This is a genomic window from Tenuifilum sp. 4138str (assembly GCF_041102575.1).
GTDB classification, from domain to species: domain Bacteria; phylum Bacteroidota; class Bacteroidia; order Bacteroidales; family Tenuifilaceae; genus Tenuifilum; species Tenuifilum osseticum.
In genome coordinates, this window is the sequence record NZ_JBGCUE010000003.1 from 173015 (window position 1) to 230685 (window position 57671).

At 43.0% G+C, this 57671-nt stretch carries 52 protein-coding genes (2 of these 52 running past the window's edge); 27 read left to right on the plus strand and 25 right to left on the minus strand.

What is annotated here, in order from left to right:
• The 3 genes from AB6811_RS04345 to AB6811_RS04355 form a co-directional block, all read left to right on the plus strand.
• A protein-coding gene (locus AB6811_RS04345; protein ID WP_369489211.1) for a BsuBI/PstI family type II restriction endonuclease crosses the window boundary here: on the plus strand, window positions 1–403 show its 3' portion. The gene continues 533 nt to the left of window position 1, outside the view; only the last 403 of its 936 coding nucleotides appear in the window; its start codon lies off the left edge, out of view; it ends in the stop codon at window positions 401–403.
• A gap of 311 nt (window positions 404–714) precedes the next feature.
• The gene (locus AB6811_RS04350) at window positions 715–1131 is read left to right on the plus strand and encodes a hypothetical protein (protein WP_369489212.1); all 417 of its coding nucleotides are present in this window, start codon (window positions 715–717) and stop codon (window positions 1129–1131) included.
• A gap of 244 nt (window positions 1132–1375) precedes the next feature.
• Window positions 1376–1867, plus strand: a complete 492-nt coding sequence (locus AB6811_RS04355) for a hypothetical protein (RefSeq protein ID WP_369489213.1) — start codon at window positions 1376–1378, stop codon at window positions 1865–1867.
• A 167-nt stretch (window positions 1868–2034) separates the two neighbouring features.
• Here AB6811_RS04355 and AB6811_RS04360 read toward each other — a convergent pair whose 3' ends face one another.
• Complete coding sequence (locus AB6811_RS04360; protein WP_369489214.1) at window positions 2035–4116, minus strand: Na/Pi symporter; 2082 nt, start codon at window positions 4114–4116, stop codon at window positions 2035–2037.
• Between the two features lie 371 nt (window positions 4117–4487).
• Here AB6811_RS04360 and AB6811_RS04365 point away from each other — a divergent pair, with 371 nt between their 5' ends.
• The 4 genes from AB6811_RS04365 (at window position 4488) to AB6811_RS04380 (ending at window position 7666) form a co-directional block, all read left to right on the plus strand.
• Window positions 4488–5186, plus strand: coding sequence for an SDR family NAD(P)-dependent oxidoreductase (locus tag AB6811_RS04365; RefSeq protein WP_369489215.1), 699 nt, complete (start codon window positions 4488–4490; stop codon window positions 5184–5186).
• Between the two features lie 32 nt (window positions 5187–5218).
• Entirely contained in the window at window positions 5219–5674 is a 456-nt protein-coding gene (locus tag AB6811_RS04370; protein ID WP_369489216.1) for a hypothetical protein, read from the plus strand.
• 98 nt (window positions 5675–5772) lie between these two features.
• Entirely contained in the window at window positions 5773–6243 is a 471-nt protein-coding gene (locus tag AB6811_RS04375) for an SRPBCC family protein (RefSeq protein ID WP_369489217.1), read from the plus strand.
• Window positions 6224–7666, plus strand: coding sequence for an SDR family oxidoreductase (locus tag AB6811_RS04380; protein WP_369489218.1), 1443 nt, complete (start codon window positions 6224–6226; stop codon window positions 7664–7666). The genes AB6811_RS04375 and AB6811_RS04380 overlap by 20 nt, the downstream gene beginning before the upstream one ends.
• Before the next feature lie 106 nt (window positions 7667–7772).
• On the opposite strand, the gene AB6811_RS04385 is transcribed toward AB6811_RS04380, so the two are convergent.
• Window positions 7773–9110: a saccharopine dehydrogenase C-terminal domain-containing protein gene (locus AB6811_RS04385; RefSeq protein ID WP_369489219.1), complete on the minus strand. Its 1338-nt coding sequence runs from the start codon at window positions 9108–9110 to the stop codon at window positions 7773–7775.
• Between the two features lie 138 nt (window positions 9111–9248).
• On the opposite strand from AB6811_RS04385, the gene AB6811_RS04390 reads away from it, so the two are divergent.
• The 4 genes from AB6811_RS04390 (at window position 9249) to AB6811_RS04405 (ending at window position 11902) form a co-directional block, all read left to right on the plus strand.
• On the plus strand, window positions 9249–9473 hold the full coding sequence (locus tag AB6811_RS04390; RefSeq protein WP_369489220.1) for a Sec-independent protein translocase subunit TatA/TatB: 225 nt from the start codon (window positions 9249–9251) through the stop codon (window positions 9471–9473).
• 271 nt (window positions 9474–9744) lie between these two features.
• Window positions 9745–10395 carry an ABC transporter ATP-binding protein gene (locus AB6811_RS04395; RefSeq protein WP_369489221.1) on the plus strand — a complete coding sequence of 217 codons (651 nt, stop codon included), beginning with the start codon at window positions 9745–9747 and terminating at the stop codon, window positions 10393–10395.
• A 2-nt stretch (window positions 10396–10397) separates the two neighbouring features.
• On the plus strand, window positions 10398–11177 hold the full coding sequence (locus tag AB6811_RS04400; RefSeq protein WP_369489222.1) for a TIGR02757 family protein: 780 nt from the start codon (window positions 10398–10400) through the stop codon (window positions 11175–11177).
• Window positions 11178–11188: 11 nt separating this feature from the next.
• Window positions 11189–11902, plus strand: a complete 714-nt coding sequence (locus AB6811_RS04405; RefSeq protein WP_369489223.1) for a tRNA1(Val) (adenine(37)-N6)-methyltransferase — start codon at window positions 11189–11191, stop codon at window positions 11900–11902.
• Between the two features lie 159 nt (window positions 11903–12061).
• Here AB6811_RS04405 and AB6811_RS04410 read toward each other — a convergent pair whose 3' ends face one another.
• From AB6811_RS04410 to AB6811_RS04425, 4 genes are all read right to left on the minus strand, one after another.
• Complete coding sequence (locus tag AB6811_RS04410; protein WP_369489224.1) at window positions 12062–13072, minus strand: hypothetical protein; 1011 nt, start codon at window positions 13070–13072, stop codon at window positions 12062–12064.
• Between the two features lie 404 nt (window positions 13073–13476).
• Entirely contained in the window at window positions 13477–14460 is a 984-nt protein-coding gene (locus tag AB6811_RS04415; RefSeq protein ID WP_369489225.1) for an ADP-ribosylglycohydrolase family protein, read from the minus strand.
• A 200-nt stretch (window positions 14461–14660) separates the two neighbouring features.
• Window positions 14661–15500 carry an agmatine deiminase family protein gene (locus tag AB6811_RS04420; protein WP_369489226.1) on the minus strand — a complete coding sequence of 280 codons (840 nt, stop codon included), beginning with the start codon at window positions 15498–15500 and terminating at the stop codon, window positions 14661–14663.
• The gene (locus AB6811_RS04425; protein WP_369489227.1) at window positions 15501–16355 is read right to left on the minus strand and encodes a hypothetical protein; all 855 of its coding nucleotides are present in this window, start codon (window positions 16353–16355) and stop codon (window positions 15501–15503) included. It lies immediately after the preceding gene.
• A gap of 275 nt (window positions 16356–16630) precedes the next feature.
• Here AB6811_RS04425 and AB6811_RS04430 point away from each other — a divergent pair, with 275 nt between their 5' ends.
• Complete coding sequence (locus AB6811_RS04430) at window positions 16631–17194, plus strand: REP-associated tyrosine transposase (RefSeq protein WP_369489228.1); 564 nt, start codon at window positions 16631–16633, stop codon at window positions 17192–17194.
• Between the two features lie 69 nt (window positions 17195–17263).
• On the opposite strand, the gene AB6811_RS04435 is transcribed toward AB6811_RS04430, so the two are convergent.
• Window positions 17264–19348, minus strand: a complete 2085-nt coding sequence (locus tag AB6811_RS04435) for a hypothetical protein (RefSeq protein WP_369489229.1) — start codon at window positions 19346–19348, stop codon at window positions 17264–17266.
• A 543-nt stretch (window positions 19349–19891) separates the two neighbouring features.
• On the opposite strand from AB6811_RS04435, the gene AB6811_RS04440 reads away from it, so the two are divergent.
• From AB6811_RS04440 to der, 3 genes are read left to right on the plus strand one after another with little or no spacing between them, the layout of a single operon-like run.
• Window positions 19892–21097 (plus strand): pseudouridine synthase, encoded by a 1206-nt coding sequence (locus tag AB6811_RS04440; RefSeq protein ID WP_369489230.1) that lies wholly within the window; start codon window positions 19892–19894, stop codon window positions 21095–21097.
• A 19-nt stretch (window positions 21098–21116) separates the two neighbouring features.
• On the plus strand, window positions 21117–21998 hold the full coding sequence (gene era, locus AB6811_RS04445) for a GTPase Era (protein WP_369489231.1): 882 nt from the start codon (window positions 21117–21119) through the stop codon (window positions 21996–21998).
• 42 nt (window positions 21999–22040) lie between these two features.
• Window positions 22041–23348, plus strand: coding sequence for a ribosome biogenesis GTPase Der (gene der, locus AB6811_RS04450; RefSeq protein ID WP_369489232.1), 1308 nt, complete (start codon window positions 22041–22043; stop codon window positions 23346–23348).
• A 6-nt stretch (window positions 23349–23354) separates the two neighbouring features.
• On the opposite strand, the gene AB6811_RS04455 is transcribed toward der, so the two are convergent.
• From AB6811_RS04455 to AB6811_RS04465, 3 genes are all read right to left on the minus strand, one after another.
• On the minus strand, window positions 23355–23927 hold the full coding sequence (locus tag AB6811_RS04455; RefSeq protein ID WP_369489233.1) for a hypothetical protein: 573 nt from the start codon (window positions 23925–23927) through the stop codon (window positions 23355–23357).
• A complete protein-coding gene (locus tag AB6811_RS04460) occupies window positions 23872–24279 on the minus strand; it encodes a glycosyltransferase family 2 protein (RefSeq protein WP_369489234.1) in 408 nt (135 codons plus the stop codon). Before AB6811_RS04460 ends, AB6811_RS04455 begins: the two co-directional genes overlap by 56 nt.
• 74 nt (window positions 24280–24353) lie before the next feature.
• Window positions 24354–25823, minus strand: coding sequence for a DNA recombination protein RmuC (locus AB6811_RS04465; RefSeq protein ID WP_369489235.1), 1470 nt, complete (start codon window positions 25821–25823; stop codon window positions 24354–24356).
• Window positions 25824–26033: 210 nt separating this feature from the next.
• On the opposite strand from AB6811_RS04465, the gene AB6811_RS04470 reads away from it, so the two are divergent.
• The 4 genes from AB6811_RS04470 to AB6811_RS04485 all read left to right on the plus strand — a co-directional run bounded on the left by AB6811_RS04470 (window position 26034) and on the right by AB6811_RS04485 (window position 31142).
• Complete coding sequence (locus AB6811_RS04470; protein ID WP_369489236.1) at window positions 26034–27062, plus strand: hypothetical protein; 1029 nt, start codon at window positions 26034–26036, stop codon at window positions 27060–27062.
• Between the two features lie 34 nt (window positions 27063–27096).
• The gene (locus AB6811_RS04475; protein WP_369489237.1) at window positions 27097–29076 is read left to right on the plus strand and encodes a caspase family protein; all 1980 of its coding nucleotides are present in this window, start codon (window positions 27097–27099) and stop codon (window positions 29074–29076) included.
• Between the two features lie 136 nt (window positions 29077–29212).
• A complete protein-coding gene (locus tag AB6811_RS04480; protein ID WP_369489238.1) occupies window positions 29213–29740 on the plus strand; it encodes a hypothetical protein in 528 nt (175 codons plus the stop codon).
• A gap of 118 nt (window positions 29741–29858) precedes the next feature.
• The gene (locus tag AB6811_RS04485; RefSeq protein ID WP_369489239.1) at window positions 29859–31142 is read left to right on the plus strand and encodes an MFS transporter; all 1284 of its coding nucleotides are present in this window, start codon (window positions 29859–29861) and stop codon (window positions 31140–31142) included.
• A 4-nt stretch (window positions 31143–31146) separates the two neighbouring features.
• Here the strand turns inward: AB6811_RS04485 and AB6811_RS04490 are convergent, their stop codons facing one another.
• From AB6811_RS04490 to AB6811_RS04500, 3 genes are all read right to left on the minus strand, one after another.
• The gene (locus AB6811_RS04490) at window positions 31147–34809 is read right to left on the minus strand and encodes a sensor histidine kinase (RefSeq protein WP_369489240.1); all 3663 of its coding nucleotides are present in this window, start codon (window positions 34807–34809) and stop codon (window positions 31147–31149) included.
• Between the two features lie 30 nt (window positions 34810–34839).
• Complete coding sequence (rlmH, locus tag AB6811_RS04495) at window positions 34840–35313, minus strand: 23S rRNA (pseudouridine(1915)-N(3))-methyltransferase RlmH (RefSeq protein ID WP_369489241.1); 474 nt, start codon at window positions 35311–35313, stop codon at window positions 34840–34842.
• Window positions 35314–35558: 245 nt separating this feature from the next.
• A complete protein-coding gene (locus AB6811_RS04500; RefSeq protein ID WP_369489242.1) occupies window positions 35559–35936 on the minus strand; it encodes a hypothetical protein in 378 nt (125 codons plus the stop codon).
• Between the two features lie 136 nt (window positions 35937–36072).
• On the opposite strand from AB6811_RS04500, the gene AB6811_RS04505 reads away from it, so the two are divergent.
• The 4 genes from AB6811_RS04505 to AB6811_RS04520 all read left to right on the plus strand — a co-directional run bounded on the left by AB6811_RS04505 (window position 36073) and on the right by AB6811_RS04520 (window position 40634).
• The gene (locus AB6811_RS04505; protein ID WP_369489243.1) at window positions 36073–38709 is read left to right on the plus strand and encodes a valine--tRNA ligase; all 2637 of its coding nucleotides are present in this window, start codon (window positions 36073–36075) and stop codon (window positions 38707–38709) included.
• A 563-nt stretch (window positions 38710–39272) separates the two neighbouring features.
• Window positions 39273–39443, plus strand: coding sequence for a hypothetical protein (locus AB6811_RS04510; RefSeq protein WP_369489244.1), 171 nt, complete (start codon window positions 39273–39275; stop codon window positions 39441–39443).
• 463 nt (window positions 39444–39906) lie between these two features.
• Entirely contained in the window at window positions 39907–40224 is a 318-nt protein-coding gene (locus tag AB6811_RS04515) for a hypothetical protein (RefSeq protein WP_369489245.1), read from the plus strand.
• 224 nt (window positions 40225–40448) lie between these two features.
• Window positions 40449–40634: a hypothetical protein gene (locus AB6811_RS04520; RefSeq protein WP_369489246.1), complete on the plus strand. Its 186-nt coding sequence runs from the start codon at window positions 40449–40451 to the stop codon at window positions 40632–40634.
• 265 nt (window positions 40635–40899) lie between these two features.
• On the opposite strand, the gene AB6811_RS04525 is transcribed toward AB6811_RS04520, so the two are convergent.
• Window positions 40900–41499 carry a hypothetical protein gene (locus AB6811_RS04525; protein ID WP_369489247.1) on the minus strand — a complete coding sequence of 200 codons (600 nt, stop codon included), beginning with the start codon at window positions 41497–41499 and terminating at the stop codon, window positions 40900–40902.
• Between the two features lie 402 nt (window positions 41500–41901).
• On the opposite strand from AB6811_RS04525, the gene AB6811_RS04530 reads away from it, so the two are divergent.
• Window positions 41902–43407 carry a glutamine synthetase family protein gene (locus AB6811_RS04530; RefSeq protein ID WP_369489248.1) on the plus strand — a complete coding sequence of 502 codons (1506 nt, stop codon included), beginning with the start codon at window positions 41902–41904 and terminating at the stop codon, window positions 43405–43407.
• 46 nt (window positions 43408–43453) lie between these two features.
• Here AB6811_RS04530 and AB6811_RS04535 read toward each other — a convergent pair whose 3' ends face one another.
• The 3 genes from AB6811_RS04535 to AB6811_RS04545 are packed head-to-tail and all read right to left on the minus strand — an operon-like array spanning window position 43454 to window position 46479.
• Window positions 43454–44143: a hypothetical protein gene (locus AB6811_RS04535; protein ID WP_369489249.1), complete on the minus strand. Its 690-nt coding sequence runs from the start codon at window positions 44141–44143 to the stop codon at window positions 43454–43456.
• Window positions 44088–45173: a non-hydrolyzing UDP-N-acetylglucosamine 2-epimerase gene (gene wecB / locus AB6811_RS04540; protein ID WP_369489250.1), complete on the minus strand. Its 1086-nt coding sequence runs from the start codon at window positions 45171–45173 to the stop codon at window positions 44088–44090. Before wecB ends, AB6811_RS04535 begins: the two co-directional genes overlap by 56 nt.
• Window positions 45166–46479 carry a glycosyltransferase family 4 protein gene (locus AB6811_RS04545; protein ID WP_369489251.1) on the minus strand — a complete coding sequence of 438 codons (1314 nt, stop codon included), beginning with the start codon at window positions 46477–46479 and terminating at the stop codon, window positions 45166–45168. The genes wecB and AB6811_RS04545 overlap by 8 nt, the downstream gene beginning before the upstream one ends.
• 119 nt (window positions 46480–46598) lie before the next feature.
• On the opposite strand from AB6811_RS04545, the gene AB6811_RS04550 reads away from it, so the two are divergent.
• The gene (locus AB6811_RS04550) at window positions 46599–47555 is read left to right on the plus strand and encodes a prohibitin family protein (protein WP_369489252.1); all 957 of its coding nucleotides are present in this window, start codon (window positions 46599–46601) and stop codon (window positions 47553–47555) included.
• 71 nt (window positions 47556–47626) lie between these two features.
• On the opposite strand, the gene AB6811_RS04555 is transcribed toward AB6811_RS04550, so the two are convergent.
• Genes AB6811_RS04555 through accC form a run of 4 tightly spaced genes read right to left on the minus strand, consistent with a single transcriptional unit; the run spans window position 47627 to window position 51871 of the window.
• A complete protein-coding gene (locus AB6811_RS04555) occupies window positions 47627–48253 on the minus strand; it encodes a carbonic anhydrase (RefSeq protein ID WP_369489253.1) in 627 nt (208 codons plus the stop codon).
• A gap of 3 nt (window positions 48254–48256) precedes the next feature.
• Window positions 48257–49798 (minus strand): acyl-CoA carboxylase subunit beta, encoded by a 1542-nt coding sequence (locus tag AB6811_RS04560; protein WP_369489254.1) that lies wholly within the window; start codon window positions 49796–49798, stop codon window positions 48257–48259.
• Window positions 49799–49831: 33 nt separating this feature from the next.
• Complete coding sequence (locus AB6811_RS04565; protein WP_369489255.1) at window positions 49832–50341, minus strand: biotin/lipoyl-containing protein; 510 nt, start codon at window positions 50339–50341, stop codon at window positions 49832–49834.
• Between the two features lie 18 nt (window positions 50342–50359).
• Window positions 50360–51871, minus strand: a complete 1512-nt coding sequence (accC, locus tag AB6811_RS04570) for an acetyl-CoA carboxylase biotin carboxylase subunit (protein WP_369489256.1) — start codon at window positions 51869–51871, stop codon at window positions 50360–50362.
• A 501-nt stretch (window positions 51872–52372) separates the two neighbouring features.
• Between accC and AB6811_RS04575 the strand changes: the two genes are divergently transcribed.
• The gene (locus AB6811_RS04575; RefSeq protein ID WP_369489257.1) at window positions 52373–52678 is read left to right on the plus strand and encodes a hypothetical protein; all 306 of its coding nucleotides are present in this window, start codon (window positions 52373–52375) and stop codon (window positions 52676–52678) included.
• A gap of 170 nt (window positions 52679–52848) precedes the next feature.
• A complete protein-coding gene (locus AB6811_RS04580; protein WP_369489258.1) occupies window positions 52849–54903 on the plus strand; it encodes a protein-disulfide reductase DsbD family protein in 2055 nt (684 codons plus the stop codon).
• A gap of 53 nt (window positions 54904–54956) precedes the next feature.
• Here AB6811_RS04580 and AB6811_RS04585 read toward each other — a convergent pair whose 3' ends face one another.
• The 4 genes in view from AB6811_RS04585 to AB6811_RS04600 are tightly spaced (each overlapping or abutting the next) and all read right to left on the minus strand, a layout consistent with a single transcriptional unit that may run on beyond the window.
• A complete protein-coding gene (locus AB6811_RS04585) occupies window positions 54957–55682 on the minus strand; it encodes a GIN domain-containing protein (protein ID WP_369489259.1) in 726 nt (241 codons plus the stop codon).
• Complete coding sequence (locus tag AB6811_RS04590; RefSeq protein ID WP_369489260.1) at window positions 55672–56787, minus strand: acyloxyacyl hydrolase; 1116 nt, start codon at window positions 56785–56787, stop codon at window positions 55672–55674. The genes AB6811_RS04585 and AB6811_RS04590 overlap by 11 nt, the downstream gene beginning before the upstream one ends.
• Window positions 56787–57398 (minus strand): porin family protein, encoded by a 612-nt coding sequence (locus AB6811_RS04595; RefSeq protein WP_369489261.1) that lies wholly within the window; start codon window positions 57396–57398, stop codon window positions 56787–56789. Before AB6811_RS04595 ends, AB6811_RS04590 begins: the two co-directional genes overlap by 1 nt.
• A protein-coding gene (locus AB6811_RS04600; RefSeq protein ID WP_369489262.1) for an SIR2 family NAD-dependent protein deacylase crosses the window boundary here: on the minus strand, window positions 57391–57671 show its 3' portion. It continues 409 nt past the right edge of the window; only the last 281 of its 690 coding nucleotides appear in the window; its start codon lies beyond the right edge, outside the window; its stop codon occupies window positions 57391–57393. Before AB6811_RS04600 ends, AB6811_RS04595 begins: the two co-directional genes overlap by 8 nt.

Sequence of the window (57671 nt, forward strand, 5' to 3'; positions counted from 1 at the left end):
ACAGTTTGCTCCTCGTTTCGCAAATGGAGGAACACTTCTTTACTTAGGCGACACAGCAAAAAAAGACTTGTTTGTTGACGAAAAAGGACTAAAAGAATTAGGTATTCCAATTGACCAACACAGCAAACTACCTGACGTTGTAATCTATGATAGCAAAAGAAAATGGTTGTTTTTAATTGAAGCAGTGACATCACACGGACCTGTTTCGCCTAAACGACTTTTAGAGCTTGAAGAATTTTTAAAAAACTGCAAAGTTGGTAAGATTTATGTAACAGCTTTTCCCGATATGACAGAGTTTAAAAAACATTCAAACAACATAGCTTGGGAGACAGAAGTTTGGTTAATGGAAGCACCAGACCATATGATACATTTTAATGGAGACAGATTCATTGGCCCTAGATAACCAATAAAAAGGCACATTTGCAATAGCTCAAAAGCCCGAGATAAAGATAAGTTTTGCAAAAGGGGCACATACCCAACACTAACAAAAATTAATTCATAATGACTGAAATACAGACTACAAATACAGAAGGGCTGCACACAACAGCGGTTTGGCGTAATGGCGGGTGTAGTGCTTCGTATGACAGTTTTATGCTTAACCAAAGTGCAGTTCTTCGATTGAACTTTTGTGCTAAACATCCGCCACTACGCCAAGCCGCAAAACGTTAGCAGCAAAATCAAGAAAATACGACAAACGATTAGCTTGAAGAAAAAATGAAAACAATACGCATTACTAGAGGAAAAGAAAAAGCTTACGATGAACATAAAATTAAAGTTTATATTAACAATAATTTTGTGGGAAAATTAAAACAAAACGAAACGAAAGAATTTCAAATTCAAACAGAAACAATTGAAATCTTTGCCAAAACTTTACTAATTTATAAAAGTCCAACAGAAAAGTTTCAATGCGAAGAAAATTCTGAAATTGAAATAAAAATGAATCCTTCGGTAAGCATACATCCAATTCTAATAATCTTTCCTTTTATACCAATTTATATTCAAATTATGACACAATTGGATAATTTATACTTAAGAATTGCTGCCTCTGTTGTTTTATTGTCATTGCTTATATGGTCAATAATACAAAGTAGAAGAGCAATGAAGAGAGGAATTTTAATTTCAAAGAAGTAATCAATTCCTGAAAGAAATTGATACCTCAGAATTTAAAATTCAGCTGCTAACAGGCTGTTACTTTCACTGGGGTTGATGATGCAGATGCAGAATTTTATTACCTTTAACTAACTTTTTAACGGCGGATAACGCCACTGGCGGTTAACTCCCCAGCGTAAGCAACAGCAGACCGTTGTGTGGCATAATAATACCTTACATTATTGAAACAAAATTAATCATACAGAAAATTGATAATAATAGAAGCATGAAAAAAATAATTTCAATAATTTCTTTTATCGTTCTATTTTCTTGCAAAGAAAAAAAGGAATATCAATTACAAATAATTGTTAAAAATAAGACAAATCACACCTTGACATTTAAACTTTTTCCCAAGCAAGAATATATGTCTGGTGAATTGTATGACTTTTCGGAAATCGGTTCTGGACATAGAAATACTGAATTTCAACTCGAAGCAAATGCAGAAATGGAACTGTTTATCGTCGATGAACTTAATGTTGAACCACACACATTAACTCAAAAAGTATTTGACAGTATTTATGTTACAAGCATTTACAATCATCATTTAATTAAATTTTCACCACAAAGTGTATACGGATACTCTGAAAACTTATACACAGAAAACTCTAACTGGACACTTGAACATAGAAATTATGATCTACCAACAAACTTTCAAAAAAGTCATGTTGAATCAAGCGATTACATTTTTTGTGTTTTTGAAGATAAATTTATCAAATAATTACGCCACACAACACGTGGTTCAACCTACTGGGGCTGATGATGCAGATTCGAAAGTTTTTAGTAATTTAGTGTGTTTTTAACGTGGGATGACGCCGCTGGCTTTTAACTCCCCAGCAGCCCAAACCACCGACCGTTACCCATCCCAAATTCTAGGTTCTGTTTTTTCTATCCCTCACCAATGGTAATCCGTGCTATGTTGTTGGCGTGGCTGCCAATTATGCGGTAAAGGCTCACCAGTTCAAGGTGCGTTTTGGAGCTTTCAATGGATTTGCCCACCGCCTGCTTAAGCCTATCGAAATGGTTACGTTCTAGCTCTATACCAACCTTCTTGTAGTGGTCGTACTTGCGGAGCTGCTTGCGGGCTACATCCAGGTTCAGTGTGTCCAGTATCTCAATGGCTCGGTTAAGCTGCTTTTGGGTTAACCTATGGAATTCAACAAGCTCATTTTTCCCTTCATCGGAAAACTCGAGTCCTGCACCCAGCCACCACTCTCCTTTCTCAATCAGATTCTTTGATATGATATCGCCTATCTGCTCCAGCTCCTTGGTGGCAAACATCACCCTGAATACATTGTCAACCTCATTATCGCTTATATCGGCATGACTTATTCGGAGCAGGTAGTCGTTAAGCTTATCGCGCAGGAAGTTTACATGCTCCTCCTTTTCGCGGATTGTGTCAATTACTCTTGAATCCTTGTGAGTGAAAAGTGTAATGCTATCGCTTAGCATTGAGTTTACCAAGTGAGCCATGCCCACCAGCTCGCGCCGTGCAATCTCAATGGCAATTGATGGAGTATTTATCAGGTTGATATCGATATACTGGGTTTTATACCGTTGTTGTTTCTCAGGGAAGATTGGCATAACCCAATCCACAATTCGGGCAAACTGAGCGGTAAAAGGCAAAACAATCAAGGCGAGTAGCACATTGTAGATTGTGTGGGCATTAGCCACCTGCCTCGATATGTTTGTAACAGTTCCCCCGGCAAAGGTGTTTATTACATCGGGAGTGAGGAACCTAACCAGTTGAGCAAAGGGCTCAATAAGCCAGAATAGAAGGAGTATTCCAATGAATTTGAATACCGCGTAGGCCATGGCCACCTTTTTGGCCTCGCGGCCCGCGGCAAATGCTGCAATTATCCCGGTTACTGCCGTGCCCAGGTTGGCACCCATGAGTAAGGGTATTGAACCCTCAAGCGATATGAGTCCCTGGGTGGTCATGGTTAGCACAATCCCAATAAATGCCGCACTACTCTGTACAAGGGCGGTTAAAATGGTTCCTACCAGCACGCCTATTAATGGTTGCTGAACGCTTTCAATAACCTGTAGGAATGGTTCGTAATGCTTTAGTGGCGACATGGCACCCGACATAAGGTGCATGCCGTAGAACAGTAGGCCAAAGCCTACAAGAGCTTCGCCAATGCTGCGGGTAACGTGTTTTTTCACAAACACCATAATGCCAAAGCCAAGCGCAACAATTAGCAGCGAGTAATCGGATAACTTGAATGAGATTAGCTGAACGGTTATGGTAGTACCAATGGCAGCGCCCAGTATCATCCCTATGGTTTGCTCAAATCGCAACAAACCCGACTGAACAAATCCAACAAGCATCACCGTGGTTGCGCTACTCGACTGGGTTATAACGGTAACCAGTGCCCCAAAAAAGGTTGCCACAACCCTGTTCCTCGACATGCGTAGCAGAATTAGCCTTAGCTTATCGGCAATACCGTGGCGTAAACCAGTACTCATTTGGTTTATGCCAATAAAGAATATTGCTAACCCTCCCAGCAAGCCAACAATTAGCATTATTGCCCAATTGCGTGCATTGGCATAGGCTGTAAAAATCACAAAGTTTTGCGGGCTCTCAGTCTGGATGCTTGCCGATATTTGATACTCGCCCTCCTTATTACCCAAGTGAAGTTGGGTGCGTGCAATGCCCTGACTGTTGGTGAATACCTCGTACCTTTCCAAAAGGTGTCCTTTTGAGCCAAAGGGAACGCGGGTAATTTCAAACGTAACCCTTACCCCGGGGGCAGGATTCCCTGAGGAATCGGTTACCACAACTATAAATGGATGTTCAAGTCGCTCGCCGGCTCTGGCCCACTGCTCATCGCCTGAGGCTTTTACTCCACCTTCGGCACTATACTTCTGAATGGTGTAGTACTGGGCATAAGCTCTTACACTACCGCAAAAAATGATAGCTATGGCAATTATACCAAAATACCTGAATGTATTTAAACATTTTAGCATAGTCCAATTTACCCAAAAATATCGGGAAAGGCAAAATATTTTCTTTTTTTTCCAAACCATCCTATATAAATGCATGAACTAATCATGGGGTAATCCCAAATTCGCCAAATGAAAAATTAAGTTGACGAATTTCGTTTAAAAAAGATTTTTCAGTATGAGAATGTTAATCATCCCATTAATTCTGGGGGAATAAATACACTGTGCCTCTCGCTAACGCATGGACAATTACTCAGCTTTACAAATGGTATTATAAATTAATCAACCTTGTTCTTAATTTCTAGTATTTCGAGATTTGTAATACTATTTTTTAAATTACTTAAACAAAAATCTTTAATATCTGTTATACTACTAACAAAACAAATCAACGGAATATGAGAAACTATTTTGTAGTTGGAGCTTCGTCTGGGATAGGTAAAGCGCTTAGCATTGTTTTAGCCGATTCGGGTAACTCGGTTTATGGAACTTACAATAAAACACCAGTTCCGCAAGAAACTGGAAATATTAAGTATTATCCTCTTGATGTGATGGACGATACACTCAATCTGGAATTCTTGCCCGAAAAACTCGATGGCATTGCTTACTGTCCGGGCGCTATTACGCTTAAACCGTTTGAACGCATTAAATCAACCGAACTTATATCCGACTTCCAATTACAGGTAATTGGAGCTGTTAAGCTTCTTCAAGCTGCAATGCCCAGGCTGAGGAATGGAAATAACCCGTCGGTGGTACTTTTTTCCACTGTTGCGGTGCAGACTGGATTACCTTACCATGCGGTTGTTTCCGTATCAAAAGGTGCGGTTGAGGGGTTAACCAGGGCTTTGGCCGCTGAATATGCCCCAAAAATTAGAGTAAACTGTATTGCCCCATCGTTAACCGATACCCCCTTAGCATCATCACTTTTGAACAATGAGCAGAAGCGCGATTCGGCTAATCAAAGGCACCCTTTAAAGCGGATTGGAATACCTGAGGATATTGCTTACATTGCTGAGTTTCTGCTATCCGAAAAGTCGGGCTGGATTACGGGCCAGGTAATACATGTTGATGGTGGGTTCTCAACAGTTAAACTATAAGCATAAAAATTACCAATTAAACTATACGAAATATGACACTTTACGATAAATACATTAAAGTAGAGCAAGCAATTGCCAAGGGTATGAACAGGTGGAGTATTCCAGCTATTCGTATCTCATTTGCCATAATCTTTATATGGTTTGGCATACTGAAACCCTTTGATGTGTCGTCGGCTGAGGCCTTGCTGAAGGCAACTGTGGCTTGGCTTCCTTTTGGAACACCCGAATTCTGGTTGGTAGTTATTGGATGGTGGGAGGTTGCCATTGGTGTAACTTTTCTATTCCCTAAAACAACCAAAATTGCTATTATTTTACTTTTCACGCAGATGGTAGGAACATTTATGCCACTTTTCTTTTTACCTCAAGTTACCTTTCAGAATGGAAACATACTTACTCCAACCATGGAGGGACAATACATCATTAAAAATGTGATGATTATTTCCGCAGCATTAGTGCTTGGTGGCCGATACTACAAAGGCAAGGAGTAGTACAATACAATGAAAAAGCGGGAAAAATGAAGAATAATTTTTCAAGCTTGACACAATTGCAAGTTTACAATTTAACTAAACTCAACAATCATTAAGCTATGGCTTTCTATCAGCTTATCAGAACCCAAAAACTACCAGTTTCAACCAGTGAAATTTGGGATTTCATTTCATCTCCCTTAAATTTAAAGGAAATTACTCCTCCCTACATGGGTTTCGCCATAACAGGGATAAGTGGTAATGGAAAAATGTATGAGGGAATGATAATATCGTATAGGGTAAGCCCTGTGGCCGGAATAAAAACGAACTGGGTAACCGAGATAACCCATGTAAAAGAGGGGAGTTACTTTGTTGACGAGCAAAGAATTGGCCCATACGCCATATGGCATCACGAGCACAGATTAGAACCCATTGAAGGAGGCGTGCTGATGACCGATATTGTTACCTACCAGCCCCCCTTGGGGTTTATTGGAGTTTTGGCCAACTCAATTTTCATAAAAAAACAGCTCCAAAGAATTTTTGATTATCGCTCTGTGGCACTAGAGAAAAGGTTTGGAAAATATTTACCATGAAAATATTACTCACGGGTGCCACCGGTTACATAGGCCAAAGGCTTTTCCCGTTCTACTTAAGAATGGGCATGAGGTGGTTTGCTGTGTAAGGGATAAAAACCGGTTCAACATCAAAAAATACTCAAACCAAAAAATCAAGGTGATTGAGGTTGATTTCCTCAAAAAGGAGAGCCTAATTCAGATACCCGATGATATTGATGTAGCATATTACCTTATCCATTCCATGTCCACGCAATCGGGAAATTTTCAGGAACTGGAAGTAATTAGTGCTACCAATTTTAAGGAACGACTGGAACAAACCAATGTAAGTCAGGTAATCTATTTAAGTGGTATCAGTAATGCCGATGAGCTCTCAAAACACTTAGCCTCGCGTAGGAATGTTGAAACCATTCTATCGGGTTCAAAGTTTGCCCTTACCACGTTAAGGGCCGGAATTATTGTGGGTTCGGGTAGTGCATCCTTTGAAATCATTCGCGATTTAGTTGAGAAACTTCCAGTTATGATTGCTCCCAAGTGGCTTAATACTAGGTGCCAACCCATTGCAATTACCAATGTTATAGAGTTTTTAGTGGGTGTTACCGGCAGGCCCGAGACCTACAACAAAGCTTTTGATATTGGGGGCCCCGATATTCTCAGCTATAAGGATATGCTCCTGAGGTTTGCGAGGGTAAGGGGTTTGCGACGAAGCATCTACATAGTTCCCGTAATGACTCCAAAAATTTCATCGTACTGGTTGTATTTCATCACCTCCACTTCGTTTAGCCTTGCACAGAACTTGGTTAATAGTATGAAAGTTGAAGTGGTTTGCCAACCGAATAATTTGACATGTATGCTGGGCATTAAACTAATTGATTATGATACTTCAATAAGGATGGCCTTTGATACCATTGAACAGAACCAGGTAATATCAAGCTGGAAGGATGCTCAAACCAGCAATGCAATTAGCAAAGGATTAAGCAACTATATTGAGGTTCCCACTCATGGATGCTTTAAGGACATCCGCTCCCGTAAAGTTGACAGTATTGACGCTGCCATTAAACGCCTGTGGGCAATAGGGGGAAAAAATGGATGGTACTTTGGTAATTTCCTTTGGGAAATTAGGGGCTTCATTGACCAGCTTGCTGGCGGTGTTGGCATGCGTAGGGGCAGAAAAAGCGATACCGATTTGAATCCAGGCGATGCACTTGATTTCTGGAGGGTGTTGATTGCCGATAAGGAAGAGATGCGATTGTTACTTTACGCCGAAATGAAATTACCAGGGGAGGCATGGTTGGAATTTAGAATTGATGGTAACGGCATACTCACCCAGACAGCAACCTTTAGGCCCTTGGGGTTGCTTGGTAGGCTTTACTGGTACTCGGTGCTTCCATTTCATTACCTCATTTTTAGTAGAATGCTTAAAAGAATTGCTGTTGACCAATAACTTCACTTCAGTATTAAAAAAGTTTTCCGATACTCTACTTAGGCTATAATTACTTAAAAAGCCGGACATAACATCCGGATTAATGGTTTTAGGTAATCGTTAAAATCTAGCTCAGCTCAACATCCTCCTCAATAAATTTAACCCCAAAGTTTTCAAGCTCATTAAGAATTGGGTTGTACAGGTGCGGCTTGGTAGGAACTATAACACCACGATCCTTTATCTGTCCTGTCATTAGCAGCTTAGTAGCAATGGCTAGCGGGGTTCCTACAGTTATTGACATGGCGGTGTGAATGGTATCTTTACCAATAATCACCATGGTTGATGTTTTGCGATGCTTTTTGCCGGAAAGCTCATAGTCAAATATGTGTTGCATTACTATCATATCCTTATCGTTAGGGCCAAGGGCTAACTTGGGCTCAAGGATATGCTGAAGTAGTTGGGCAGGACTTGCATTGGCAAGGCCAATGGGTTCGTTGTCGAACATTCCTAGCCATTTCAGCTTGTTAAACACCACCTCGTCCTGGGCATCAGGGATTATCCTTTTCAGCTTCTCCTCCACGGTCTCGGTGGGATGGTAAGGTAGGAAACTATTCAAAAACTCGCGCTTGGTTAGCTTTTCGCTGTTAGCCATTTTATAGGTGTCGTCGGTCATGCCAAGCTGAACAAACACATTCCATGCCTTGCTATACCCGGCACGACGCAGAGTGCCTCGTATTATGGTCTGTATATCTTCAATCCCATATATCTCCCTGTACTTGAGTGAGTCGCGGTTGGGGTACATCTCAAACATGCCCAAATCCATGATATTGTACTCCCTTACGCTGGTAAAAAGACGGTGGTATGGGGTGTACTTGTACTGTCCGTTCTCAAGGTACTGAGCAACCCCCTGTCCAGCCAGAACAACGTTCCGGGGGTTCCATGTAAACTTGTAGTTCCATGGGTTGTTGTCACTTTCAGGCGCAATTAGACCGCCGGTATTGCTTATGAATCCTGTTAGCTTTCCACCCTTGGCTCTTATCTCGTCAATAACCCGCATGGCCGACATGTGGTCAATACCCGGGTCAACCCCAAGCTCATTTAGCAGGGCAATTCCTTTCTGCCGGGCCTCCTCATGCAACGATTTCATGGTGTCCGAAACATACGAGGCGGTAAGCATGTGTTTGCCTTGCCTAACGCACTCCTGGGCAACCACCGGATGCATAAATGCAGGCAGCAACGATATTACAGCCGTTGCCCATGATACCTCATCCTGCAGCTGCTTGTTATTGTTGATATCGAATTGTATGGCTTGGCCATTGGGATGATTATTTACCTTTTGCCGGGCGGTTTCCAACGATAAATCGCCAACTCGTACAGTCCAGCCCAGCACTTTAGAGTGGTCCAGCAGGTACTTGATTAAATCGGACGATGACAGTCCTGCCCCTAGTACAAGAATCTTACTCATATCTCAAGGTTTAGGTTTTGGTTTATAGCTTTTGGTTTAAATTTGGTGCCAAACTATAATTTTTTAGGCTGATAAACTATGATTTTGTAAACTTTTTTTGTTTTTCTGACTACCTTTGGGTAGTAAACGTTGAGTACCATGATTCTGCTTTTTGTAGGCCTATGGGAACTGGTTGTAATTGTTATAGTTGCTTTGCTGCTCTTTGACTCGGCAACCCTGCTAAATGTTGCCCGATTACTGGGAAAAACCTACCACTACCTGCAAAAAAGTATCGCTGAGATACGCAGCCAAATAAGCCTGACCAACCTGGACGACAAAGACACTGAAAACGATGACAACCCCAGCAGTAAGCATGCTGGTTAGATTGAGTTTCCACACAACGCTCAGAATGACAGTTGATGTTGATGGCTGTTGGCTACTCGTTGAGGGCAAATCCAATGGAACACCGATTACGCGGATTGAAAGGATTTACTCTGATAGGAAATCAACGAAACACCAAACACTAAGCACTAAACACCTTCCCCTTTCCCCTTCTTCTTTTTTATCCTTTATCCTTTAACCTTTAACCTTTATCCTTTACCCTTTAACTAAAATGTTTACCTTTGTTGAACTTCATTTTTTTTAGTTTTGCCAGATGATAAAGGTTGAAAGCATAGTTAAATCGTTTGGAGCGCTTACCGTGCTCAAGGGCATTACGGTTGAGATACCTGAACGGAAAGTGGTTGCCATTGTTGGGCCAAGCGGAGCGGGTAAAACCACATTGCTCCAGATTATGGGAACGCTCAGCCAGCCCGATAAAGGTAAAGTGCTATACGATAGTACCGATGTTACAGCGCTTAACGATACACAGCTTGCTCGTTTCCGCAATAGCCATATTGGCTTTGTATTTCAGTTCCACCACCTTTTGCCTGAGTTTACAGCTCTTGAGAATGTATGCATGCCTGCATTAATTGCAGGCAAAAGCATGACCGACGCCTCAAATCGTGCAAAGGAACTGCTTGATTTTCTGGGTTTGTCACACAGGTTTGGCCATAAGCCATCGGAACTATCGGGTGGGGAGCAGCAGCGTGTGGCTGTTGCAAGGGCTCTCATCAACAACCCCATGGTAGTGTTAGCCGACGAGCCCTCAGGCAACCTCGATTCACATAACAAGGAGGAATTGCACAGACTATTCTTTCACCTGCGCGATACTTTTGGGCAAACCTTTGTGGTGGTAACCCACGATAAGGAATTGGCCCGCATGGCCGACCTGCAAATTTCCATGAACGACGGTCAACTTGTTTAGCCATGCTTACACCCAGTTCGTTTGCTGAGCTTGCCGATTTGCTTAACGACAGGTATAGGCGGTATGCCTGCCCTGCATTTATCATTGGCGATCCCATTCAAGTACCCCATAGCTTTTCTGATAAGTACGATATTGAGATAAGCGCTCTGTTTGCCTCAACCTTTGCATGGGGCAGCCGAAAATCGATAGTGAATAGCGCCAGCAAGCTTATGGGCATCATGGGCAATAAGCCCTACGAGTTTGTGATGAATTTTTCCAAAACCGACGAGCATGCCCTGCAAGGCTTTGTTCACCGAACCTTCAGTTCAGCCGATGCCATTGAGTTTGTTTACGTACTTAGGCACATATACACCCATTTAGGCGGACTTGAACAGGTATTTGCCAAGGGATACCGTCAACAGCATTCGGTACACGGTGCCATACAGGCCTACCGCAATGTATTTATGGAATGTGAGGTGCCTGCACGCACTCTCCGCCATGTCCCTAATGTTGCTGCGGGTGCTGCCGCCAAGCGTATAAATATGTTCCTGAGGTGGATGATCCGTCCGGCAACTGAGGGGGTCGATTTTGGCATCTGGAGTACCATTCCAACCTCGGCATTACTTATGCCGCTCGACCTACATACCGGCAGGGTAGCCCGTAAGCTGGGAATCCTGCAACGCGCGCAGGACGATTTAAAAGCCGTGATTGAGCTTACCGACGCGCTAAGGCAGTTTGACCCCGCCGATCCCGTTAAGTACGATTACGCCCTTTTTGGTTTGGGCCTTCATGAAAAGTTTTAACTTGCAACGCCGTGGGTAATAGCTACTTTAAGTTCAAGCAATTCACAGTGCACCAGTCAAAAGCGGCCATGCGGGTAAATACCGATGGTGTGCTTTTAGGGGCATGGGCTAATGTTACCGGCACTAACCGAATACTCGATATTGGCACGGGTACCGGGGTAATTGCGCTTATGCTTGCCCAACGCACCACGGGTGCACACATCGATGCCATTGAGATTGATGCCCAATCGGCAGCCGAGGCCAGGAGCAACGTGAACCTATCGCCCTGGGCTAACCGTATCGATGTTATTAACTGCTCGCTGCAGAGCTTTGCACCCTCGGTAAGCCATAGGTACGACCTGATTGTTTCCAATCCGCCATACTTCAACCAGTCGCTCAAATCGGCTCACACCGGCCGAAACATTGCGCGCCATACCGAGAGTTTACCCTACAACCATTTGATTGAGGGTGTTATAAAGCTGCTTGCCCCAAGCGGCAGGTTCTGTGGAGTATTCCCTTACTCCGAGGGCAATGTGTTCATTGCCATGGCTGGCGCACATGGCCTTTACTGCACGCAAAAGGTTAACGTGCAGTCGCGACCTGGCCGAAAGGTGCTAAGGGTTCTCCTCCAGCTCGAAACCCAAAAACGGGCTGTGGCCGAAAGCACCCTCACCATCCACAACCCCGATGGTTCCTATTCCGATGAGTACAAACGGTTGACCGAGGATTTTTACTTGGGGTTTTAACGTTTTGGCGCTTGGCGCAGTGGGAGATTTAGAACCACATTGCGTCAACCAAGCACGAATATTGAAAGATTCACTGAATTTGGTTTAACCACAGCAATTTCCAATGCTGAAAGCGGCTGTTATAGGGTGTTTTTCTTTGTCTCGTGTCAGTCGTTACAATCATTTTTCACTTATTTTATAAAAGTATTCTACAAGTTGGTCTAGTGCTTCAATATCTGAAACTACTATTTCGGTTGGTAAATGATTTGTATAATGTCCTATATTTCTCACGTCACGGAAATTGAGTTTGTCAAATTTTTTGTCGCTGTCTTTTATTAAAGATTTTGAATAGAAAATTGCACTTTTATTTCTTACAACTGTTGACATTATCATTTTGTCATCCTTGAAGTAACCAATGTAATGTTTTTTAGGCAATACCACAATTTTATCCTTTGTCTTTTCAATAAAGCCATTTACAATTGCTTGGATAGTTTCCGGTTTTTCTTTTAAGTGATAGTCAAGCGTAAATTCATCAACCACATTTTCATCTTCTTCGTTATTGTTAGTTGTTTTTGAACTTCCATTTGTTTCAGTTTCACTGTCAGAATAGAAAATGATTTCATTTTTACCGTCTGCCTCAAACTTTGAAACTTCAATTTTTCTAATTTTCAAGCTTATTGCCTTCTCAATCTGTGACAGTCCAATAGAAAGGTTCGGATTCATTCGGTCAATGACTAAAAGAACTTGCAGGTCTTCAAGTGCATTGTCAATTAGTTCATAAACTTCTCGGTCAGTGTCTTTTTGGATTTGCTTAAACAATACTTTATTCTGTTTTAGTTTTTCATATAAAAAACCTCTTAGGTCTGTTAAGTCTTCATTTGAGGCTCGTTTTACAAATGAAATGAAGTCGCCAATTTGAGGTAATATATGTCGGTCAATACTGTGTTTTTCAAGTTCAATTTCTGTAATGTAGAGGAGAGGAGTTGTCGGATTTTCCCACACAAGTAAAAAGCCGTCACAAATTGCGTTCTTAAAATTCTTAGTCTTGAATTGTTTCTCTGCTGTCACGAAAACAGATTTCTGAGAAATAATTTCCTTGTAATGAGTTTCAAAAATTTTAGTCAAGTCCTTTTCAAATTTGTAAGGTGTCTTGTAGTATTTGAGGTTGTTTCCTAATATAAAATGTCTCATTCTGTTGTTTTATCTTGTTAGTTTGTATATCGTCCAAAAATGTCTTATAACTCATTTATAACCTTACCAAAAGTAATCATATACATCTATTCTGCATGTATAACCGTACTTTTTGTAAGATTTATTTATTCAAAAATAAAATATTTTCAAATATCATCAAAAGGGCTTTTAATTTTTGGCTCATTATTTTACCTAACAAGTAAAGTGGTTCGTTGATGTCAAAAGCGAACTCAAATCCAGCCACATTCCTGATAATACAAGGGAACGCATGCGTCTAGAGGTTCACCCTAACGAAGGGGAAGGGGATTTTTACTTGGGGTTCTAGAGATTTATTATACAAGTAGGAAAAAAAGGTACTCAGCTCTCAATTTTAGCACCTTATTCCGTACTATGCAGATACCATGCTAACAACTAGTAATTTTTATGTAAAGTCGTTCTGCCAAATTTTCTATTTCGTGATGTTTTGCAATTTGAAGTATCCATTCTTCGGGAATATTTTCAAAACCATAAAGCAAGCCTGCAAGGCCTCCTGTTACCGCTCCTGTTGTATCAGTGTCATATCCCAAATTGACCGCTTTCAAAACGGCTCCTTTGAAATTACTTGTTGTCATTAAACACCAAATACTGGCTTCAAGAGTATGCACCACATAACCAGTACTATAAATTTGTTCCGTGTCAAGTTCGTAAATACTTGATTTTAGCAATCTGTCAAACAAAGATATTTCTGCTGGGTTAATTGAAAGATTTGTTAAATGATTTAAAACAAATGTTTGCAAATTGCTGTAAATATCAAACTTGTCTCTTCCCTCAATAATTTGCTTAGCGAATTCAAGGTAGTAAAAGCATGCAATAATTGAACGGATATGCCTGTGAGTTATTGAAGATACCTTTCTTGTAATTTCGAAACGCACATTAATTGGTTTGTTATATAAATAAAAAAGCAGCGGTAAGATTCTCATTAGCGAACCGTTACCGTTATCGGTTTCTTTTGAACTACCCGCCAACTCAGGATTTTCGCCTTTTGCAATTCGCAAAATTGCCTGTTTGGTTGTTCCACCAATGTCAAAAACTTCACCATAGGGTGTCCAATAATTTTCGTTGTACCATTTTACAAAATTCTGTCCTATTTCATCAAGGCAAAAGTCATTAGTCAATCCTTCGGCCAAACAAAAAGTTAGCGAACTGTCATCGGACCAAGTCCCAGGAGGCTGATTGTGTGTGCCGTAACCAATCATAGTAGTTACAGGATTTTGGCTTATCTCTTGTCTGCTTTTAAACTCGACTGGAACCCCTAAAGCATCGCCAACTGCAACCCCAAAAAGTGCAGATTTAATTTGTTTAAGAGTCCTATTATCTTTACGAATTTCGTTTTGCATTAACGCTTTCATTGTTTATTGAATTACTTTATTTATAAATTTAAAAATAAAAATCCACCAAAAAAACTATTTGCTCATCTTTGGCGGGGCTTATAATCAATAACAAATACTTTTCATACACTTTATCGCTTGTTTGATATTCCATATTATGCTTTTTGCAATAGTAGTGTGGAAAAGGGTTTAGTAAGGAGTGTCATATGGCGTTTCTCTTATCACGTTGTCAAAATGTTCCATGTTATACAATTAAGTATTCCGCCATTGTTAGCCACTTCGTTACTGTCAATAGTTGCTATTTGTTGTCCTCTAAAAAGTTGTTCAAATTGTCGAATTGCGATATCATCTTCCCTAATACCAAAAGTTGGAACGATAACCGTATTTTGCATTTGTAAAAAGTTGATGTAGATGCCATTTGCTTGTCCGTTAGTCTTGTTACCGTATGGGTTGTATGGGATTTCGATGTAGTCAAGCCCTGCGGTGTCCAATGCAATTTTAAATGCTCTCTGAAATTCTGGTTTCTCTTTTGAATAGTCGTTAATTATTACCGTATTGTTGTCAAGGAAACGAACCATTCCATCTGCGTGACCTGTAAAATCCTTTGGTTGTTGAGGAACAAAAAAGAGTTTATCTATTTCAAATAATTCTTTTAATTTATCTGAAAGTTGTCGCCTTGAATAGTTTGGATTTTCAAGAAAAATCTTGTCGCACATTATTACTTTATCGGTTGTCTTTATTACGTTACCTCCATCTAAAACGATGTTTGATTTTATTCGATTAAGTCTTATTGAGTTGCAAATACTTTCAACATCCGGAATTGTCTTTAACCATTTCCGGCTTTGCAAATAGTCTGGGTTGTAAACAAACTGAACAAACTTGTCAGCTGTAACTTGAACTGGCATATAATCAACAGCCCAAATGTCTTTGGTGTAAGGTAATAGCTGAAAAGTGATACCACACTTTTTTAATACCGCTTCAAAGTCCATAAAGAATTTTGGATGCTTTTTTGGTAAGCAGTCAGCAATGTAAAGAGTATTTGTTTGGCTATCGGGTATCATTTACGGATTTATGTCGTAGCCCATTATTTCTTTGGCTTGTTTTTTATTGATTTTGTTGTCTGCCAAAAGTTGCCGAACAACTTTTGCTTTATCCTTGAATTTATGTTGAAGATTTAGTTCAACTATATATCGATATTTTTTCTCGGCATAATTTTCTGTGTCCTCTTTTTTCTTAGTCAAGCCGATACGAACCGCTTGGATTGGTTCGGTTTTTATCTCTTCAATTTTATCTTTTTTTAGCTCTCTCAAACAAATGCTTCCTTTGCCTGTCAAAATGTTACCGATGTTTGAGAAAATTTCTTTAAGAACGTTTGATGGGCCGCTTATGTAACGTGGACTATCTCCAAATTTCATAATTCCCCTGATTAAAAGCCCACCATAAATTTTCTTTTCATAGTCGCCAAATGTAATATCTAAACCTGCTCCGTTAAAATACCAGTTGCCCGCAAAAAGTTGTTCTGTAGAACAATGAACATAAGGATCCGGGTGATTGTCTTTATCGTAGTAGTAAACTTCTAATTCAGTAATTCTGTATGGTTGGTAGGCAACAACTAAACACAAGTAATTCATTAAATAGTAGGCCAATGTTGAAAACTTCTCGTCAAGCGATTTGATTTCAAGGCACCCGTTTAAGTAATGCCAAAATTCTGCAAATTTACTTTGTTCAATTTCTTTGTCTTTACTCTCAAGTTCAAATGCTGATAGGTAAAGGTCGAGGTATTTAATGTCTTTCACATCCGTACAAAATAAAATTTTGTAATATAAAAAAGCGAAGTTGGAAACATCCTTGTTAAGGGATAGTTTTACAATAACCCTAAAACCAACTCCCATGGTAAAGTTAGCGCTTTTTTCCAAAATCACCAGCCTTATTCCCCGGCATATATTCTTATGTTGAGTCGAGGCTGTAAAAAGCAATAAACGCCCCGTGTTCGGCGGCGGTTGCACCGCCGTCGGGCTATCAGTAGCAGGCTGTGCCTGTTTTTTTATAATTCAAGTACAGGCAAAGCCATAAGCATAATGAGCCTAAGCCTAACGTTACACTTTAGCCAGAATAGGTTAACAAAATCTAAGTTACACGTAAAAGTTATTGCTGAATTTTTGTAGATTTGTTATAGCAACAGACCGGATCAATGTCCACAGGCTACAAGATACAGGAGCAGGATGGCGCGTACTACCTAACGTTTCAGATAGTGGGATGGGTGGATCTGTTCACCCGCAAGGAGTACCGCGATGTGGTTATCGATAGCCTAAAGTTCTGCCAAAAGAATAAGGGGCTAAACCTATTCGCGTACGTAATCATGTCGAACCACATTCACCTGCTGGCGCAGAGCCAAAATGGTAATTTAAGTGGGTTTGTCCGTGATTTTAAGAGCTACACCAGCAAACGGTTCCTCGAAATCATGCAAAGTGGGAAGGAAAGCCGGAGCGAATGGCTCCGGGTGGTATTTGAGTACCAAGGCAAGCTAAAAAGCAAGCAAACCTTCCAGCTTTGGACGCACGAGAACCATGCCGAGCATATTTACAGCCAAAAGTTTATAGAGCAGAAGGTTCACTATATCCACCAAAATCCAGTACGCAGCGGCATTGTAGTAAACCCAGAGGATTACCTGTACTCCAGCGCACGCAACTACTCAGGGTTAGATTCAGTAATAGATGTAATTACCGTAGACATACGGTGGAAAACGTACAATTAGCTATATTTACCGGGCAGTGCCCGAATAGATAGATTCGACTGAGGCGTATAGCCTCAGCCGAACGGGGTGCTATTTATATTCATCAGGTAAATTTTGAACTATTTTGTTTATTTGTTCCTCCTTCTTTTCGAAAGAAAAAAGTCTATTCCAACAAAATCGTATTAGCCCCACAATTGCTCCTAACAGAGCAACATTGACTGCCATCATCCAATTACGTTTTGACTCACTCGGATTATTGTCAATATATTGAATTAACTTTTCAACATAGTTGTACTCCCAATCAATATAGAACAATTGGAAAAAGAAAAATGCGCCTATGGCAATAATCAATGGCAAACACCAATAGGCTGAAGTACGCCAATCACTCAATTTACTGTCAATAAATTCCTGACTAAGTTTAGCTTTAAGCCTTTTATTTTCTTCTTCTTTCTCTATTAGTTCCTTTGCTTGTTTAGTGGCTTTCTGATCTAAATCTTGTATCAGTTTAGAAGTAGATTCTTTGTGTGTCTCAAGCTCTGATTGTAGATTTTGATGCTTCGCTGCAATTTCTTCAACTTGTTTTTGTAACTCAGTTTTCGCAAAGTCTTTTGTCCTTTCTAGGATCTCCTCATCCTTGATTCCGTTTTCAAGTACTCCTTCAAATTTTCTTTGAACCAATGTTTGAACCAAAAATCTCTGTTGGTCAAAGTTTGTGGTCATTTCACTGATGCCTTTTAAAATGATATGAATTTTCTCGCTGTCTATTTTAGTTTCTCCACTCGGCAAGTTCAAAAAGCTAACAAAGCTTTTATAATCGTCTGTTGTTCTGCATATATATCTAAGTATAATGCTAAGCCATTGGCTTGGAAGAATAACAACAGGGGTTGATAAATTTCTATAGTAGTCCCATCTTCTTAATGATTGGTCGGTGGAAATAAAGAACTGTTTTGTTTCAAATATATTCGATTCTTTGCCTTCTCGTCTTGTTTCAATTAAGAGAATATTTGAAGCATCATAATAATCTCCATTCCAATTGTGACGGGAATTGTCAGCGTCTTTTTGTCGAGAAATTTCATTTGAAAGAGATGTTATTTTTTCTTTTATTTTTTCATCATTATCATTAAAAGGGATCTTGTATTCAGTAGTGACATTAAATTCTTCTTTGAATTTCTCATAAAGCCCTAGGATATGAGCTTCAAATAGTTCTAAGCTATCATTCACTAATCCCAATCGCCATTGATAATAAAAATCGTAAATGTCAGACAAACTTTTGAAATATTTTTCATTGAAAACATCAGGACTAATTGGCTGATTCAAAGAATACTTTTTTAATTTATCAACATAGAACTTTACAGAATCTTTAAGCTCTAAATCAGTATATTTCGAAATAACTAATTTAGTTTCAGTTTCAGTTACCTTCTTTAAAAAAGTTATAGTTCTTTTCTTTCGGTTTTCACCATTTATGCCTAATGCTCTATAAATAACATTAGTGTCTATGTAGAAAACTTTATTTTTTAGATTATTAAGTTGTAATTGGACACCTTTTCCATTATTGGAAATCATACAATATTCAAGAGCATAAGAAGCAATGTCAAAAATCGCTTTGTTTTTATCGTTATTATCCCAAGTTAGAAATTCGTTAATAACTTCTCTTTCAATTGTAGTGTAGTTATGAGATTCAATATTAATTAGGTCTTCAATTTGATTTTTGCTGTTAAGTAGTTTTTTAAAACCTTCTACATTTGTACTAAGCAATTCATATAAAAATCTGTAAATAATCTCTTTTACATTGATGCCTGTAGCTAATTCTGATTTTAGTTTCACAAACTCATCAATGAAAAAGTCAATAGTTTTATTTGAAACTTTTGATTCAAGGTGAATCTTCCTTTTTTCAGTTAAGTTTATAATTATTTCTTCTTTCTTAACATTAACAACAAATCCTTCTTCTTTCTCGTGAGTTACAATTGAAATTACTTCTTCTTCAATAAGATCTAAATTGTAAGACGTCTGGACAAACTCAATTATTTGATGAATGTTCAACGGTTTATTGCCATTACTTAAAATAGCACATTCAATAACCTTTCGGATGATAGTTTTTGTAGAAACCTCATAATTGTTGTCAGCATACAATACTGCTGCTAGCCTGAATAATTGATTGTTGTCCTGTTTTATCATATTTTACATTTCCCCTTTAAACGCTTTATCCATTAAACTGGGCTAAAGTTCGTTAATTCTTTTTCTTTCTCTTTGTGAATTTTCAACAAACTATTTATTTTTTCTCACATCCGTCCAAAATAAATTTTGTAGATAAAAAAAGTGAAGTTGGAAACATCCCCGTTAAGGGATAGTTTTACAATAACCCAAAAACCAAATCCCATGGTAAAGTTAAAACTTTTTTTCAGATTTCAAGCCTAAATCTACATCACATATCCTCTGCCATTCAAAGCAAGTACAAAGGGGCAAATAAATTAAGGGGATTGATAGTTGGACACATCTAATCAGCATGGTGTTTTGTCACCTGTGGCAGTTCTTTGTTCGAGTTCGTCTTTCAGACGCTTTCGCCCCTGCTTTGCCCAGATTTACAATCAGAAAAACCTAAACACTATAAACTAAACACAAATTTCTCTTAATCAGCATGTAAATCAATTTTTGTTTGTATCTTTGCAAGCCTAAATGGCTATGACGTTAGCCGTAAATAGTTAATAATTAAGCATATAAATGAGAAAAGAGAGTATGAACAGGGATGTTAAACGCGAGAAGCGGAGTAACTCCCCCGAGGAACCCGCCAGGGTTTACAGGCCTAGAACCCTTACGTTGAAAAAGGTAGATGCCAACGACGAAAGCGATTCTAAGCCCGAGAAAAGAGTATCACCCCGTTCCGATGAACACAAACCGGAACCAAAGCGCAGGTCAGAGGATAGCCGCCGAGGCGATTTCCGCAAACCAAAATCCGACAATTCCGAACAGCCAAAATCGTACCGCCCACGCTCATGGAAAAAGGATTCCGATTCCAGGGAGCATGAGCCGCGCGAAACCGCACACGAGCGTAGCTCAAGACCATCACGGGATGAGCGTAAGCACGAAAGTGGACGGAAAAACGATGGCTTTAAGCTGGTAAAACATACCCGTTACAACGAAAGCAAAAGCAAGGAGTACACCCGCGATAACGCAAAGGCGGAGGGCATGGTTGCCAAAAAAACAGCCGATGAGCTTATCCGCCTTAACAGGTATATAGCCAACTCAGGGGTGTGCAGCCGTCGCGAGGCCGATGAGCTGATTGCTAACGGCATGGTTACCGTTAACGGCAAGGTGGTTACCGAACTGGGTACCAAGGTTCGTCGCGACGATGTGGTTATGTATAAGGGCAAGCGGCTAACCGCTGAGCGCAAGGTTTACATCCTGCTTAACAAACCCAAGGACTACGTTACCACCGTTGACGATCCCCATGCCAAGCATACCGTGATGGAGCTCATTGAGGGTGCCTGCGATGTTCGTGTTTACCCCGTTGGTAGGCTGGACCGCAACAGCACTGGCGTGCTTCTGCTCACCAACGATGGTGACCTTACCACCAGGCTGACACACCCCAGCTTCAAAAAGCGCAAAATATACCATGTGGGACTCGACCGCAAGGTTCGCCCCGAAGATTTGAATAAAATATTTGAGGGGGTTGAGCTCGACGGCGAAAAAATTCAGGTAGATGCCATTGATTACGTTGATGGAAGCGATGGCTCCGAGGTGGGTATCGAAATCCATAGCGGCCAAAACCGCGTTGTCCGTCGTATCTTTGAGTCGCTAGGCTACAAGGTAATAAAGCTCGATAGGGTTTACTTTGCCGGCCTCACCAAGAAGAATTTGCCACGTGGCAAGTGGCGCTTCCTTACCGAGAAAGAGGTTAACATGCTTAAGATGAATAGGTTTTATTAGGATTTAATCATCTTTGGCCATGTCGCACAAATCGGGTTTTGTAAATATTATTGGTAACCCCAATGTGGGTAAATCAACCCTAATGAATGCCCTTGTGGGCGAGCGGATTTCCATTGTTACTAGCAAGGCGCAAACCACCCGCCACCGCATAATGGGCATTGTTAACTCCGACGATTTTCAGATTGTTTACTCCGATACGCCGGGTGTTCTGAAGCCCGCCTACAAGCTGCAATCGGCCATGATGCGGTTTGTGGAGTCGGCGCTGGAGGATGCCGATGTAATCCTTTATATCACCGACACGGTTGAAACACCCAATAAGAATCAGGAATTCCTGGACAAAATCCAGCAGTTGGATATTCCAATTATCCTGGCAATAAACAAGGTTGACCTGTCCACACAGGAAAAGGTTGCGCTCCTAATTGAGCAGTGGGGGCAAATGATGCCCAAGGCCGATATTCTTCCAATATCAGCCCTGCACGGCTTTAACACCGATGCGTTGGCAAACATGATTGTTGAGAGGCTGCCCGAGGGGCCTGAGTATTTCCCCAAGGATACCCTAACCGACAAGACACTCCGCTTTTTTGCAGCCGAAATTATCCGGGAAAAAATCCTGCTGAACTACAAAAAGGAAATCCCTTACTCGGTTGAGGTTGAAATTGAAGAGTACAAGGAATCGGAAACAATTGACCGTATTAGGGCGATAATCTATGTGGACAGGGAGTCGCAGAAGTCAATTATAATTGGAAGCCAGGGACGAATGCTGAAAAAGGTGGGAACCGAGGCACGCCTCGAGCTGGAAACCTTTCTGGGGAAAAAAGTATTCCTGGAGATTTACGTAAAGGTTGACCCCAACTGGCGCAACGACGAGGGCAAGCTCAAACGCTTTGGTTACCCCTTGTAATTCGATATTGGTAGTATTTCATTTAAAACGATATTTAGGGCAATGGGAAATTTAATTGCTATTGTAGGAAGGCCCAACGTGGGTAAATCGACATTCTTTAACCGTTTGGTTGGCTGGCGCCATGCCATTGTTGACGAAATTGCCGGCGTTACCCGCGACCGCATTTACGGGAAAAGCGATTGGAATGGAAAGGAATTCTCAGTGATTGACACGGGCGGTTGGGTGGAAAATTCCGATGATATTTTTGAGGAGGAGATTCGCAAGCAGGTGCTTATTGCTATTGATGAGGCCGATATTATCACCTTCCTGGTTGATGCCCAGGAGGGCATAACCGACATGGATATTGCTGTGGCAGAGATACTGAGGCGGAGTTCAAAGCCCGTTTACCTGGTGGCCAACAAGGTTGACAATAACGCCATACGCATGCAAGCGGGTGAGTTCTACAGCTTGGGTCTTGGCGACCCATGGTGTATCTCATCCATCAATGGTTCCGGTACGGGCGATTTGCTCGATGATATTGTGAAACATTTCACCGATATTGATGAGTCAGCTGAGCAAAACGAAGTGCCCCGCATTGCCGTTGTTGGCCGCCCAAATGTGGGTAAATCGTCGTTAATCAACACCTTTATTGGTGAGGAACGTAACATTGTAACCCCGTTGGCCGGCACCACGCGCGATGCCATTGATACCCACTACCGTAAGTTTGGCCATGATTTTATTATTGTCGATACTGCTGGCCTACGGCGTAAAACCAAGGTAAAGGAGGATTTGGAGTTTTACTCCGTGATGCGTTCCGTAAGGGCAATTGAGAGCTCCGATGTATGCCTTTTGCTCATTGACGCCACCCAAGGAATTGAACGGCAGGATATGAATATCTTCAGCCTTATAGTCCGCAATAAGAAAGGTTTAGTGCTGGTTGTAAACAAATGGGATTTGGTGGAAAAGAACAACAAAACCGTTGATGAGTACACCAAGCTCATCAAGGAACGAATTGCCCCTTTCAACGATGTTCCTATCATTTTTGCATCGGCATTAACCAAACAGCGTGTTTTCAAGGTGATTGAAGCCGCCATGCAGGTTTACGAAAATCGTAAGCGCCGAATTCCCACTTCGGAGCTAAACAATTTTCTGCAGGAAACACTGCAAATCAAGGAGCCGCCGGTTTATAAGGGTAAACTTGTGAAAATTAAGTATGCCGCGCAGTTACCCACCAAAACCCCACAGTTTGCATTTTTCTGCAACTTGCCACAGTATATAAAGGATCCTTACAAGCGATTCATTGAAAATAGGCTAAGGGAAAAGTTTAACCTTACCGGAGTACCTATTCAAATATACTTTAGGGAGAAGTAGCATTTCTCAGGGCTGGCTTTGGTTACGCCAGCCTTTTGTGTACAGTTTAGCCAGTAGCGTTAGCTTGTATAAGTCCATCAGCAGGATCGATGGACGGCTACCGCAAAGCTGTTTGCGGAGCAGGGGAGTGTATACACGCGACACCCACCTTAAGGGGTAGAGCATTCCAACCTTTCGCAGGAAACGGAATACCTTGAGTAGGGTAATTGATTTTTCAATATCCCTACGCATGCAGGGCATAATGTGCAAAATCTTAACAAGATTTTTCACGCCCTGATCGGTTTTCTCCAAAAACTCCTGGTTGCTATCGAGCCCCATGTGTATGGTTGGATTATCGATATGGAGGATATCAACCCTATGTTTTTTTAGGTCAAGGCCAAGGAGGGTGTCCTCGTGCCCGTAGCCTGAAAGTTCCTCATTGAATCGGATACTGTGGAAGGTTTCGTACTCAATCAGGAAGTTTCCGCTGATAAATGAGCTGTAAGGTTTTAGCTGCCGGGAGTATGCCGAGTGGCATTCGCGTTTAACGCCGTATTTCCAACGGAGCAGAAGCTCGGGACGGAATGGCTTGGGGGCCATACTTACGTCCGCCACAAACCACCTTTGCGTTAGGTAGATTTTCAATGTAACGTTTAAGGTAATTCGGGTCGTCAACCATTACATCGCAGTCGAGGAATAACAACCATTGCCCGGTGGCAACATCGGCTAGGCGGTTGCGAATTTTTGAACGGCCTATGTTGAAATCGAACTCCAGGTAGTTGACCAAGCTATGCGAGGCAAGCAGCGAGTTGCGGTTCCGGAAGTAGCTGTGCGAGTGGTCGTCGAATATGAGAATCTCAATAGGGTATTGCAACCGGTTGGCCTGAGCAATAAGCTCACCAACCAGCTCGGTAACATCGAAATTGTAAACCGGAATGCAAACCGAAATCATTCTAAGCCAATTAAACTGCTAAAGTAACACAAATTGCCTCATCTTAATACGATGAAATCGGAATTTTGTTTGCCCTACTCATCCAATTCGTTATCAATAGGCAGGAAATCGTCGGGGATACTTTTCTTTGCCTTTGCTCCTAGTTCCTTTAGCTGCTGTGCCTGAACCACAAGGTTGCCCCTGCCATCCTTTAGCTTCCCAAACGCTTCCTCGTATTTTTTTTGAGCAGATGTGAGGCTATCGCCAATTTTACGGAAATCTTCCAGGAAACCCACAAACTTATCGTAGAGCTGGCCGCCCTTTTTGGCAATTTCCTCAGCGTAACGGTTGCGGTACTCGCGCTGCCACAAATCGTATATCAGCTTTAAAGCAGCAATCAGGTTTGTAGGGCTGATAAGCAAAACACGCTTTTCGTAGGCATAGTTCCAGATTGCCGGGTCGCGTTCCATCACAAGCATAAATGCGGGTTCAATTGGGATGAACATCATTACAAAATCGAGCGAATCAACCAGCTCATCATAGCTTTTTGCCGATAGTCCATCTATATGTCGCTTAACCGATTGTAGCAATTCGTTTGCAGCAGCTTGCTGCTCCGTTGGGTTCGATGCCGAGCAATAACGCTCATAGGCCACCAGTGTCACCTTTGAGTCAATCACCACCTTGCGGTTATCGGGGTATGAAATGATAACATCGGGCTGAAAACGCTTCCCCTCCTCGTCGGTTATCGACTCCTGCACGGTGTACTCACGCCCCTTTACCAACCCCGATTTGGATAGAATGGACTCCAGAATCATTTCGCCCCAGTTTCCCTGTGTTTTCACCTGCCCCTTCAGCGCCTCGGTTAGGTTCTTGGCCTCCTGGCTGATGGTTCGGTTAAGCTCGCTAAGCTCCTTAACCTTCTCGCCCAGCGAGAAACGCTCACGGCTTTCCTTCTCGTAAACCTCTTGAACCTGCTTTTGGAACTGCTTTATATTCTCGTCGAGCGGCTTCAGCAGCCTATCGATGGTTTCCGCGTTCATTTTGGTAAACCGTTGCGATTTATCCTCAAGGATTTGGTCGGCCAGGAGCTTAAACTCCTTGGTGAACTGCTCGCCAATTGCCTCTAAGTCCTTTTTTTGCTTTTCAAGCGATTCTTTAAGGTAGATATTCTCCTTTTCAAGTTCTACTCCCCTGTAACGTGCCTGTTCAAGCTGATGCTGTTTGGTGTCGATGTCAGCCAGTAGTTTCTCAATTTCCTGCCTCAGCTCATCGGTTGTTTTAGTGGCACTCTGTAGCGATGCTTCAAGCGATGAAACCTTTGCGGTTAGCGCTATTCTTTCCTCATCGCGTTGTGCAAGTGTGGCTTGTAATGTACTTATGGTTTCGCTGGCGTGTCGGTTCCTTTCGGCTAATACATCAGCCTCGGTAGTCAACTGGTTCAGCTTTGCGGTCAACTCATCAATATAGGCTTGCTGTTTTGCAGCATTAGTTGTTTTGCCTTTTAAAATCAGGTAAATAAGCAATGCGCCTACTCCAACTCCGGCTAACGCGATAATAACTTCCATAAATTTATGTTTATCAAACTATTAGAAAAAACGTTACAGTCTATAAAGTTACTAAAAACTGCTTTCCCTCTCCCATGTATTTAGTAAAGTTGTCAACAAGTTTGGGCTGTTTATCAAACTTTTTTCAAATGTTGGTGTAAAAAGAGCGACATTTCTACCCCTAACGAGCAAGAATTTTTGTAATTTTAGATACTTGATACTATGAGTGCGATGAATTGGAAAGCAGGGTTTACTTTAATTTTACTATTCTTTATCGGCATAAATGCTTATGCACAGGATAAAGAACGGTTTCAAAAGATTTTTGAAAAGGAAACCTCCGGTGAAACAGATAACCAGAAGCGGTTTAAAAATGTATCGCGCCTAAGTTACTACCCCGATACTTTACCCTCCTGGTTTTTTAATCCACACGCTAACGGTATGGGTTACTATGCCATTGGAGTTTCCGACCCCGACATGGTGCTCGATGAAGCCAAAGAGCAGGCTATTATCAGGGCAAAGTCAATAGCGCTCTTAAACGAGGAGTGTAAAATTCAGTACTTCAAGGATATTTACACCGATGCAAAGGAAGTTCAACGCTACACCAACCTTAACGAGCGGTTTGATATCTACTTTAAGCTGACAGCCAAACGCAAGGTTTCCGATGCTATGTTTGCTGTGCTCGACACGCATGTAACACGCTATAACGAGTTTGTGGTTCTGGTTAGCTATAACCCACAACGGGTTAATGAGTCCGATACCCTTTACCCGCTAATGGCCAACGCATCGGCGTTTTTTGTTTCGGCAAGCTACGATGGAGCTGAGGATAACCAGGCTGAGTACGAAATGAAAAACTACCTGCTTACTCCTGACCAGAAGGTTACTGGTGCCGAATTCCTATTCAGGGAGAAAGGTAATAAGTTCTTAAGCGTATCGAGCTTTAACGGTGAGCAGCTTGAATATCCGGCGTTCCCATACTCCTACACATCGCCCGATGCCACATCGCGGAATCAGGTTCTGGTAACCTACAATGGTTTATGGAGCATTCTATCGAGGCAAATGCTTTTTACCCTGATGCTAAACACTCAGCCCTACAGCGTTAAGCTGAAAAATGTTGACCAACAGTACAGCAGCGGTGTTACCCGGTTAGCACGTGAAATAGCATCATTTTCATCCACCCTTGAAATTAACGGCATCAAATTTGTAAATGATACCTTGAAGTTTGACCTGAACCTTAAGGGTCAAACCAATAGCATGTGGTAAAAGCTTTATATGTAAAACTAAAATAGATGGCGCAATGAAAACATTTATCAAAGCAACGCTACTCTCAGCATGGAGTATCATAGGTTTACTTGCTACAACGCAAGCGCAAGAATTTAGCAAGCTAACGCCTAAACAGATAGGCGATAAAATTACTCTTGAATACGCCATTTCCGGCGAGGCTGTGGGACAGCAATTTACAGTTTCGCCCTTCTACTCCATCGATGGGGGGAAATCGTTCTTACCGCTCAAGAGCGTTAAGGGTAATGTTGGAAACAATCTCCCCGGCGGTAGAAATCAAATAATTGTTTGGGATGTACTAAAAGACCTCAAGGAACTTGACTCCGATGTGGTTTTCAAGCTCGAGGGTGTCTCAAAAAGCGTTGTGCCCCTTCAGGACGATTTCCGTGACGTTCTCTTTAAGCTGGAGAGCTTAAATCGCACACCCGATGGGAACGTTGAGCTGATACTCTCCATTACCAACAACGGCCCCACCCGCGATTTAAAAATGATTAACGGGTTAATCACCATCACCGATTTCAATAAACGTAAATACGATGCCCAGAAGGGTAAAATAGCAGAGGTTGAAGGGAACGAGCGTTACTCCACCCCACAACGAACCATTAAGAAGGGCGAGAACGTTAAGGCCCGCTTCCTGTTTGAGCGTGTACCCGCCGAGGTTGACCGCGCCATGAGGCTCGATATAGGTATTGAACTAATAACCGATGAAACTTATGGCATTGACCTGAAAATTGGCAAGCTTCAATTCCGCGACCTTCCCGTTAGCACCGTTCAAACTGCAGGGATGCGTGTTGAACAAACCAAAAAACTTCAGCTAGCGTCATCGCCTGAGCATTTTACCATTCGCAAGGTGGAGGTAGTTGACAATAACCCGCCGGTAATTAAGCTTATTTCGCCAGCCAACATCCCGCTTGTAGGCAAAGAGGCAACTCGCGGTCGCCCATACGCACAGTCGTCCATTGGGATGGACGATAAGCGGCTCCGCTCCCTTGCTACCGGAGAGGAACTTGCCACCACCGATGAGTTTACCATGGTTAAGGCCAAGGTTACCGATGAGAGCGGGATATACGATGTAACCGTTAACGGTATTTCTACCGAGCCCTCAAAGGATGGAGTATTCCAGGTTAAGGTTCCTTTGGAGATAGGAAGGAACGAGATTGTAATCCGCGCAGTTGACTTACGCCAGAATAGCATTGAAAAGAAATTCTTCGTGCTTCGGAAATCACCCTCTGGAAAGGTAGCAAAGGGCGACACCGAAGAACTTGACCTGGTTTTTGATTCCCCAAAAACAGCCCCTCGTTACTTTGCTCTAATCATGGGTGCCAACGACTATGCCGACGATGCCATTACCGATTTGGATAATCCCATACAAGATGCCACCAAGCTTTATAACGTTCTGGTTAATCGCTATACATTCGACCCAAGCAATGTAATCTTCCTGAAAAATCCAACCCGCGAGCAAATGATAAATGCCATGGATTGGCTTACCCGTAAGGTAACCAAGTACGATAACCTATTGGTATTTTATGCGGGCCATGGTTTTTGGGATAAGGAAACCGACTTTGGTTACTGGATACCCACCGATTCAAAATCGAATAGTACTGCCAATTGGCTGGCTAATAGTCAAATAAAGGATTACGTTGCTGCCATCAAATCGAAACATACCCTGGTGATTGCCGACGCATGCTTTGGTGGAAGTATTTTCCGTTCACGTAAGGCTTTTGAGGAGGGGTCACAATCAGTTAAAAAGGCATTTGATGCCCCAAGCCGTAAGGCTATGACTAGCGGTAACCTTACCGAGGTGCCCGACCGTAGCGTATTCCTTGAGCAGCTTGTTGACAAGCTAAACAATAACACCAAGAGTTACGTAACTGCCGAGGAACTTTTTGCCTCAATCCGCAATGTGGTATTAAGTAGCAGTCCTGTAACCCCAATGTACGGCGATATTAAAGATGCTGGCGATCAGGGTGGTGACTTTATTTTTGTTCTCAAATAGTTTATCAAAAGTCGGGGCTTTACACTGCCCCGACTTTTTGTAACCTGTAACTTGATTTTTCGTAAGATTTTTAAGAATTTGCAAATGAATTCCTCCGGTAAGTAAATGGATGTTAAACATAATAACCCTATTTAGCATGAAAAAATTTACTCTTCTAAGCATTGTTGCCGTTTGCTTTTGGGCTATTGCCGCAAACGCCCAGGATGACAAGTTACAGAAACTTGAGGCAAAGGTTGAAGCCGCCAAGGCTAAGGTTGAAAAAGCCGATGCAAAGATTTACTCAGCCGACAGCTTGATAACCGAAGGGAAAAAAATTATGCAGGATGCATCCGTTGATATTAGAGCGCTTGAGGCTGAACAGAAACAAATGGAAAAGGCCCATTTTAACGAGATTAAGCCATTGGAGAAAAAACTCCGCTCCAAGGATAAGGATGAGGTAAATAGCGCTAAGGCTGAAATAAAGGAATCGGAGAAAAAGTTTAAGGAAGAGGTAAAGCAATGGAACGTTAAGTATAAGGAGGCTCTCAAGGTTTATGAGAATGGCCAAAAGATGGTGGCAAAAGGTGAGGAGAATATGAAAAAGGCTAAGGGCGAAAAGAAACTTGCGGAGGATGCCCTCAAGGAGGCCCAAAAGGCTTACGAAAAGGCAAGCAAAACAAAGTAAAACATAATTACATTATAGATACAGGGGGATTATATCCCCCTTTTTTTACAATTTGATTTTTATCATGCTTACAAATGGGAAAAAAGTTGAATATTGCGAAAATTAATTGTGAGTAACTATGAAAAAAGGCTTTGGCTCGTTTGGTAAAAGTTTTTGGACTGCCATTACCATGGAGTTCTTTGAACGAGGCTCATACTACGGTGTGATGTCGGTTCTTTCGGTTTACCTGGTTCTTAGTACTGATCAAGGCGGATTGGGTTTTACCAAAGAAAAGGTAGGAATCATAAAAAGCGTTATTACGCCGTTACTATATATACTCCCCATAGTGGCAGGAGCCATTGCCGATAGATTTGGCTACCGAAAAACACTATTCTTTGCCTTTGCCGTAATGAGTTCAGGGTACTTCCTAACAAGCATTAGCACCTCATACTCTGCTGTATTCCTAAGCCTTACGCTCATGGCAATAGGAGCGGGAACCTTTAAACCAATAATTTCCGGAACAATAGCCCGAACCACCAACGAGTCGAACTCATCGTTAGGATTTGGAATATATTACTGGTCTATAAACCTTGGTGCCTTTCTTTTCCCATTACTCTTAGTCCCTTACCTTAAATCGTTGGGTTGGAACTACATTCTGCTGATGGCCGCATTTGGCACAGGTTGGCTGCTTTTTTTAAATTTCTTTGTATTCCGTGAACCCGCAAGGCCACAAAGCCAGAAAAACCTTGTTCAGGTTTTTGCCGATATGCTTTTGGTTCTGAAAGATTATAAGTTCATACTAACCATAGTAATATACTCAGGTTTCTGGATTCTTTACTTTCAGATGTACGACTCTGTACTCTGGTTCTTGAAGGAGCGTATCGATATGACCCCCGTTAACAATGCCGTAAATTCCTTTTTGGCTATTTTTGTCGATAATCCATCGTGGAGGTTTGATGCTGAACATGTTACAGTAGTTAACGCGGGAACCATAATACTTTTGCAGCTTATAGTATCGGCAATTCTAAAGAATGCCAAACCCTTACCAACCATGATAGTTGGAATATCGTTTGGGACACTGGGACTTGGCCTTTTGGCCATTTCAACCTATGCATGGGTTTTTATTTTAGGATTAGTGATTTTTACCATTGGCGAGATGACCGCCCACCCAAAGTTTATTTCCTATATAGGTTTAATTGCGCCACAGGACAAAAAAGCCCTTTACCTGGGCTACTCATTCCTTTACGGAGTAATAGGTAGCGGTATTGGTGGGGTTCTTGGAGCTTTTGCTTACGTTAAGTTTGTAACTAACATGAACCGCCCCGAGTTGTTCTGGTTGATGTTTTGCGGAATTGGTGTATTAACCATTATCGGTTTAATCCTGTTTAACAGGTTTGTTCTAAAGGGTTCAAAGCCGAGCTAACCAGTTAAGCTTCGTAGAGTGGGAGATCGACCGTAAAGGTTGTGCCAATGTTTTCGGTAGAGGTAAAATGGATGTAACCTCCAAAATTCAAAATTATTTCGCGTGTAATGGCTAGCCCTAAACCGGTTCCTCCCGATTTAGTCGTGAAATTAGGCGTAAAGATTTTTTCCCGAGCATGTTTTGGTATGCCTATGCCCGTATCGGAAACATCAACTCTTACCATACTGTTGGATGTTTTTGATATACTTATGCTAACCTCACCGGTTTTCCCACGCTCAATGGCCTGTATGCCATTCTTAACAAGGTTGTTGAACACCCTTAAAAGCTGATCCCTATCGGCAAAAACAAACGGTTCGCCCGCTGCATTGTTAAGCACTATCCTGATATGTTTATAGCTGGAGTAAAGGGTGATAACATCGTTTATAACAGCAACAAGGTTAACGGGCTCACGTTTTGCGGTGGGAAGTTTTGCAAACGACGAGAACTCATTGGCAATAACCGTTAGGGCTTTTATCTGTTCGGTTAGCGATTGTGCAAACTGCTCAAAACGTTCGTCCCAGTTTGGCAAACCTTCGCGTTTGGCTTTAACCAGGTGTTGCAGGCTAAGTTTTATTGGCGTTAAGGGGTTTTTAACCTCGTGGGCAATCTGTTTAGCCATTTCGCGCCAGGCCGTTTCGCGCTGGCTACGGGCAAGTTCTTCGGCGCTCCGAGCTAATTCTATAACCATTCGGTTATACTCGGCAATGAGCTGTCCTACCTCATCGTTTCCCGCATACTCTATGGTGGCATTGTTGCCGGTAATGTTAACCCGGCTCATACTCTCACGGATCAGTTCTAGCGGTTTGGTTAGTTCTGAGGCTATTGCTACCACCAACGAAATTGAAAGCATGGCAAGCAGTGCAAATATGTTGATAATAGCCACAATAATTCCATAGAGCTCATTGCGAAGTTCCTCCTGCCGGGTAAAGTAGGGTAAGTTGAGGTAGGCAACTGTTTTACCATAGGGGTTCAAAAGGGGGACGTAAGCGGAAAGGAATTCGGCTTTCCCTATGCTCTCCCGCTCTAAATACTTGGGATTGTGTAGGTGATGAAGCTGATACCATGCAATGGGGTTCATCATTCGACCTAATAGGTTTTTATCAAAAACTTCGGAACGCGATGTGGCCAACAGAACTCCGCTTGTATCGTAAATGTTAATGTCCGTGTAAAATGTGTTAGAAAGGTCAATCAGCTTCTCTTTAAGCTGCTCAACATCCTGCCTGTTCTTGTTCATGTAGGGAAGCATGTGTTCCAGTTCAAACTGGAGCGAGAGCAACTTTTCGCTTAGGCTACTTCTATTTCTGTCATCAAAGTTCTTAACATTATAGTAAATTGTGGCTCCAGCCACAAGCACCATCGATAAAATAATTATTGACACCATTGCCCATCCAATTTTGTGCTTCAGGCTGGTAAATTGGGTGCTTAGCTTTATTCCAAGCAGGTAAAGGTAAAGCGATAGTATTATAAGGAGGAAAACCAGGATGTAGGCAAACGAAGCCGTTGAGCTAAGGGGTTCCTGACGAGGTCGGCTAATTACAATAGTATCGGCCTGGTTTGGTTTATAGGACAAGTGGTTGTACCTATTCTCATTATAAAATTCGTAGGAACCCGTAAGGGAATCGGAATCTGTTACTGTTAACTTGTACTCGTACGCCCCCGATTTTGTAACCAGCTTTCCCTTGTGATACTTAGCCCACGAGTAACCCTTTAGCTGATTACGTTTGTTTTTCCCTTCAATAAGTAGTTCAGGATACCCCAGGAGTTCCCAGCTCGGGCGGCTATTCAGTTCTATGTAAAGGTTACGAACCTCATCGTCGAATCGGTAGCTCAACACGCCAATGTAGTAGATGTAGCCCGACTGGGTTGATAGGTAGTAGAATCTTGAGCTGGGTAGGATAATTCCGTAACTTGAAATCAGGTTATCAAAAAATAGATTGCAGTTTGTTTTGCCTCCCAACTCGTCGATAAGAATTGAGTTTTCCAAGCAAACCGTGGCGGTTAAGTCGTACCGATTAAGGTAGTCCTTAAAGTATTCACGGCGTAAGTAATCGTAAAGTTCAACGTTTTTGTTCTCAATATCCTTAACGCAGCTACGGGCATAGGCATCGGTTGTGAGTGCCTGGTAAAGCTGTGGCAGTATGGTTTCAGCCAGTGGATCTCGCTCGCTACTCAAGCTTACTGCAAGAACTTTTCGAACGGCAACCTCCTTTTGTCGGCTGTAGATTGAAACTATTACAGTGATATAGATTGACGAAACAGCTGCAAGAAAAAGCAGAGCCTTAGCTCCAATTGCTTTGTTTTTTACCCAACAGAACCAGTAAAGGGTAACCGAAACTAACAAGAACCACCCATAGCCAAAAAAGGATATGTGGCTAAAATCGGTTAGCATAAAAAATGGGAGAGCAACAATAAGTGCCGCGAGCAATGTGTATTCAATAAAGCGTTTACCTTTGGCCTTTTCGTTAATCCGAAGCCAAAGCAGGTTGAGGGTAATTGCAGTAAGAACCCAAAAAAACACTGAAAGGTATCCTATTACCGAGTAAATGTTGAGGTTGAAGATATTTGATGTGTCGAGAGGAATTGTAGAGTGATTAACCAGCGATACCATTGTGGCATGGGCAGCAATATAGCAAAGGATTGTGAGCAGCAGACTGATAGCCGAAATTATTCTATCGCCTAATAAGCCAATATTTACCCTGTAATTACTTAAGTTACGGAAAGCAAATGCTGCCACTACCAAAACTAACACTGAATTTATTAAGAAATCGCCAAGCGAGGGGTTATACCAGGTATGAGCGTAAAGTTCAGGATTAAAAATAGTTAGTGGAAGTATCCCCGGGAACGATGTTTTAAGACTAACTAGTCTAATAGCCACAATTGCAGCTATAAATATCATAACTTTTATTGCCGGGTGAATTTTTTTGAAATATTGGTTTAGCAAAAAGGCCAGCGAAACTAGAATCAAAACCAGCGAAATGTATCGTAAACCCGTTTTAAAGTTTTCTTTTAGGACAGTCCCTGTTTTGTCGGTTGGAACCAAGTAAAAGGGCTCAAAGTTTTTAGGCCTTATTGGAATGCAGTACGATTCCAATTGCTTTGATATGCTAAACCCTGAGAGTATATCAAAATCATTGGTGTAGCTGTTTACAAGATACTTATTTTGGTAAGGGTATTCGTTCGATACATGGATAAGAACCCTTGCGGATAGCGAAGAGTCGGCATTGTAGTTCCAGAATGAGATGTAGTAAGCGCTGTTCAGCTTCACCAGTTGAGCAATACCTGCTTTCTGTGGACTCTCCTGGGGATCGATATTTGTTGACCAAAAGCAGGTTTTCCCATTCTTTAGGATAAAAATCTCAAAACGGTCATCATCTGACAGTGAATTAATAAAGCCAAGGCATGTTTGAAACGATTTTGATGAGCAGGAACTATCAATTTTGTCCAACAGCATCTTCGATAGGTCAAATGCTTTTTGGGTTTTCCTCTCAAAGGTTTTTTCTATGGATTTTTTTTGAGCTGTTATGGGTTGTACGTAAGGGATTCTACTTAGTCCATACTCCGCAATAAATAGGAGTGCGAACATGATAGCAAGTAGGATTACTGGTATATAGCGTATTTTTTGTTTCATTACTTAAATATAGCAAAAATCGAGCCTAAATCAAGGATTATGGTAAGGTTCCCCCTTAATGATTGTGAAGGCCCTGTAAAGCTGTTCGGCAAATATCAATCTAATAAGTTGATGCGAAAAGGTCATAGGCGATACGGAGAGTTTTCCGTGACATGTGGTTTTTACCCGCTCATCGAAACCGTAGGGCCCACCAATAAAGAAAGCCATATCGCGTTGGCCGGAGTTCATACGTTTTTCAATTAGACCCGCAAACTCAACCGATGTATAAAGCTTTCCGTGCTCATCGAGCAGTATGCACTCCTGGTAGTTCTCCATCTCGGCAAGTATCATATCACCTTCCTTTTGCAGCTGCAGTTCAACCGGCATCGATTTGGTATTTTTTAGCTCAGGAAGGACTTTAAAGTCAAACCTGCAGTAACGGCTAAGCCGTTTTGTGTAATTATCGAACCCTTCGGCAATGTACTTTTCACTTGTCTTTCCTATTGCTACAAGAGTTATTTTCATTGGCAAAATGGTAAAAAATTTATGGTTTCCTGCTAACACAGAAACCATAAAATTATGTAAAACTTGATATAGTTGTTACAGGCTGTGCAAATGTTTACTGCTTGATGGGGGATAGGCGTGGGTTAAATGGCACAGTTTAGATGGCATTTTGTAAACATCGCAGAATGATAGTTGTGCAGGAATTATAAGATGGAAGACAAGAAGAAAACCTCATGTGTAACGTTTCTCGGCAAACGGTTCACGATTCAAGACTCACGTTTCATGTTTTTCTTCTTCATCGACACCAGGACGAAAACGGTATGGCTATTGCCTGTGGAAATCACCTTTTTGCGTTCTACGCGAACGTCGCGTAGCTCAGCCTTTACCACTTCAGTGGTAATGCTTTCGCCATCCTTGCTAAGGTACTTAACATGCCCAACTTGCCGGGCCAGCTGGATTTTTGCATCCATTGTTGCCTTTTTCTCGGCAACGTCAACAGTTGGGCCTGTAGCCGTACCAGCAGCATAAATCTTTCGGGCTGAGGTTGGGGGATTGTTGTACCAATCAGGTATCGATTCAATATCTATCTGAGCCATTGCCGTAGTGGCAAGCATCAACAAAACAAAGGTAATTAGTCGGTTCATGGTGCTTTGGTTTATCAACTTCAATTTATCATAAATCGTGCCAAGGCAAGCGGTGCTAATAAGCTTTTGCTAAAGCTATAGTCCATTGTTGAAAAAATGCTATTTTTGCGGTTCGATTTAGTTTACAACACAATATATGGATAGCACAAGAGAACTTTCGGCTAAGTACAACCCGGCTGAGGTTGAGGATAAGTGGTACAAGTACTGGATGGAAAAAGGATTTTTCCGTTCTACCCCCGATGAGCGCGAGCCCTACTGTATTGTTATACCCCCACCCAATGTAACCGGAGTGCTTCACATGGGACACATGCTTAACAATACCCTTCAGGATGTTCTGGTGCGTAGGGCACGAATGAAAGGGAAGAATGCATGCTGGGTTCCCGGAACCGATCATGCTTCAATTGCTACCGAGGCTAAGGTCGTGGCCAAATTGAAGGCCGAAGGGATAGAAAAATCGCAGCTTACCCGCGAAGAGTTCTTGAAACACGCCTGGGAGTGGAAGGAGAAGCATGGCGGTATAATCCTTGAGCAGCTAAAAAAGCTGGGCGCATCATGCGATTGGGAGCGAACCTGCTTTACCATGGACCCAACCCTATCGGACAGTGTTATCCATGTTTTTGTTGACCTATACCGTAAAGGCTATATTTACCGTGGCGTACGTATGGTAAACTGGGACCCGCAGGCTAAAACAGCCGTATCGGACGAGGAGGTTATATACCGTGAGGTAAATGGTAAACTTTACTACCTGAAATATAAAATTGACGGGGAGGATGGCTTTGTAACCATTGCTACCACTCGCCCCGAGACCATTCTGGGCGATACTGCCGTTTGTGTAAACCCCAACGACCCACGATATACACACCTAAAGGGAAAACACCTTTTGGTTCCGCTCATCAATCGGAGAGTGCCTGTTATTTTTGATGAGTACGTTGATATGGAGTTTGGTACAGGTGCGTTAAAGGTTACCCCGGCTCACGATATCAACGACTACATGCTTGGCGAAAAGTATAACCTTGAGGTTATTGATATATTCAACGACGATGGAACCCTCAACCAGTTAGCACAGCTTTACGTTGGGATGGACCGCTTTGAGGTGCGTAAGCAAATAGTTGTTGATCTGGAGAAAGCTGGCCATCTGGCTAAGGTTGAGGATTATGTAAACAAGGTTGGATTCAGCGAGCGTACCGATGCCGTTATTGAACCAAAACTCTCGATGCAGTGGTTCCTTAAAATGAAGGAGATTTCCAAACCTGCACTCGACGCTGTGGTTAACGGCGATATCAAGCTGCACCCCCCTAAGTTTGTGAATACCTACCGCCACTGGATGGAGAATGTTAAGGACTGGTGCTTATCGCGTCAGCTCTGGTGGGGACATCGTATACCTGCCTGGTACCTGCCACATGGTGGGTATGTGGTTGCTCACAATGAGCAGGAAGCGCTTGAAATTGCCCGTAAAGAGACAGGCAATGCAAGCCTTCAGCTATCGGATTTGCGCCAGGACGAGGATGTGCTTGACACCTGGTTCAGCTCCTGGCTTTGGCCAATATCGGTATTCAACGGTATTTTGGACCCCGAAAATCCCGATATCAGGTATTACTACCCTACTCACGACCTAATTACCGCACCGGAAATCCTTTTCTTCTGGGTTGCCCGCATGATAATTGCTGGTTACGAGTACCTGGGCGATAAACCTTTCCGCAACGTTTACCTTACCGGTATTGTTCGCGACCACCTGCGTCGTAAAATGAGCAAACAGCTTGGCAATTCACCTGATCCGCTCCACCTTATGGCCAAGTATGGTGCCGACGGTGTAAGGGTTGGAATGCTCCTTTGCTCACCCGCAGGAAACGATTTGCTCTTTGATGAGAGCCTAACTGAACAGGGACGTAACTTCTGTAATAAGGTTTGGAATGCTTTCCGTTTGGTAAAGGGTTGGCAGGTTGATGCTAATGCAACACAGCCCGATTCCTCTAAAACGGCCGTTGAGTGGTTCAACAATGTGCTAAACAAGGCCATTGAACAGTGCGACGATGACTTTGAGAAGTATCGCATATCGGAGGCCTTGATGAACCTCTACAAGCTATTCTGGGATGAGTTTTCGTCGTGGTACCTGGAGGCAATTAAACCAGCCTACGGACAGCCAATCGATGCAGCAACCTACCATGCAACCCTTGAAATCTTCGAGAAGATGTTGGCCCTGTTGCACCCATTCATGCCATTCATCACCGAGGAGTTATGGCAGCACCTGCGCAACCGTGCCGATGGTGAAAGCATTATGGTGAGCCAAATGCCCAAATCGACCGGGGTTGATGAGGAGTTAGTTAAAACCTTTGAGCGGGTTAAGGAAATTATTGCTGGTATCAGAAATATCCGTCAGGAGAAAAATATTGCTCCAAAAAAATTGCTTTCAGCATCGGTTCGTACCTCAAGTAAACTGCCCAAAGGGTTTGAGGAAATCATTATGAAGCTTGCTGGGCTCGATCAGCTAAGCTATACCGATGGAAAGATTGAAGGCGCAGCATCGTTCATGGTTGGGGTTGATGAGGTATATGTACCCCTCCAGGGTTTAGTTGATGTTGATGAGGAACGTCAGAAAATTCTGGCCGAGCTGGAGTACACAAGGGGATTCCTGGATAGCGTGCTGAAAAAGTTAAGCAATGAGCGATTTGTTAATAACGCCCCTGCAAATGTTGTTGAGCTTGAACGCAAAAAGCAAAGCGACGCCGAAACCAAAATTAAGGCGCTTGAGGAAAGGCTGAGAGAACTGAAGTAGTCTTGTAAGGCAGCAAGATTAGTTGCTCCATAAAAAGTACAAATAAGAACATAAATCGCATTCGAGCTGTTCCGAGTGCGATTTTTTTTGCCCCCGCGGATGTTTGCAAAACTATCATTTTGTCAACCTGATCCCCAATTATAAAGGGATAAGCTTTGCCGAGGTATCTTATACTTAGTGTGCAGTTTACAGTGTACAGAGAGGGTTGCGTTTATGTTTGGTTGTAATATTGCGCCTGACCCCTCTAAATCTCCCTTGAGAGGGGAGACTTTAACCCACGATAAAACTTTCTTATTGCGCTCCCATCTCCTGTCAGGAGAGGGGCTGGGGGTGAGGTCGTTTTCCAAGAACAACGAGCAACGAACAACGTTTCCAGCCCCGTAGGGGCTAAACATTTGTAACTCCATGCCTACTCCCTCATGTATTGCGATGCATGCTATGATTTCCTAAAGAGCAAAACTGAGCCCTTGCATCGCAAAGGAAAAGCATTGCAAAGAGCATGTTCTTTCTTGTCTTGATACAAGAAAGAACCAAAGAAAATCAAGGCTGAAAAGCCCGACCCGATGGGTGCCCCGTGGGTGAAACTGCCACGCGATACAATTCGCCACGCCTGCGGCGTGACTCATGTGGTATCGCTTACTAAGCCCACTGCCACGTACCACCCCCGACCCATTGTCGGGTCAGGCTTTTATGCAACTGCGTATGGCTCCGTGCTGGTTGAGGAATCGCATTAAAGAAGAGTTGAATGTACTAAGAGATGCTATGACTGGGCTCAGCATGACATGAGCGCTAAATTCTCTTTTTCTGTCAAACAATAGCTGTCAACTTTCAAATAAATCAAATGTTTCATCTGTGTTTCATTTGTTTTAAGCATCAATTAATGCTTGTAAACTGTGAAAATCAAATAGATCAGCGTAATCTTCGTTCTTTTAAAACACACACAACCTTCGTAGAACAACTTCATATATTTGGGAATTGGTTTAAAAAAAAAACTTAAAGTCCATTTGATGATTTATATTTTTTTTAATTTTGTTAATAAAATAAGACACTATATTACAACACATGTAAAATAGTTATAACCCATTTATCACAACATCTAGTTGTAAAAATAACTTTTTAATTTGATTATTGCTGAGTTTTTTGGTCAATATAATTTATAGATAGAGAAATAAGTCACTAACTAAAAAAAACAAGATTATGAAGAGGTTACTTTTTATTGCAATGATTCTGATATTTTTCTCATGTGAGAAAGAAGAATATCTGACAATTGGAGAAATCAACGCCAAAGAGATTTCTGAATGTGTTAAAAATAATAAGTTACAAAATGTAACAATAAACTCCTGGGAAATTTCGTGGGTTGGTGAAGGCTCTGTAAGTTATTGGAAACCAATTGTTACTCAGAGTGATTTTAGAATTGAAAAATCCTTCATTGTAGTCAGTTATAAGTACTATAATTTAGAAAGGCTTTATTATTTTAATCATGAAGGGAATACCTTAATTCTTTATTTGAAATAAAACGGGTTAAGACAATAATTATTGCATCAAGTAGAATAATCACTTGTTGAAAACACCAAGCTTAATCCCACATCTATTGCGATGGACGCAATACCTTTTACAAGGAGCAAGGGTGAAGTGTTGCATCGCAAATGAAAAGCATGGCGAAGAGCCATTTCACATGTTCTTTCTTGTCTTGATACAAGAAAGAACCAAAGAAAATCAAGGCTGAAAAGCCCGACCCGATGGGTGCCCCGTGGGTGGAACTGCCACGCGATACTATTCGCCACGCCTGCGGCGTGACTCATGTGGTATCGCTTAATGGACCCACCGCCATGTTCCCCCCCCCCGACCCATTGCCGGGTCAGGCTTTTATGCCACTGCCTGCTTTTTCCGCTCCATTCAACCCCAGGGAAAAGGGCTGGGGGTGAGGTCGTTATCCAAGAACAACGAGCAACGAACAACGAACAACGTTTTCAGCCCCGTAGGGGCTAAATATTTGTAACTTCATGGCTACTCCCTCATGTATTGCGATTGCTTGAAAACCAGTCAGAAGGGATTAAGGTTTAAAGGTACAAAGAGATGTTTCAGCAGCGCTCAGCATAACAGAGAGATGTTTCGCTGCGCACATCATGACAAATATCCTTAACTTAACAATATTAAATAAATTTTACATTCTAAACATTTTTCAAAGCACTAAATCCAGTGAAAACGCAATCCAAGGCTTGGCATGATGTAGACAAAATCGGCATTTAGGCATTTATTTAGTTTTCCATCTATAAAGAAGGTGATGTTCAGTGCCGACCGTGTGGATAGTTTAATTCCGGCAATCTTTTGTTCAAGCCCAATGCGCGCAACAAAGTCGGGTGAAAAAGAACTTTCCCCGTCCAGCTCTCTTTTGCCGCCCTCAATGCCAAAACCAATGTAAGGGTTTAGCAGTATTGGCAGGTAGAACTTAGTATCTATTCCGTAGCGTATGCTCCCTTTCTCCCAGGTCTCGTTATTCTGCCTTTCTATCAGGGAGCCTAACAGCAAACCTTCCATGCCAGCCCAAATACCAATGGCAATTTTCTTGTTAATGGCAAATTGGCTTGTGCAGATCTTGCTCAAACGGTAAAACTGAACATCCACCGCTGTTGGCTCAACAATATTGGCACCAACACCTACACGCCAGCGGCCTGTGTACTCGTTTTTCTCCTGCAACCAGTTTGTTCTCTTCTGCTGGGCGTACAATGTATTTACTAATATTACCGTAGTTAGAACAGTAATGATTATGGGTAAAAGTTTATGTTTCATGCAGCTACAGATTTTTCCACCATTATTGGTTATACTTAAAAGTTAACAGTGCAATTTAACGAAATTATTGTCCGTTGCTGTCATTTTGCCTGCAATTAAATTAGATGGTATAAGCCTCTGCAAGCAACAATCCTTTAAAAACATCTACGAGCCGTGGGAAAGATACCCAAATATATCTAATCGCCTAACCAATTCAAAAATTGAGTCAAACTCACTTTCAGCAGAAATATATCGAGACAAAGCCTTTGGTTTCAGAAAAAACATCTATGCATTTTGTCTATTGCTGAAAATATTTCTACTTTAAGGGAAAATGCTATAAAATGATGTTGATAAACATAGCCGCAAGCTAATGCAATGTCGATTGATTTTGTAGCTTTGGCAAAATAAAAAAATTAGGAACACATGAACGATTCTGAAATCCTGATGAACCCTAATGAGCTGGTTCGCTTTCTGAAGAAACCCGCATCGGAGTTTACCAAGAACGATATTATTCGCTTTTGCGAGGCTAACAACATTCAAATGGTTAACTTCCGCTATGTGGCCGAGGATGGCAAGCTAAAAACTTTGAACTTTGTAATATCATCAAAGGAGCACCTCGATTCCGTTCTATCGGCCGGAGAGAGGGTTGACGGTAGTAGCTTGTTCTCGTTCATTGAGGCCGGAAGTAGCGACCTTTACGTTATACCACGTTACCGTACCGCTTTTGTGAATCCCTTTTCCGATGTTCCTACAATTGACATTCTTTGCTCATTTTACGATAGCACCGGCAAACCCCTTGAAAGCGCTCCTGAAAATGTGCTACGCAAAGCTCACGATTTATTCAAGAGCGAAACGGGCATGACCTTTAAGGCACTTGCAGAACTGGAGTACTACGTGATTAGCGAACGCGAAGATTTTTACCCGGGTGTCGATCAAAAGGGTTACCACGCCTCGGAACCATTTGCAAAGTGGGAAAACCTACGTCGCGAGGCTCTTATTTACATTGCCAGTGCTGGAGGCAAGGTTAAGTATGGCCACTCAGAGGTTGGTTGCTTCATGACCGACGAATATCTATACGAGCAGCACGAGATTGAATTCCTTCCCATGCCTGCTGAGGAGGCTGTTGAACAGCTGATTATTGCCAAGTGGATTGTTCGAATGCTTGGCTATCGTTATGGAGTAGATATTAGCTTTGCCCCAAAAATCACTGTAGGAAAGGCAGGAAGCGGTTTACATTTCCACATGATGGTGGAAAAAGATGGCAAAAACATGATGGTTGAAAACGGTAAGCTTAGCAATACCGCCAAGAAAATGGTTGCCGGAATCCTCGATGCAGCCGATGCCCTTACCGCCTTTGGTAATACCATACCCATATCGTACCTGCGCCTTGTTCCACACCAGGAAGCACCTACTAACATCTGCTGGGGCGAGCGTAACCGTTCAGTTGTAATACGTGTTCCGTTAGGATGGATTGGTGCTGAGCACATGGTTCAACATGCCAACCCCAACGATTGCAGCGTATACGAGGCTAAAGAAAGCAAGCAAACCGTTGAGTATCGTGTTGCCGATGGATCAGCTAACCCTTACCTAACTGTTGCCGGCCTTATTGTTGCTGCACTCGATGGGCTTCGTCGCCCCGATGCACTTGAGCTAGCCGAAAAGCTATATGTTGATGTTAATATCTTCAGGCCAGAGTTTAAGGATAGGCTTGCCAGCCTCAAGCAATTACCTGCATCGTGCTGGGAATCGGCCGAGGCGCTTGAGGCCAAAAGGCAAAAGTTTGAAAAGGATGGTATTTACCCACACGGCATGATCGACTCAATTATTTCAAAGCTGAAAGCTTTTAACGATAAGGGGCTAAGCGAGAAACTATACGGAAATAACGCCGAAATAGCCAAGCTGGTATCGCAGTTCCTACATATTGCTTAACATTTCAGGGAATATATCAATGCCGATCCTGTTGGATCGGCATTTTTTATTTTCTCAACCCAACTCCAAGGTTCAGATGCCCTGCAACGTTCACAAACCTTGCATGACCACCATTGATAGGTACTTTGGCGAATGCAGCTGTAGTTTTTGCCCCAAATAAAAGGTAAACGTGCTTTGATATGTCGATTTTACGCTCAGCGCTGGCTGAAAATACAGGCCCAGTAAGGTAGTAGCCCATATCCCAATCATCGGTTGAGTTTCCGAACTCAAGTCCACGAATTTTCGACTCCGGGTGTGCAATTACAAGCCCTAGCCCTGCTCTGTACCGGTATTTACCCCTTTCAATTCCGTAGTTAAAAATCAGCATGTTAAACCCATGCGAAACGTTAAACTTTTGCACTTCGGCAGTAGTGTTTTTCAGGTACAGCTTGTGGTGTATTAACTCAGCTTCATAGATTCTTTTCCCAACTATTTTTCCAAGTCGAACATCCCAGTAAACCGGTAAAGTGAAAGGCTCAGTTTTAAATCGGGCTGTCATTCTAATTGTTGGTGTGCCATCCTGATAAATAGCTAGCGGCATTGGCAGATTATAGACACCCCCACCAGAGGCCTCAGCGTACCATTGAGCATTTAAACTGCTTGGCTGTAAGGTAAAAAGTATAAGAGCTGCCCAAAGTATATTAAAGCCACAGCTTGAGTTGTTCCGCAATGTTTTGCGAAGCTTTCCCATTTCCATACAAATCGATATCGAAGTTCGATTTTTTATTTATCATTTCACTGTAAGCATGGTAAATGGTATCGGCATTGGGGCCTGCTAATCGATTAAAGCCATGCTCAACCAGTTCAACCCACTCGGTTTGTTCGCGCAGGGTAATGCAGTGTTTACCAAAAAAGAAAGCCTCTTTCTGTAACCCTCCGCTATCGGTCATAACCAGCTTGCAATTGCTAATAAGCATCAGCATATCAAAATACCCAACCGGATTAATAACCGTAAACTCAGGGGAAATTCCCATTTGCTCAAGTATTTTCCTGGTTCTTGGATGCAGTGGAACCACTACACGTGTTTCACGGTTAATCCTATTCAGCCCATCAATAATGTTTTTGAGGTTTGAAGGATCATCGGTGTTCTCCTGCCTGTGAATGGTTGCTAAAACAAAGTCGTTGCTGAGCTTGAGTTCGTTTAATATTTTCGATTCACGTTTTGCTTTGTCGAGGTAGAAGTAGGCCGCGTCCTGCATTACATCGCCACACTTAACAATTTGCGCTTTAAAGCCATCAAAGCCTTCGGCTTTAAGGTTGGCAACTGCGGCATCGGTTGGGCAGAATAGAAGGCTTGAAATGCGGTCGGTAAGAATTCGGTTCACCTCCTCGGGCATGGCCATGTTGAACGAGCGTAACCCGGCTTCAACGTGGATTACCCTTACATGCAACTTAACAGCAGCAAGCGCTCCGGCAAGGGTTGAGTTTGTATCGCCATAAACCATAACAGCCAATGGCTTCTCCTTCAGGATTACCTCTTCAACCTGCTCGAGCATCCGCCCGGTCATTGCCCCATGGTTAAGGCTGTTGATATTCAGGTTGTAGGCAGGTGCCGGTATGCTCATTTCGCTGAAAAACACATCGGACATGTTTTGGTCAAAATGCTGACCGGTGTGAACAATTATCTCGGGAATGCCAAATGCCTGCAGTTGGCGGCTAACAGCCGCCGCCTTTACAAACTGAGGGCGTGCCCCAAGAACAGTAAGAATTACCTTTTTACTACCCATTTGTGATTTGGTTTAAAATCTCGGACAACCTGCCGGTAAGGGCTTTACGGGAGTATTTCTCAATACCCTTGGGCTCGGGAGAGAGGTTGCCCTGCCTGAATAAGTTAAAGTATTTGACGAGTGTTTGAGTGGCCCCCTCAACATCGGTATAATCAATAACATCGCCAGAGGCCGTTTCGTGCACTATTTCTGCTATATCGCTATCGGTGGGGCCTATGGCAAGAATTTGCTTGCCAACAGCAAGGTACTCAAAGAACTTCCCAGTCACAATTCCCTTTGCGTTTGGGGTATTATTGATGACAAGCAGCAGAATTTGAGCGTTTTTTTGAAGCGCCAATGCCCGGTCGTGTGGAAGTAATCCATGGTGCTCAAAGTTCTTTTCAAGCCCATAACTCTTTATGGCCGTAGTAACCGAGATATCAATCTGACCAGCCATTTGTATCCTCAATTTTTGGGCAAACTCAGCGTTTTCCGCGCATATCCTACTTAACGTTTGCCATAAAACATGTGGGTTACGGGCTGAGTTCATGGTTCCCACATAGCAAATGGAAAAACTATTGTTTCTTTGGGTTTCACCAGCAGGGATGTCATCCGTATCAAAGCCGTTGGTTAAAACCAAAACTTTATTACTGCCTAAGCCTTCAAATTCCCGCTTCATTTGCTGCGATACTACAACAACGCAATCGGCTGTTTTTACAACTATCCGCTCAAGCCTATGGTGATACCAGTTGGCAAACTTGGTAAGCCTCAGCTCATGGTAAAAATCAATATTTGTCCATGGGTCTCGGAAATCGGCAAGCCATGGTATATTGAGTTTACGCTTCAGTTTTAGTCCAATTAGATGCATGGAGTGAGGTGGCCCAGTGGTAACAATGGCATCAACTGGGTGTTGCTTAAGGTAACGCTTTAAAAACTTTACCGATGGCCTAACCCAGAATACGCGCGGATCGGGTATCAAAATGTTACCCCGTATCCAGACCATCAGTTTTGCCAACCTCCCTTTTTTACCGCTATCGTCGGCAAAGCCAAGCCCTAGTTTTTTCCCTTTTCGCCCTGTTATCCATTTGTAAATGTCGTAGGGTTCCCAAATTGGCCGTTTAATTACCTCGATGTTCTCAGGGATATCTTTAAACAGGGAATAGTCGTCGTAAAAGGATTCAGGGTTCTCAGGGGTGTAAACAATTGGCTCCCAGCCAAAATCGCGAAGGTACTTTACAAACTTTAGCCAACGTTGCACGGCAACACCACCCGATGGAGGCCAGTAGTATGTTACTATCAGTACCCTTTTACGCGATGTTTGACTCATGCAAAAATTTTTGTTAAAGATAGATAGATTAGCCAATTCCAACAAATGGGGGCATCACTTGATTGTCAATTCAAATGTTTTTCATACCTTTCCTAATCTAACTTAAAATGCATAAGTGTATGGTACTATTTAAAGTTATTGCGTGGTTAATCCTTGTTTATGGCATAATTGCATTGGTTGCCAAAAAGGCAAGGCCATCGGGGTTTGACCTTCCCTTTGCTTTGCCAGCCATTTTGGTTGGGGCTATACTTTTAGTGATGCTTTCGCTGATTGTGGTTGTTGGACCGCAGGAGGTTGCTGTGGTTACCACACCGAGTGGTGTCCGCTCTGAACCCCTGCACACCGGATGGCATGTAATAGCCCCGTGGAACGATATTCACTACATGGATAAAACCGTTTGGGTTTACACCTGTGCCAATTCTATAGGCGAGGGCGAAAAACCTAACTCCGATGCCATTTGGGCGCCTACCAAGGACGGTATAAAGCTTGGTTTTGATGTATCCGTTTCGTGGCGCATTGATGCCAATGAAGCTCCTTGGATATACCAAAACGTTACAGAGAACGACGGTGGCCGATCGGGACGTTACCTCTGGCTTGAGGAGAATGTAATCCGCGCAAAGCTGAAATCGGCATTAGCTCTAACTGTTTCGGGTTTTACTCCCATTGAGGCATACAGCACTAAGCGAAACGACATCCAACAGGAAATCCTTGAACGCATTAAGGATGAATGCAAGCAGTATCGAATAATAATTGATAACGTGGATGTGCGCGAAGTTTACTATAACGAGGAGTACGAAAAGGCTATTAATGCTAAGAAATTGGCCGAGCAGGAAGCTTTAAGGTTAATTGAGGTAACCAAGCAAAAGGAAGAGCAGCTCAAGCAGGCTACTATCGATAAGAATATTGCCATTGAGAAAGCTAAGGGAGAGTCGGAGGCTCTTAAAATCAAGGGTCAGTCCATTAGTAGCAATCCTAAGATCATTGAGCTTGAATGGATCAATAAGTGGAATGGTCAGCTTCCCACTTACATGATGGGGAATGGCCAGGGAATAATGGTCAACCTTAACAACAAGTAGTAACCCCTACTGAACTAGCGAAGCCGGTAATCCCGGCTTCGTTTGCTATGATTTATCTGTAAGGAAAATATCTATTCAAGGCGATATATCGACATAATTTCCGTAAGAATAGCATCGGTATCGACCTTTAAATCTTTCAGCAGGCCCGTTTCCATATCGAAAACCCAACCATGCACGTTGAGTGTTTTGGATCGGATAGCTTTTTGAACTTCAGGGGCCTTGATAACGTTTACGCACTGCTCCCTCACGTTCAGTTCTACCAGACGTCTTTGCCTATCGGTAATAGAGTTGCTTGTTTCAATTTCATGTCGATGGTGGCGATAAATATCACGGATATTCCGTAGCCAGGGATTGAGTATACCCATATCTTTTGGCTGCAGTGCAGCCTCAATGCCTCCACAGTGGTAGTGACCGCAAACTACAATATGTTCAACCCTTAGTACCGTTACAGCATAGTTTATTATTGCCATTGAGGCAAGGTCGCCAGCGGGAACAAGGTTGGCAATATTGCGGTAAACAAAAACATCGCCCGGATTTGCCCCCATAAGTTCTTCAGCTGTAACCCGGCTATCGGAACAGCCAATGTAAAGCATGTTGGGCTGCTGGCTCAGCGAAAGGTTTCGAAAGAAACTGGGGTTAACGCGCTTCCGCGCTTCAGCCCAGTTCCTGTTATTCTCAAAAACCTTTTTGATGTCCATGAGCTACAAAACAATGTTACCATGTTTGCGGGGTGGGTTCTGCTGGCTCTTGGAACGGGTCATCTCCAGTGCCTGAATCAGCTTGGCACGAGTTTGTTTTGGGTAGATAACCTCATCGATATAGCCCAGTTCCGCAGCACGGTAGGGGTTTGCAAATGTCTCGCGGTACTCATCAATTAGTTCCTGACGGGTTTCCTCGCTGTCAATTTTATTCCTGTACAGTATGTTTACTGCTCCCTCGGGGCCCATAACAGCAATCTCAGCCATGGGATAGGCGTAGTTAACATCGGCGCCAACCTGCTTGCTGGACATTACACAGTATGCACCACCGTATGCCTTGCGGGTGATTACCGCAATTTTAGGAACTGTTGCTTCCGAGTAAGCGTATAGCAGCTTTGCCCCATGGCGAATAATACCATTCGATTCCTGATTAACACCCGGTAGAAATCCCGGAACATCAACAAAGGTTACAATGGGAATGTTGAACGAATCGCAGAAGCGAATAAAGCGAGCGCCCTTAACCGATGCGTCGATATCGAGCACGCCGGCAAGATGGGCAGGCTGGTTGGCAACTATGCCAACGGTGTGTCCCGCCATACGCGCAAAGCCAACAACAATGTTTTTGGCAAAGAGCGGCTGAACCTCCAGAAAGTTTTTATCGTCAACCACGGTTAGGATTAACTCCTTGATATCGTATGGTTTATTTGGGTCGGCTGGGATTAGGGTTTGTAGACTTTCGTCCTCGCGGAGCGGGTCATCGGTTGTTGGGAAAACGGGTGGCTCCTCCATGTTGTTAACGGGTAGGAAACTCATTAGCTCCCTAACAAGCATAAGTGCCTGTTCGTCGTTTTCGGCAATGAAGTGCGCTACGCCGCTTTTGGCATTATGGGTAACGGCTCCGCCCAGCTCATCCTTGGTAACATCCTCGTGTGTAACGGCTTTTATAACATCGGGTCCGGTAACAAACATGTAGCTGGAATCCTTAACCATAATAATAAAATCGGTTAGGGCTGGTGAGTACACTGCACCACCAGCGCAAGGTCCCATTATGCAGGTTACTTGTGGGATAACCCCGGAACTACGAACGTTGTTGTAGAATATCTCGGCATAGCCTGCCAAACTCTGAACACCTTCCTGAATACGTGCACCACCCGAGTCGTTCAACCCAATAATTGGTGCGCCCATACGGGTGGCCAACTGCTGAAGCTTGATAATCTTATCGGCGTTAGCCCTACTAAGCGTACCGCCAAAAACAGTAAAATCGTATGCATAAACGTAAACCAACCGTCCGTCAATCTTGCCATAACCGGTTACCACGCCGTCGCCGGGTATTCGGTTCTTATCCATGCCAAAATCGTTGGTACGGTGGGTCACAAACTTGTCAAATTCATTGAAAGTACCGGGGTCGAGCAGTTCAACAATACGTTCCCTTGCAGTTTTTTTTCCACTTTCGTGTTGTTTGGCAATACGGTCGGGTCCGCCAGCCTGCTCGGCTATGGCATTGCGTCGCTCTAACTCCTGATATAGCTCATCAAGTGTTTTCATGGAAAAAAAATGATAATGGTTAAAGGATAGAATTTACTCAATCTCAACAAGTGGTTGGTTAGCATTGATATTATCGCCCTCAGTCACGTATATCTTCTTTACCATCCCATCAACGGGGCTTTTGTACTCGCTTTCCATTTTCATGGCCGATATAACAATCACCGTTGTTCCTTTTGAAACGGTTTCGCCTTCGAATACCGGAATCTTAACCACCCTACCGGGCATGGGTGTTGATATTATCTTATCGGCAGCATGGTCGTCGAGAGCCTTTCGGCTTCGTTGGTATCGACTTTGGGCGTCAATAATTTCCACCTCGTGGGAGTTGTAAAAGGTATTCACGTAGTAATTTTTTGGCCCATCGCCAGGAATAATCTCAATGTTAAACGATTTGCCATTATGGATTATGGAAAAAACACCGTTCTCAACCTGGGCAATGTCCACCTCGTACTCAACGCCATCAACCTCAAAAACGGCAATATTTTCATCGCGGCGCACCAGCTTAACCTCGGCTATGCGATCGCCAATTCTAACTTCAAGTCCCATTTGTTCAAGCATGTTTGTTTAGTAAGGAAGCAAGCTGCGCTTTAACCCGTATGTTTTCCAGTTGTCGGAGTGGGTTACGGTAAAATCGCTCATGGCCACCTTTTCCATCTTGGTGATAAAATCGAAATAGGCTGCAATTATTGCCATATCCTCAAAGATTTTACTACCACGAGGCTGAATATCCATCAGCTCATCAAGGTGTTCGGGTATGAAGTGGGTGTTGTAGTTACCCATCCTAAAGTCGTGGTTATCCATGATACGCTCAAGGAAGCGGATGGATGTTTTCACCCCGGTGATTTTGTACTCAAACAAAGCCCGTTTCATTCGGTTGATGGCCTCGGTACGGTCGCGCCCCCAAGTAATTAGCTTGCTAATCATGGGGTCGTAGTAAATAGGAATTTCGTAGCCCTCGTAAGCATAGCCATCGGTTCTAACGCCAAGCCCATTGGGCTCGCTGATGTGCCTGATAAGTCCGGGCGATGGCATAAAGTTGTTGAACGGATCCTCGGCAAGTATGCGGCACTCAATGGCATGCCCGTGCTGGGCTATCTCATCCTGCCTGAACGATATTGGTAATCCGGAAGCAATTCGGATTTGCTCCTTAACAAGATCGATTCCGGTTACACGCTCGGTAATGGGGTGTTCAACCTGTAGACGGGTGTTCATTTCAAGGAAGTAGAAGTTGCGGTTGCCATCAACAAGGAACTCAATGGTACCTGCACCAACATAGTTTACCGCTTTAGCGGCAGCCACGGCAGCTTTCCCCATTTCCTCCCTAAGCTCAGGGGTAAGGAATGGCGATGGGGTCTCCTCAATCACCTTTTGGTGGCGGCGCTGTATGGAGCACTCGCGCTCAAAAAGGTGAACAGTATTCCCATGCCTATCGGCAAGTATCTGAAACTCGATGTGGTGGGGCGATTCAACATACTTCTCAATATACACCGTATCGTCGCCAAAGGCCGACAATGCCTCCGATTGAGCCATTTTAACGGCCGAAATAAGATCTTCGGGACGGCGAACCAGTCGCATTCCCTTGCCTCCACCACCGGCTGAGGCTTTAATTATGACGGGTAAACCAATCTCATCAACAATTTTGCGAACGGTTTCCATGTCCGAAACCTTTTGCTGGGTTCCAGGTACCACGGGTACGCCGGCAGCAATCATGGTTTGGCGGGCGGTTATCTTATCGCCCATTTGGTTAATGGCATCGGGGTCGGGCCCAATAAAGGTTATGCCTGCGGCGGCGCATTTACGGGCAAACTCAGCGTTTTCCGAAAGGAAACCGTAGCCCGGGTGAATGGCATCGGCGCCTGCCTTAAGGGCAACCTCAATAATCTTATCGCCATTCAGGTAGCTCTCGCGCGAGGGCGATGGCCCAATGTGGTATGCCTCATCGGCATAGCGCACATGGAGTGCACGTCGGTCGGCATCGGAGTAAACCGCAACGGAGAGTATCCCCATCTCGCGGCATGAGCGGATAACCCGGACTGCAATCTCGCCCCGGTTAGCAATTAATACTTTTTTAATCATAGTTGTCCCAGATATGAATCCGAGGCAAAGGTATAGAAAAAAATATTTTTTGTGCAAGCATTTTTATACAAATATGTTGTTCGGCATAATTATATAGCATGCTTGTTTTTGCTGCAAACGTTTTAAATCAACACTTTCGGTAAAACGTTCGTTTGATAATTTTTAATCGTTCTAAAGGAAGTTGATGGTTGGGGCGAGTTTGATAGAATACAGAATACGCTGAGTTTGTTGCTTACACTGCAATAAAAATATGCGATTGTTGATAATTAAGGTGTGTTTAGTGTTTGGTGTATTGTGTATAGTTTGGTAATGGAACGCAGATGACACAGATAATGCAGATTCACACTGTGCAACTCTGTGATACTGCTGTTGCTCAGTTCACGAAACGATTGTCATGCTGTTCCCCGTCGAAGCATATCATTGAACTTATAACTCTTCATTAATGAGATTCCTCGACTAGCTCGGAATGACAATACCATTAGCTCTCTCACTCCCTTTGTCATGCTGAGCGTTGCCGAAGCATCTCTTTTTTACCATCAATTCCTTTCCCTTTTAGTTGGTTTCCCAGCAGTTGCTCTTTGCAATGCTTTCCTGTTGCGACGCAAAGCTTCAACCTTGCTCTTTGGAAAAAGTGTTGTGTGCATCGCTGTACATGTAGGGTTGCCATGGCGTTACAAATATTTTGCCCCTACGGGGCTGGAAGCGTTGTTCGTTGTTCGTGAATCGTTGATCGTTGTTCGTAAAAGAACCTTGAATCCATTACATTTATCCTTTATCCATTATCCATTATCCTTCTATCCCGTTTAACGGCTAACGATTCACGTTTAACGCCTCATATTCCTCTAAATTCCAAATATTCTCCATTTTTTCCGTTTTAATGTTTACTAGCCATTCACCATGTCCATCCGCTAATTCTATACCTCCATTACTTCATCATTAAAAAGCTATATTTGCAAAAACATAAAAATATATGCATCATGAAGCGAATAGCTCTTTTAAAATCATTAGGTGTATTCCTGTTTGGGCTGCTTGCGCTGGGTCAAGTACATGCGCAGATGGACGATCCGGTTCAGTGGTCGGCAACCACCAAAAGGATTGACGCCAGCAAATTTGAGGTGGTGATAAGTGCCAGCATCGATGAGGGGTGGCACCTTTACTCAACTAAGCTGCCCGAGGGCGGGCCGCTGCCCACCAGCTTTTCCTTTGAGAAACCTGTTGGCTACAAGCTGATAGGCAATATCAAGGAGGTATCGAAGAGCAAGACCGAACACGATGAAATCTTCAACCTTGACCTTTCGTTCTTTGATGGTGAGGCAGTTTTCTCGCAGCTTATTGAACTTGAATCCGAGGAGGCACCCATAAACATTACGGTTGAATACCAGGCTTGCTACGCTGATAAATGTATCTATTTGGAAAAGAGCATTAGCACAGTAGCAAAGTCTTCGGCGCCCATTGAGGGAGCAGTTACAAGTATTGAGGGGCAGGGAAGCGAACAAACAGCAGTAGCCGATAGCGTTCAAACCGAGAAAATAGAGGTAGAGAGTGCAACCGATACAGGTAAAACAGAGGAACAATCGCTGTGGTGGTTTTTCCTTGTTTCGTTTGCTGCCGGACTAGCCGGATTGCTAACCCCATGCGTATTCCCCATGATTCCAATGACAGTTTCGTTCTTCATGGGTAAGCAACAGAACAGGGCTAACGCCATACTTAACGCCTTTGTGTTTGGCATTTCAATAGTAGCCATTTACACTTCGCTGGGGTTGATAGTTTCGTTGTTCAGCCTAGGTTCCGATTTTGCGAATACCCTAACCTCGCACTGGATAACCAACTCAATATTTTTTATCCTTTTTATTGCCTTTGCGGCATCGTTCTTTGGACTTTTTGAGATAGTGTTACCGGGCAGCCTGGCCAACAAAACCGATAGCAAGGCCGATAGGGGAGGACTAATTGGCTCATTCTTTTTGGCTTTAACAACAGTTATTGTAAGCCTTTCGTGCGTAGGCCCCATTGTTGGTGCGCTGCTAGTTGAGGCTGCATCGGGGTTGGGTGCAAAACCCATTGTTGGGATGTTTGGCTTTTCGCTGGCTTTCTCCATACCGTTCACCCTGTTTGCAATTTTCCCGTCGTGGCTTAACTCGCTGCCCCGCAGCGGTGGCTGGATGAATTCAGTGAAAGTTTTTCTGGGATTCATCGTGCTTGCCTTCTCGCTAAAATTCTTACTTACCATCGATCAGGGATACCAGCTTAACCTCATTAGCCGCGAGGGCTACATTGCTATCTGGATGGCTATTTTCACATTGCTGGGGCTATACCTGTTAGGCAAAATCAAATTCAAGTTCGATTCCGATCTTCAACATGTGGGTGTTTTCCGTTTATTCCTGGCCATAGCCAGTTTTGCCTTTGTTTTCTATCTTCTTCCCGGGTTATTTGGGGCACCGCTTAAAACCATTTCCGGTTTGTTGCCTCCACAAAGCAGCCAAAGCTTTGACTTGAAGTCGAATCAGGTAATTATTAGCCAGACCACAGCCCCTGTTGCCGACGAAAACTCGCTATGCGAGGAGCCTCGCTTTGCCGATTTCCTTCACCTCCCTCATGGCCTGAATGGTTATTTTGATTACGACCAGGCTTTGAGTTGTGCACGGGAAAAGAAAAAGCCCTTGTTTATCGATTTTGTTGGGCATACCTGTGCTAACTGTAAGGTAATGGAGGCGCAGGTTTGGAGCGATCCCCGAGTACTGGAGAGGTTGCGCCGCGATTACATTATTGTAGCCCTTTACGTTGACGATAGAACTGAGTTGCCCGAGAGCGAATGGGTAACTTCGGCCCGCGATGGCAAGGTTAAAAAGACAATTGGAAAAAAGAATTCCGATTTTCAGGCTACCCGGTTCAACGTGAATGGGCAACCATACTATGTGTTGCTCGATAACCAGGAGAAGATGCTTGCTGAGCCTCGTGGATTCGACCTCGATGTGGAGGCATTTATTCAGTTCCTGGATAAAGGCGTTGAGGAGTTCAAGAAACGTAACCAGTAAGGTAAAAATAAGTAGGCTGCTCACAGGGCAGCCTATTTTTTTGTGTCCATTTGCTAAGGAACTCTAACCAATTCGCCTGAACCCTGGCGGGTTAGCTCTATTGTAGGGTTACCGCTTAAGTGAATGTTTCCTGCCGTGGTAATATTTGCCTTAAGGTGGTCAGTTACCCAAATATGCATGGTTTCCGTTGAGCCCTGATTAGCCGTGCAATACTTAACTTGGGTTTGCGAAAGGTCGATTAGTGCGGCGCCATGTGCATTCAGGGTTGCATACTCAGCGTACCCCTTGCACCTGTATGTGCCAAAGCTTTCGCCCGATACATCAATCCTAAGTATATCCACATCTACGTAAGCACTGCAATCTACATAGTTACCCCAGTCCACCAGGTAAAAGCTGTGGCTTTTGAAATTGTTTGGTATGGTTAGCTTACAGGGTTGTCGGACTTCTATCATGGGTATTTCAGCCAAGTGCAGCTCAATGTTGATAATGGGGTAGTCCTTTAACCATCGGCTTTTCACATTTTCACGCAAGAGTAAAATATCATTTTGAATTTTAACATCAACATCGTGTATAACCTTATCGTGGCATTTAACAACAAGGAATCCCACAGTGTCCTGAAGTATGGTTATGCTAAATGAACCCTTTATATCGAATTTCTCAAGGGTAAGGGGAAGGCTTATCCGGCGTTCAGCCATATCACCCAGTGTGTAATCGTCTATCAGGCTACACGATTGGGAAATCCAAGCGAAAAGAATCAGTATATACAGTCTATTTCTCATTCTTGATAAAAGAGTATTTAATGCTAAACTCCACAAAATCGGCCTGGGCGAGCCAGTGGGCCTTTATAGCTATTGCTGCACTTATGCCCTTATACAAGTTGAAGCGTATTCCAACCTTGTTGGTAACAGCTCCAAAACCATAAAAACGGTTTCGTAGATAAATACCGGGTTGGAAGGCAATACTTATGCGCTCAAACCCCATTAGGTAAGTGGCATTAATCGCCATGGCTAAGTTGTCGTACCTGTCGGCTGTAATTGGAATATCGCTTTTATCTTTCACCAGGTAGGGTATGGAGTTATCGCTGTATGCGCTGAGCTCCAAACCAAGCATGGAGAGCGGTGCAAATCGGTATAGCTTTTCGGCCGAAAATCCTATAATGCCGTACTGCTTACCTGTAAATGCATTAACCGATTTTACGCTGGAAAAAATGCCTACACTCCACGTTGTGTAGGGTGTGTTATCGGTTGGAAACTCGTTTTTTACCAGATTGGGTTTGCCAAAGGAGTACCTATAACCCAGTGAGGTGGTAAAGATATTAAACCCTAAATTTGGTTCCTTAATGCTTCCGTTGGAAGCATGTGCAAGCCCAACGCTTGCGGAGATGTTATGGTTGGTGGTTAGTTTGTAGTTTACTCCCAGTTCGTACTGAAAAAAAACATTTAGTGGTGTACTCAATACCATGTTAGTTCTGTTTACAGGGCAGTGCCACTTTGATGCGTAGCTCAAGCCTACCGATAGGGTGTTGCTGATGTTAAACCGCCTATTGGTGTTTAAAAAGAAACGGTTGATAAAAAAGTATAACCCGGTTAGATTCCCGTAAAGGGTGTCGTTTCCTAACCCGGAACGATGTATTCCAAAGCCAATAATAGGATAGCTGTACTCCTTGTGCCAGAACTTGCTACCATCGGTTGTTATGCCAAGATTTAGCTGAATCGCATTAATATTTTCTGACAGGAAGTAGGCCATGTAGCCATGATGGGGTATAATAAAGCCCGGCCGCAATTTTAGGTCGACGCTGTACTTTCCCTCCTGTGCAAGGCAAACATGGTTTACAGCTATTGCAGCTATAGCTATCGTTAAAATTCGCTTGGCGTTTGATAACATCACTGAATCCTATAAATAGCCACAAACTCCAAAACCCGGTTGTATTGACCCTTGTTTAGCCGGTACGAAATATTATCCCTGTAGGGTCGAACAGGGAATATGGAGTAGGTTATGTTTAAGCCAAAACGCCACTTTGCGCTGTAGTTGTACTCCATCCCAGCAATACCGGCTATCTCAAACTTGTTGAAGGCCGATACCTCTTCGGGGGGGAAGGGGCCAAGCGAGTTCTCCTCGGTTGCCTTGCTTAGGTAACCAGCCGATAGGCCCAAAACGGCATTGAACCCGTTTACAAACCGGTAGCCAGCAACAACTGGTAGGTCAAAGTAGTTAAGCCGCATACGGTAAAAGTCGGGCGAGTCGGAGGAGCGGTCTTTGGCATAGCTGCCCTTTTGGATATAACGAAAGCTGATGCGGAAAAACCAGTCTGGCAGAAAGTTGCGTTCAACCCAAATGCCTGCAATGGGGCCAGCCTTGTTGTAACCACCATAGGTATCGCCATCAACCTGGGTTGCAGCTATTCCGGCAAGCAGTCCTCCTTTAAAGTTCTGTGCATTGGCCTGGTAAAGGCTTAGGAGTAATGGAATTAGTCCAATGAATATCGGCTTATTCATTCTTAATCATCTCAATAAACTTTGGAACACCTACCGATGCTTTTTCTTTTATTACTGTAACATCGCGTCGCCAGATATTTATATCGTTTGGGTCAATAAGGTATATGGGACAACCTTTAGGGGCATAATCGAGCAGTCCGGCTGCGGGATAAACATTCAGCGAGGTGCCAATAACAGCAAAAATCTCGGCAGTTTGAACCAGTTTAATGGCCTCGTTCATCATGGGTACCTCCTCGCCAAACCATACAATATGGGGTCGTAGCTGGTACCCAT

Bases quoted from the DNA above. Each gene is read 5' to 3' on its own strand.
- AB6811_RS04500 (WP_369489242.1), bottom strand. From the start codon at position 35,936: ATGAACCGACTAATTACCTTTGTTTTGTTGATGCTTGCCACTACGGCA.
- AB6811_RS04465 (WP_369489235.1), bottom strand. From the start codon at position 25,823: ATGGAAGTTATTATCGCGTTAGCCGGAGTTGGAGTAGGCGCATTGCTT.
- AB6811_RS04590 (WP_369489260.1), bottom strand. From the start codon at position 56,787: ATGTTATCAAACGCCAAGCGAATTTTAACGATAGCTATAGCTGCAATA.
- AB6811_RS04555 (WP_369489253.1), bottom strand. From the start codon at position 48,253: ATGGACATCAAAAAGGTTTTTGAGAATAACAGGAACTGGGCTGAAGCG.
- AB6811_RS04415 (WP_369489225.1), bottom strand. From the start codon at position 14,460: ATGAAAGCGTTAATGCAAAACGAAATTCGTAAAGATAATAGGACTCTT.
- AB6811_RS04550 (WP_369489252.1), top strand. From the start codon at position 46,599: ATGGTACTATTTAAAGTTATTGCGTGGTTAATCCTTGTTTATGGCATA.
- AB6811_RS04455 (WP_369489233.1), bottom strand. From the start codon at position 23,927: ATGGCCCCCAAGCCATTCCGTCCCGAGCTTCTGCTCCGTTGGAAATAC.
- AB6811_RS04585 (WP_369489259.1), bottom strand. From the start codon at position 55,682: ATGAGAAATAGACTGTATATACTGATTCTTTTCGCTTGGATTTCCCAA.
- AB6811_RS04350 (WP_369489212.1), top strand. From the start codon at position 715: ATGAAAACAATACGCATTACTAGAGGAAAAGAAAAAGCTTACGATGAA.
- AB6811_RS04390 (WP_369489220.1), top strand. From the start codon at position 9,249: ATGATTCTGCTTTTTGTAGGCCTATGGGAACTGGTTGTAATTGTTATA.
- rlmH (WP_369489241.1), bottom strand. From the start codon at position 35,313: ATGAAAATAACTCTTGTAGCAATAGGAAAGACAAGTGAAAAGTACATT.
- AB6811_RS04485 (WP_369489239.1), top strand. From the start codon at position 29,859: ATGAAAAAAGGCTTTGGCTCGTTTGGTAAAAGTTTTTGGACTGCCATT.
- AB6811_RS04355 (WP_369489213.1), top strand. From the start codon at position 1,376: ATGAAAAAAATAATTTCAATAATTTCTTTTATCGTTCTATTTTCTTGC.
- AB6811_RS04385 (WP_369489219.1), bottom strand. From the start codon at position 9,110: ATGAGTAAGATTCTTGTACTAGGGGCAGGACTGTCATCGTCCGATTTA.
- AB6811_RS04440 (WP_369489230.1), top strand. From the start codon at position 19,892: ATGAGAAAAGAGAGTATGAACAGGGATGTTAAACGCGAGAAGCGGAGT.
- AB6811_RS04375 (WP_369489217.1), top strand. From the start codon at position 5,773: ATGGCTTTCTATCAGCTTATCAGAACCCAAAAACTACCAGTTTCAACC.
- AB6811_RS04360 (WP_369489214.1), bottom strand. From the start codon at position 4,116: ATGCTAAAATGTTTAAATACATTCAGGTATTTTGGTATAATTGCCATA.
- AB6811_RS04525 (WP_369489247.1), bottom strand. From the start codon at position 41,499: ATGAAACATAAACTTTTACCCATAATCATTACTGTTCTAACTACGGTA.
- era (WP_369489231.1), top strand. From the start codon at position 21,117: ATGTCGCACAAATCGGGTTTTGTAAATATTATTGGTAACCCCAATGTG.
- AB6811_RS04370 (WP_369489216.1), top strand. From the start codon at position 5,219: ATGACACTTTACGATAAATACATTAAAGTAGAGCAAGCAATTGCCAAG.
- AB6811_RS04565 (WP_369489255.1), bottom strand. From the start codon at position 50,341: ATGGGACTTGAAGTTAGAATTGGCGATCGCATAGCCGAGGTTAAGCTG.
- AB6811_RS04560 (WP_369489254.1), bottom strand. From the start codon at position 49,798: ATGAAAACACTTGATGAGCTATATCAGGAGTTAGAGCGACGCAATGCC.
- AB6811_RS04420 (WP_369489226.1), bottom strand. From the start codon at position 15,500: ATGATACCCGATAGCCAAACAAATACTCTTTACATTGCTGACTGCTTA.
- AB6811_RS04535 (WP_369489249.1), bottom strand. From the start codon at position 44,143: ATGGAAATGGGAAAGCTTCGCAAAACATTGCGGAACAACTCAAGCTGT.
- AB6811_RS04530 (WP_369489248.1), top strand. From the start codon at position 41,902: ATGAACGATTCTGAAATCCTGATGAACCCTAATGAGCTGGTTCGCTTT.
- AB6811_RS04520 (WP_369489246.1), top strand. From the start codon at position 40,449: ATGGGTGCCCCGTGGGTGGAACTGCCACGCGATACTATTCGCCACGCC.
- AB6811_RS04490 (WP_369489240.1), bottom strand. From the start codon at position 34,809: ATGAAACAAAAAATACGCTATATACCAGTAATCCTACTTGCTATCATG.
- AB6811_RS04470 (WP_369489236.1), top strand. From the start codon at position 26,034: ATGAATTGGAAAGCAGGGTTTACTTTAATTTTACTATTCTTTATCGGC.
- AB6811_RS04365 (WP_369489215.1), top strand. From the start codon at position 4,488: ATGAGAAACTATTTTGTAGTTGGAGCTTCGTCTGGGATAGGTAAAGCG.
- AB6811_RS04480 (WP_369489238.1), top strand. From the start codon at position 29,213: ATGAAAAAATTTACTCTTCTAAGCATTGTTGCCGTTTGCTTTTGGGCT.
- AB6811_RS04580 (WP_369489258.1), top strand. From the start codon at position 52,849: ATGAAGCGAATAGCTCTTTTAAAATCATTAGGTGTATTCCTGTTTGGG.
- AB6811_RS04595 (WP_369489261.1), bottom strand. From the start codon at position 57,398: ATGAATAAGCCGATATTCATTGGACTAATTCCATTACTCCTAAGCCTT.
- AB6811_RS04505 (WP_369489243.1), top strand. From the start codon at position 36,073: ATGGATAGCACAAGAGAACTTTCGGCTAAGTACAACCCGGCTGAGGTT.
- AB6811_RS04435 (WP_369489229.1), bottom strand. From the start codon at position 19,348: ATGATAAAACAGGACAACAATCAATTATTCAGGCTAGCAGCAGTATTG.
- AB6811_RS04510 (WP_369489244.1), top strand. From the start codon at position 39,273: ATGGGTGCCCCGTGGGTGAAACTGCCACGCGATACAATTCGCCACGCC.
- AB6811_RS04395 (WP_369489221.1), top strand. From the start codon at position 9,745: ATGATAAAGGTTGAAAGCATAGTTAAATCGTTTGGAGCGCTTACCGTG.
- AB6811_RS04475 (WP_369489237.1), top strand. From the start codon at position 27,097: ATGAAAACATTTATCAAAGCAACGCTACTCTCAGCATGGAGTATCATA.
- accC (WP_369489256.1), bottom strand. From the start codon at position 51,871: ATGATTAAAAAAGTATTAATTGCTAACCGGGGCGAGATTGCAGTCCGG.
- der (WP_369489232.1), top strand. From the start codon at position 22,041: ATGGGAAATTTAATTGCTATTGTAGGAAGGCCCAACGTGGGTAAATCG.
- AB6811_RS04575 (WP_369489257.1), top strand. From the start codon at position 52,373: ATGCTGAGCGTTGCCGAAGCATCTCTTTTTTACCATCAATTCCTTTCC.
- AB6811_RS04460 (WP_369489234.1), bottom strand. From the start codon at position 24,279: ATGATTTCGGTTTGCATTCCGGTTTACAATTTCGATGTTACCGAGCTG.
- AB6811_RS04410 (WP_369489224.1), bottom strand. From the start codon at position 13,072: ATGAGACATTTTATATTAGGAAACAACCTCAAATACTACAAGACACCT.
- AB6811_RS04400 (WP_369489222.1), top strand. From the start codon at position 10,398: ATGCTTACACCCAGTTCGTTTGCTGAGCTTGCCGATTTGCTTAACGAC.
- AB6811_RS04515 (WP_369489245.1), top strand. From the start codon at position 39,907: ATGAAGAGGTTACTTTTTATTGCAATGATTCTGATATTTTTCTCATGT.
- AB6811_RS04545 (WP_369489251.1), bottom strand. From the start codon at position 46,479: ATGAGTCAAACATCGCGTAAAAGGGTACTGATAGTAACATACTACTGG.
- wecB (WP_369489250.1), bottom strand. From the start codon at position 45,173: ATGGGTAGTAAAAAGGTAATTCTTACTGTTCTTGGGGCACGCCCTCAG.
- AB6811_RS04430 (WP_369489228.1), top strand. From the start codon at position 16,631: ATGTCCACAGGCTACAAGATACAGGAGCAGGATGGCGCGTACTACCTA.